The following is a 57,671-nucleotide window of genomic DNA, read 5'->3' on the forward strand; positions in this document are numbered from 1 at the left end:
AGCAGCGAGCGGTAGATCGCGATGGCCCGGCGGATGTGCCGCAGCTGGGCCTTGCGCGGCTCGTGGTTGTCCTCCAGCAGCTTGCGCATCGCCTCGAAGGCGTTGCCCGGCCGGGCGATCACCGAGAGCAGCATGATGTTGGTGACCTTGAAGCGGGAGGTCAGCGGCTCCGGCTCGGCGCCGATCAGCCTCTCGAAGGTGGTGTCGCTCCAGGCGACGAAGCCTTCGGGGGCCTTCTTGCGGACGACCTTGCGGCGCTTCTTGGGGTCGTCGCCCGCCTTCGCGAGCGCCTTCTCGTTCTCGATGACGTGCTCGGGGGCCTGCGCGACGACCAGCCCCGCCGTGTCGAAACCGGCCCGGCCCGCCCGGCCCGCGATCTGGTGGAACTCACGGGCGCGCAGGGTCCGCACCCGGTTGCCGTCGTACTTCGTCAGGGCCGTGAACAGCACCGTGCGGATCGGCACGTTCACGCCCACGCCGAGGGTGTCCGTCCCGCAGATCACCTTCAGGAGGCCCGCCTGGGCCAGCTTCTCCACGAGCCGCCGGTACTTCGGCAGCATGCCCGCGTGGTGCACGCCGATGCCGTGGCGGACGTAACGCGAGAGGTTCTGGCCGAACTTGGTGGTGAAGCGGAAGTTGCCGATCAGCTCGGCGATCTTGTCCTTCTCCTCGCGCGTGCACATGTTGATGCTCATCAGCGACTGCGCGCGCTCGACGGCCTGCGCCTGTGTGAAGTGCACGATGTAGACCGGCGCCTGCTTGGTCTCCAGGAGCTCGGTCAGGGTGTCCGTGATCGGGGTCAGCCGGTACTCGTACGACAGCGGCACCGGCCGGGTCGCGGAGCGGACCACGGACGTCGGCCGGCCCGTGCGCCGGGTCAGGTCCTTCTCGAACATCGACACGTCGCCGAGCGTCGCCGACATGAGGACGAACTGCGCCTGCGGCAGTTCGAGCAGCGGGATCTGCCACGCCCAGCCGCGGTCCTGCTCGGCGTAGAAGTGGAACTCGTCCATCACGACCTGGCCGATGTCGGCGTACCTGCCGTCCCGCAGCGCGATGGAGGCCAGCACCTCCGCCGTGCAGCAGATCACCGGGGCGTCCGCGTTCACGGACGCGTCGCCGGTCAGCATGCCGACGTTCTCCGTGCCGAAGAGCTTGCACAGGTCGAAGAACTTCTCCGACACCAGCGCCTTGATCGGCGCGGTGTAGAAGGTCACCTGGTCGTTCGCGAGCGCGGTGAAGTGCGCCCCCGCCGCGACCAGCGACTTTCCTGACCCGGTGGGTGTGGACAAGATCACGTTGGCGCCGGAGACGACCTCGATCAGCGCCTCTTCCTGGGCCGGGTAGAGCGTGATGCCCCGGTCCTCGGCCCAGGAGGAGAAGGCCTCGAAGAGGGCGTCGGGGTCGGCGGTCGGCGGCAGCTGATCGATAAGGGTCACGACCCCATCTTGCCCGCATTCCGCTCGGATGAGGGAACCGGCCACCGGCCCTCTTGATCGCGGGCGATAGGCTCGTCCGTCGACCGGTCGTCAACTGAGCGCCGGCGTAGGAGAAACGGGGGCGGCAGCGACCATGATGGGACCGGCGCACTCACTGTCCGGAGCGGCGGCCTGGCTGGGTGTGGGAGCGGCCGCGGCCGCCTTCGACCACCCGATGCCCTGGCCGGTCCTCCTCGTCGGCGCGCTCATCTGCGCGGGCGCCGCCCTCGCCCCCGACCTCGACCACAAGTCCGCGACCATCTCGCGCGCCTTCGGCCCGGTCTCCCGGGTCCTCTGCGAGGTCGTCGACAAGCTGTCGTACGCGGTCTACAAGGCCACCCGCTCCAGCGCGGACCCGCGCAGGTCCGGGGGACACCGCACCCTCACCCACACCTGGCTCTGGGCGGTCCTGATCGGCGCCGGGGCCTCCGCCGCGGCCGTCACCGGCGGCCGGTGGGCCGTCCTCGCCCTCCTCTTCGTCCACCTGGTCCTCGCCGTGGAAGGCCTGCTGTGGCGGGCCGCCCGGATGTCCAGCGACGTCCTGGTGTGGCTGCTCGGCGCCGCCGGCGCCTGGATCCTCGCGGGTGTCCTCGACCAGCCCGGCAACGGCTCCGACTGGCTCTTCACCGGCCCCGGCCAGGAGTACCTGTGGCTCGGCCTGCCGATCGTCCTGGGCGCCCTCGTCCACGACATCGGCGACGCCCTCACCGTCTCCGGCTGCCCGATCCTCTGGCCCATCCCCGTCGGCCGCAAGCGCTGGTACCCCATCGGTCCCCCCAAGCCCATGCGCTTCCGCGCCGGCAGCTGGATCGAGCTGAAGGTCCTCATGCCCGTCTTCATGCTCCTCGGCGGGGTCGGCGGCGCCTCGGCGCTCGGCTTCATCTAGGGCCTGTCTGACGATTCCCGTCGGGTCCGGACCGCCCGGCACGCACGCTCGCCGCACGGCCGAAACGCCCAAGTAGCTCCGCTACGAGGGCGCCCCTGCCGCACGCCGATCGCACGCACCGAACGCCCCAGCCTGATCCGACGGGAATCGTCAGACAGGCCCTAAGGACTTCCCGGGACGGTGAGGGGGGAGACGAGAAGGGGCCCGCACCGGGCTTCCGGTACGGGCCCCCTCGTCAGGGGTCAGCCGTGCCACGACCTCCACAGGGCCGCGTACGGGCCGTCCGCCGCGACCAGTTCGTCGTGACTGCCGAGCTCGCTGATCCGGCCCGCCTCGACGACCGCGATCAGATCGGCGTCGTGCGCGGTGTGCAGCCGGTGGGCGATGGCCACGACCGTGCGTCCGTCCAGGACGCGGCCCAGGGAACGCTCCAGGTGCCGGGCCGCGCGGGGGTCGAGGAGCGAGGTCGCCTCGTCCAGGACCAGGGTGTGCGGGTCGGCGAGGACGAGCCGGGCCAGGGCGATCTGCTGGGCCTGCGCCGGGGTCAGCGCATGCCCGCCCGAGCCGACCTCGGTGTCCAGGCCCGCGTCGAGGCCGCGTGCCCAGCCGTCCGCGTCGACCGCCGTCAGGGCGGCCCACAGCTCGGTGTCGTCGGCCCCGGCCCTGGCGAGGCGCAGGTTGTCCCGGAGGGAGCCCACGAAGACGTGGTGCTCCTGGTTGACCAGGGCCACGTGCTCACGGACCTGCTCGGCGGGCATCCGGGCCAGCTCGGCGGCGCCGAGGGTGACGGAACCCGTCCTGGGGGCGTAGACGCCGGCGAGGAGCCGTCCGAGCGTGGACTTGCCCGCGCCGGACGGGCCGACGAGGGCGATCCGGGTGCCGGGCGCCACCTTCAGCGACACCTCGTGCAGGACGTCGACGCCCTCGCGGTAGCCGAACCGGACGTCGTCGGCCCGGACGGCGCGGCCCTCGGGCCGTACGTCCCGGTCGCCCGCGTCCGGCTCGATGTCCCGGACGCCGACGAGCCGCGCCAGCGACACCTGCGCGACCTGGAGCTCGTCGTACCAGCGCAGCACGATGCCGATCGGGTCGACCAGCATCTGCGCCAGGAGGGCGCCGGTCGTCAGCTGGCCGACGTCGATCCAGCCCCGGAGCACGAACACCCCGCCGAGCAGCAGCACCGCGCACAGCACCGTCATGTGGGTGACGTTGACGACGGGGAAGAGGACCGAGCGCAGGAAGAGCGTGTACCGCTCCCAGGCCACCCACTCCGAGACGCGCCGGTCCGACAGGGCGATCCGGCGCGCGCCCAGGCGGTGCGCCTCGACGGTGCGGCCCGCGTCGACCGTCTCGGCCAGCGCGGCGGCGACCGCCGCGTACCCGGCGGACTCCGAGCGGTAGGCGGCCGGCGCCCGCTTGAAGTACCAGCGGCTGCCGACGACCAGCAGGGGCGCCGCGAGCAGCGCGACGAGCGCCAGCGGCGGCGACGTCACCGCGAGGCCGCCGAGCAGCAGCCCGGCCCAGACGACGCCGATCGCCAGCTGGGGCACGGCCTCGCGCATGGCGTTGGAGAGCCGGTCGACGTCCGTGGTGATCCGGGAGAGCAGGTCGCCGGTCCCGGCCCGTTCGAGCACGCCGGGCGGCAGGCCGACCGCCCGGACGAGGAAGTCCTCGCGCAGGTCGGCGAGCATCTCCTCGCCGAGCATCGCCCCGCGCAGCCGGACGAGCCGCACGAAGAAGGTCTGGACGAGCAGCGCGACCGCGAACAGCGCGACCGTGCGCTCCGGATGCAGGTCCCGTGCTCCGTCCGCGAGCCCGTCCACCACCGAGCCGAGCAGGTACGGGCCCGCCATGGATGCGATCACGGCGACCGCGTTCACCCCGATGAGCAGGGCGAACGCCCGGCGGTGCCGGCTCAGCAGTGCGCGGACGTAACCGCGGGCGGTCGCGGTGGCGGCGACGGGGAGCGTCGTCGCCGTCGTCGGGGCCGCCGGGTCGTACTCCGGAGGCGCCAGGCCGATCATGCCGATTCCCCTTCCAGTGCTTCGAGTCCGCCGGCGAGGCCGACGGCCGTGGCGAGCTCCTCGTCGGTCTCGCGGGTGACCACCGCGCGGTAGCGGGGCTCCGCGGCGAGCAGCTCGCGGTGGGTGCCGACGGCGACCGCCTGGCCCTCGTGGACCAGGACGACCCGGTCGGCGCGGTCCAGGAGCAGCGGCGAGGAGGCGAGGACCACTGTGGTCCTGGCCTTCCGCAGCTGCCGGACGCCCGCCGCGACGCGCGACTCGGTGTGCGCGTCGACCGCCGAGGTCGGCTCGTCCAGGACGAGCACCTCCGGGTCGGCCACCAGGGACCGGGCGAGGGCGAGCCGCTGGCGCTGGCCGCCGGAGAGCGACCGGCCCCGCTCGGTGATGCGGGTGCGCATCGGGTCGCCGCCGGTGTCCACGGAGGCCTGCGCCAGCGCGTCGAGGACGTCGTCGCACTGGGCGGCGGCCAGCGCGTCCGCGGCCGGCACCGCGCCCGAGGAGGGCACGTCGAGCAGGTCGCGCAGGGTGCCGGAGAGCAGCACGGGGTCCTTGTCCTGGACCAGGACGGCCGTACGGGCCGACTCCAGCGGGAGTTCGTCGAGCGGGACCCCGCCGAGGAGCACCGAGGTGTGGCCGGCTCCCGGTTCCGCCGGGTGCCCGCCGAGCCGGTCCGCGAGCCGGCCGGCGACGTCCGGATCGCCGCAGACGACGGCGGTGAACCGGCCGGCCGGCGCGAGCAGACCGGTCAGCGGGTCGTACAGGTCGCCGGTGGCCGCGCGCTCCTCGCCGCCGGCGGCCGTGGTCGTCGTGGTGCGGGTCAGGGCGAGGACCCGGGCCGCCCGCTTCGCGGACGGGCGGGAGAAGGAGTACGCCATCGCGATCTCCTCGAAGTTGCGCAGGGGGTGGTAGGTGAGGGCCACGGCGCTGTACACGGTGACCAGTTCGCCGACCGTGATCCGCCCGTCGAGCGCGAGCCGCGTCCCGTACGCCACCACCACGATGAGCAGGACGCCGGGCAGCACGACCTGGACGGCGGCGATCAGCGCCCACATCCGGGCGCTGTGCACCGCGGCCCTGCGGACCTCCTGGGAGGCGGCGCGGTAGCGGCCGAGGAACAGGTCCTCGCCGCCGATGCCGCGCAGCACGCGCAGTCCGGCGACGGTGTCGGAGGCGAGCTCCGTGGCCTTGCCGGCCTTCTCGCGCTGGACGTCCGCCCGGCGGGTGGCCCGGGGGAGGAGCGGCAGCACCGCGAGGGCGAGCACGGGGACGCCGACGGCGACCACGACGCCCAGGGCGGGCTGGTAGACGGTGAGGCCGACGCAGATGACCACCAGGGCGACGGCTCCGGCGGCGAACCGGGACAGCGCCTCCACGAACCAGCCGATCTTCTCGACGTCGCCGGTGGAGACGGCGACGACCTCGCCCGCGGCGACCCGGCGGGTCAGGACGGAGCCGAGCTCGGCGGTCTTGCGGGAGAGGAGCTGCTGGACCCGGGCGGCCGCCGTGATCCAGTTGGTGACGGCGGTGCGGTGGAGCATCACGTCACCGACGGCGATCGCGGCGCCGAGGACGGCGAGCAGGCCGCCGGCGAACGCGAGCCGTCCGCCGTCCCGGTCCACGACCGCCTGTACGGCGATGCCGGTGCCGAGCGGCAGGCCGGCGATGCCCAGGTGGTGCAGCAGTCCCCAGAGCAGGGACTTCACCTGCCCGCCCAGTTGACGGCGGCCGAGCCAGAGGAGGAACCGGGGACCCGAGCGGATGTCGGGGACCCCTGGGTCGGCGTAGGGAAGATCTCGAATCTGCATGGCGTCCCAGGGTCTCCGGGGTGTCTGGGGGGACCGCGCGCCGGAGGTTGTGCGACGGCGGTGCGGGTGGGGGAAACCGTGCAAGGTTCGCCTCTTCGCTCGGGGGCGGCAATCGATTTTCCCCACGGGGGAACAGATCGCGCCATGTCCGCTCATCGTCCTCTGGACCGTGCGGTGGTGGCCGCGCTTCACTCCTGCCCCATGAGATCCCTCAAGATCATGAGCATGATCAGCGGCCTGATCCTGGCCGCCGGAGCGCTGCTCACCGCCCAGCCGGCCGCCGCCGACGGTCCGAACGGCCCGACGCCCCCGGCCGAGTTCACCACCGACTGGCACGACCCGGTCATCGCCGCCCCGCCCGTCGCCACCCCCGGCACCCGCGGCTGCGAGGTGACCCTCGCCGCCGCGCAGTTCCGCGACTTCACCCCGTACCAGGGGAGTTACACCCCGCCCGAGGAGTGCGGCACGCGCTGGAACAAGATCGTCCTGCGCCTCGAAGGGAGTGTGAAGGGCCGCCAGTACGACCGCCTCGGCCACCTCGCCGTCGGCGGCGTCGAGATCCTCCGCACGTCCACGCCCCAGCCCTCGCCCGACGGAATCGCCTGGTCCGTCGAGAAGGACGTCACCCGCTACCGCGACACCCTCAGCCGCCCGCAACCGGTCGAGATGCTCATCGGCAATGTCGTGAACGAGACGTACACCGGCGTCCTCGACGTCCGCGTCACCCTCACCTTCCACACCGCGGAGGGCCGGGTGAAACCCGCCGCCGGTACCCCCGACCGGGTGATCCCCCTCACCGACTCCACCCTCACCACCCCGCGCAACACCGAACGCCTCCTCGCCGAGGTGTACGCCACCGGCTCGGGCGGCGGCTGCGAGGAGTACTGGTACCTCTCCGCCCCCGACGCCGCCCCGTACTCCTGCCGGGCGGCCGGCGGCCCGCACCGCGAGGTCCGCGTCGCCGTGGACGGCAGGCTCGCCGGCATCGCCGCGCCCTTCCCCACCGTCTGGACCGGCGGCTGGTCCAACCCGTTCCTCTGGTACGTCACCCCCGCGCCCCGCGCCTTCGACGTCCAGCCGATCGTCTACGACCTGACGCCCTTCGCCGCACTCCTCAACGACGGCCGCGCCCATCGCGTCGAGGTCACCGTCGCCGGGGTCCCGGCCGGCCTGGCCGGCTGGTCCACCCCCACCAACATGCTGCTCTGGCAGGACGAGGGCAGCCGCGTCGTCACCGGCGGACTCGACCGGCACGAGGAGGGCGCCCCGCGCAACACCTCCGAGTACACCGCGGACGCCGGGGGCACGGCCCCGCACCGGCTCGACACGGACGCCGCGCACCGGCTGACCGTCGCCGGCCACCTGAACACCTCGCACGGCCGCGTCGACACCACCGTCGTCCGGGCCGTCGCCCACACCTCCGTCCACCGGTGGGGCGAGGGCGAGAACCCGGACGCGTTCACCGGCCGCTGGGGCGACGACGAGACCGTGACCGCCGGCCGGACCGTCACCCGCGTCCGCCGCGCCTACACCATGGACGGCGAGACGACGATCGGCGCGGGCGACCGGCTCCGGACGGTCCTCACGCTCGGGGACCGCGCCGACACCCTCGTCGTCCGCGACGGGCGCCGCGTCTCCTGGTCGCGGCTCGACGACACCTACGCCGGGGACGCCACGTACACCTCCGGCGTGCCGCGCGACCAGCGGCACGCGGTCGGCACCACCACCGAGCGCTACCGCCTGTACGGCTCCGCCGGCTGCTACGACCGGAGCCTGACGACCGTTCAGGGCACGCTCACGGAGGACCTGCGCCGCTGCTGAACCGGCGACGGCGCCCGGCCCCCGTCCACGGGTGCCGGGCGCCGCGTCCTCAGGCCGGTTTGACCGAGTCCACGCCTGAGCGGGCCTTGCGCCACTCGCCGCGCGTGAAGTCGGGGATCTCCTGCGGCGCGCCCTTGGCCTTGATCGACTCGTGGCTCAGCGGCACCGGGGCGGTCCAGGTGGCGGCGTCGTACACGTCGAAGTCCGGCACGAGCCCCAGCCGGACGCACTGCATCAGCCGGTAGACCATGATGTAGTCCATGCCGCCGTGGCCGCCCGGCGGGTTGGCGTGCTCCTTCCAGAGCCAGTGGTCGAACTCGTCCGCGTAGGCCGAGAAGTCGTGCCACTGGTCGTCCTTGTGGTCCGGCTCCAGGTAGACGCGGGCCGGATAGTCCTCGAAGACGCCCCGCGTACCGCCCAGGCTGTTGATCCGGCTGTACGGGTGCGGCGTGGAGACGTCGTGTTCCAGGCGGATCACCCGGCCCTTGGCCGTCTGGACCAGACTGATCGTCCGGTCGCTCTCGATGTACGTCTCCTTCCAGCTCGGGTCGCCCGGCGGCATGTGCTCCGCGCGGTACTCGGCGAGACCGAGCGCCGGGGTGCCGAAGCTGCTGATGCTCACCGCCCGGTCGCCGCGGTTGACGTCCATGTAGTTGGCGACGGGCCCGAAGCCGTGGTTGGGGTAGAGGTCGCCGCGCAGCCGGGTGTGCCACCGCCGCCGCCAGGGCCCCTCGTAGTACGTCGGGGAGAACATCAGGGCCCGCAGGTCGTGGTTGTAGGCGCCGGCTCCGTGCAGCAGGTCGCCGAACCTCCCGGCGTGCGCCATGCGCAGGACCCGCATCTCGTTCCGCCCGTAGCAGCAGTTCTCCAGCTGCATGCAGTGCCGGCGGGTCTGCTCGGACAGGTCGACCAGGGACCACAGTTCGTCGAGCCGCATCGCGACCGGGCACTCCACGCCGACGTGCTTGCCGTTCAGCATGGCCGCCCGGGCGATCGCGTAGTGGCTGTCCCACGGCGTGGCCACGTGCACGAAGTCGACGTCCGTGCGGGCGCAGAGGTTCTCGTGGTCTTCCTCGCCGTTGGTGTAGACGGCCGGCGCGGGCCGGCCGGCGGCGACGACCTTCGCGGTGGCCCGCTCGGCCTTCTCGCGCACCGGGTCGCAGACGGCGACCACCTTCACCCAGGGGAGCGCGAGGTAGAGGCCGATCATGGCGTTGCCCCGGTTGCCGAGGCCGATGATCCCCACCCGGACGGTGGAGCGGCCCTCGAAGGGGACCCCCGCCATGGTGGCGCCGAGCCGGCGCGGCTCGGCCGGCGCCCCGGGGGACGCGGTGGCGGCGGACGGGACGGAGACGGTGGACGCGGACGCGCCCTGGGCGCCGGTGGCGGTGATGCCGATTCCCGCGCCGGCGGCCGCGGTGCTCCTGAGCACCTTGCGGCGGCTCGGAGTAGGCGGTGTCTGCTCGTTCATGGAACCTCCCGGAGCTGTGTGCACGGCTGTTTCATGAATCCCGCACAGGACCCTGGCCCCGGTGGCCGATGGTGCGCAAGGGCGCCGATAGGACTCTTGCGACGGGTGGTTGGACTTTACTGTTCCGGATATCGCACCGGGCCGAGGCGAACGGCGACCGTCACCCGAACATACGAAGGACCCCTCACCGCCTGGGGTGAGGGGTCCTCCGGCCGGCCGTGACGACCGGCGGGTGACGACCGGTCAGGGGCGGGTCGCGTGCTCGAGCGCCAGCAGCACCGACCGGTAGCTCCGGCCCGTCGCCCGGTCCATGCCGATCTCGCACATGCGGTTGGCCGAGAGGTGCGCGTCGAACGGGCGGGACGTGACCTCCGCCGCCTCGCGGGCCGTCGCCGACGCCGTCAACTCCGGATGCAGCATGCCGCGGTCGCCCGCGAAGGCGCAGCAGCCCGCGTCGGCGGGGACCACGACCTCCTCCGCGCAGGCCCCGGCGAGCGCGGTCAGCCTGTCCTCGTCGCCGAGGTGCCGCATCGAGCACGTCGGGTGGACCACGGCGGAGGCGACCCGGCGGCGCACGTCGAGCCGGGGGAGCAGCTCGTCCGCCGCCCACACCAGCGAGTCCACCACCGTCAGCTCGGCGTGCAGCTCCCGGTTGTCGTCCGTCAGGTACGGCACCACCTCGTGCGCGATGCCGAGCGTGCACGAGGAGGCGTCCACCACGAGCGGCAGCTTCCCGCCGGCCGTCCACCCCCAGGCCGCCTCGACGATCCGGTTCGCCATCACCTCGTTGCCCCGCTCGTACCCCTTGGAGTGCCAGATCGTGGCGCAGCACGTACCCGCCACGTCGTCCGGGATCCACACGGGCTTCCCGGCCCGCGCCGACACCGCCACGACGGCCTCCGGAAGCGACGGGCCGGTGCGGCCGTCGGGTCCGCCGAAGATGCGGTTCACACAGGCCGGGTAGTAGACGGCGGCGGCCGCAGGGCGGTGGGTGCGGGGCAGCCGCCGGGCCGCCGCGCCGGGGATCTCCGGCAGCCACTCCGGCACGAGGTCGGGCCGCACCACGCGGCGCGCCAGGCTTGTCGCCGACTCCAGGACCCGGTCGCCGATCCGGTCCGCCGCGGCGACCGCGAGCCGCGCGGAGGCCTCCACCGCGCGGAAGTTCCGCGCGGCCAGCGCGGCGACCCGCTCCTCGCGCGACGAGTGCCGCTCGTGGCGGAACTCCCTCATCAGCGCGCCGGTGTCGATCCCGACCGGGCAGGCCAGTTTGCAGGTGGAGTCGCCCGCGCAGGTGTCGACGGCGTCGTAGCCGTACGACTCCAGCAGGCGCGCCTCGACCGGGGAGCCGGCGGCCTGGCGCATCATCTCGCGGCGCAGCACGATCCGCTGGCGGGGAGTGGTCGTCAGGTCGTGGCTGGGGCAGGTCGGTTCGCAGAAGCCGCACTCGATGCAGGGGTCGGCGATCCGCTCCACGGAGGGGATCGTCTTCAGGCCGCGCAGATGGGCCTGCGGGTCGCGGTCGAGCACGATGCGCGGGGCAAGCACCCCGGCGGGGTCGATGGCCTCCTTGACCCGCCACATCAGTTCCGTCGCCCGCGTCCCCCACTCCAGCTCCAGGAAGGGCGCGATGTTGCGGCCGGTGGCGTGCTCCGCCTTCAGGGAGCCGTCGAAGCGCTCCACGGTCAGTTTGCAGAACTCGTCCATGAAGGCCGCGTACCGCTCGACGTCCGAGGGGTCGGCGGCGTCGAAGGCGAGCAGGAAGTGGAGGTTGCCGTGGGCCGCGTGGCCGGCGACGGCCGCGTCGAAGCCGTGCCGCGACTGGAGGTCGAGCAGCGACGCGCAGGCCTCGGCGAGACGGGCGGGCGGCACCGCGAAGTCCTCGGTGATCAGCGTCGTGCCGGACGGGCGCGAGCCGCCGACCGCCGTCACGAACGCCTTGCGGGCCTTCCAGTACCCGGAGATCCGCTTGGGGTCCCGGGTGAACGCGTTCTCCACGGAGGGCGCCGGGGCGACCAGCTCGAGCCCGTCGAGGACCGCCTCGGCCGCCCGCTCGTACGCGTCGAGGGCCGCCGGGTCCGGGGCGCGGAACTCGACCAGGAGCGCCGCCGTCTCCTTGGGAAGTCCGGCCCAGTCGGCGGGCACGCCCGCGACGCTCACCGACGCCCGCAGCGTGTTGCCGTCCATCAGCTCGACCGCGAGCGCGCCCGCCTCGTTGAACAGCGGGACGGCCTCGGCGGCGGCCGGCAGCGAGGGGAAGAAGAGCAGCGCGGTGGCGACCTCGCGGTCCAGCGGCAGGGTGTCGAAGACGACCTCGGAGATGAAGCCGAAGGTGCCCTCGGAGCCGACCATGAGGCCGCGCAGGATCTCCGCGGGCGTGGCGCCGTCGAGGAAGGCGTCGAGCCGGTAGCCGTTGGTGTTCTTGATGGCGTGCTTGGCCCGGATCCGGGCGGTGAGTTCGGCGTCCGCCCCGATCTCGGCCTTCAGCGCGAGCAGCTCCGCGCACAGCCGCGGTTCGGCGCGCGCCAGCTCCGCGTCGGCCTCCGGGCCGCCGGTGTCCACGACGGTGCCGCTGGGCAGCACGCAGGTGAGGGAGGAGACGGTCCGGTACGAGTTCCTGGTCGTCCCGGCCGTCATGCCCGAGGCGTTGTTGGCGACGACCCCGCCGATCGTGCAGGCGACCGCGCTGGCCGGATCGGGCCCGAGGACCCGCCCGTACGGGGCGAGCGCCGCGTTCGCCCGCACGACGGTGGTGCCGGGACGGATCCGGGCGCGGGCGCCGCCGTCCAGGACCTCGACGCCCGCCCAGTGCCGGCGGACGTCGACGAGGATGTCCTCGCCCTGTGCCTGCCCGTTGAGGCTGGTCCCGGCGGCCCGGAAGACCACTTCGCGCCCCTTGCCGTGCGCGTAGGACAGGATCGTGGAGATGTCGTCGATGTCCTCGGCGACCACGACGACCTGCGGCACGAAGCGGTAGGGGCTGGCGTCCGAGGCGTACCGCACCAGGTCGGAGATCTTCGACAGGACCTTCTCCGGGCCGAGGAGTTCGGTGAGCTCCTCGCGCAGCCGCCGCGGCGTGCCCCGCTCCTGGAGCTCCGGCACCCGGTCCGGCGCCGGACTCCGCCTCGCCTTGGAACGGAGGGCCTGCGGCTTCGGCTCGAGCAGCGGCATGTCAGGTCTCCCCTTCGGCGCGTCCCCGGGCCCGGGCCGATCAGCAGCCGCTCTCCGGGCCGCGGTCGACCAGGGCGGACAGCAGACCTCCGAGCACCTCGCGCTGGTCGACGGTCAATGGAGCAAGGATGTCCTCTGCCGCCGCCCGGCGCGCGCTGCGCAGCTCCCGCAGCGTGGCGCGGCCCGTGTCGGTGAGCTCGATCCGGATCACCCGGCGGTTGCTCGGGTCGGGCACCCGGCGCACCCGGTCGCCCGCCTCCAGACCGTCGACGAGACTGGTCACGGCCCTGGGGACGACCTCGAGACGGGCGGCGAGGTCGGCCATCCGGGGCGGCTCGCCGAAGTGCGCGACCGTGCGCAGGAGCCTGGACTGGGCGGGGGTGATGCCGACCGGCTCCAGGTGGTGCTTCTGGATGCGGTGCAGACGGCGGGTGAGCCGCAGCAGCTGCTCGGCGAGGAGCCCGTCGGCGTCGGGCGCGCCCGGCCCGTCGCTCGTACGGTCGGAGATGGTCATACGGGAACAATATCAGGACCTTGTTCATTGTGAGCATAGGTAACAATGAGCTATGCTCTGCTGGAATCGCCGAATCCATCGAAGGAGCCATGCGCCCCCACGACCAGTCCGACTGGACGCCCCCGTCCCGTGACTCCACCCGGCCGAAGGAGCCCGCCCAGCTGCGGCGCATCCTCCGGCTCTTCCGCCCGTACCGCGCGCGCCTCGCGCTCGTCGGCCTCCTGGTCGGCGCCGCCTCGCTCGTCTCGGTCGCCTCGCCGTTCCTCCTGAAGGAGGTCCTGGACACCGCGATCCCGCAGGGCCGCACCGGGCTGCTCAGCCTGCTCGCCCTCGGCATGATCGCCACCGCCGTGCTGAACGGCGTGTTCGGCGTGCTCCAGACCCTGATCTCCACCACGGTCGGCCAGCGCGTCATGCACGACCTGCGCACCGGGGTGTACGAGCAGCTCCAGCGGATGCCGCTCGCCTTCTTCACCCGCACCCGCACCGGCGAGGTCCAGTCCCGCATCGCCAACGACATCGGCGGCATGCAGGCCACCGTCACCTCGACGGCCACCTCGCTCGTCTCCAACCTCACCGCCGTCGTCGCGACCGTGGTCGCCATGCTCGCCCTCGACTGGCGCCTCACCCTCGTCTCGCTGCTCCTGCTGCCCGTCTTCGTCTGGATCAGCCGCCGGGTCGGCCGCGAGCGCAAGCGGATCACCACCCAGCGCCAGAAGCAGATGGCCGCCATGGCCGCGACCGTCACCGAGTCCCTCTCGGTCAGCGGCATCCTGCTCGGCCGCACCATGGGCCGCGCCGACTCGCTGACGAAGTCCTTCGCCGAGGAGTCCGAGCGCCTCGTCGACCTCGAAGTGCGCTCCTCCATGGCCGGCCGCTGGCGCATGTCGACCATCAGCATCGTCATGGCCGCCATGCCCGCCCTGATCTACTGGGCCGCCGGCATCGCGCTCGGCCCGGGCGGCGCCACGATCTCGCTCGGCACGCTCGTCGCCTTCGTCACGCTCCAGCAGGGCCTCTTCCGGCCCGCCGTGAGCCTGCTCTCCACCGGCGTGCAGATGCAGACCTCCCTCGCGCTCTTCCAGCGCATCTTCGAGTACCTCGACCTGCCCGTCGACATCGACGAGCCCGCCGAGCCGGTCCGGCTCGCGCGGGTCCGCGGCGAGGTCTCCTTCGAGAAGGTCGAGTTCCGCTACGACCCCGAGGGCGCCGGCCGCCCGACCCTCGACGCCGTCGACCTGACCGTCCCCGCCGGCGGCAGCCTGGCCGTCGTGGGCCCCACCGGCTCCGGCAAGTCCACCCTCAGCTACCTGGTGCCCCGGCTGTACGACGTGACCGGCGGCCGGGTCACCCTCGACGGCGTCGACGTGCGGGACCTGGACTTCGACACGCTCGCCCGCGCGGTCGGCGTGGTCTCCCAGGAGACGTACCTCTTCCACGCCTCCGTCGCCGACAACCTCCGCTTCGCCAAGCCGGACGCCACCGACGAGGAGATCGAGGCCGCCGCCCGCGCCGCCCAGATCCACGACCACATCGCCTCGCTCCCCGACGGGTACGACACCCTGGTCGGTGAGCGCGGCTACCGGTTCTCCGGCGGCGAGAAGCAGCGCCTGGCCATCGCCCGCACCATCCTGCGCGACCCGCCCGTGCTCATCCTCGACGAGGCGACCAGCGCCCTCGACACCCGGACGGAGCACGCGGTCCAGCGGGCCATCGACTCCCTGTCCGAGGGGCGCACCACCCTCACCATCGCCCACCGGCTCTCCACCGTCCGCGACGCCGACCAGATCGTCGTCCTGGAGGAGGGGCGGATCGCCGAGCGCGGCACCCACGAGGAGCTGCTCGCCATGGACGGGCGGTACGCGGCCCTGGTCCGCCGGGACGCCCGGACCGAACAGGCGAACGTGGGAGCGGTTGTTCCCCAGAACGTGTGATCGTTCCGGGAATCGTTGCCCAACTCCCGTACGGCATCGGATGATTACGGAGTGCGAGCGACGTGCTGCAGACCGCGATCGCACCGTCCCACCGATACACCTGTACGAGGAGAAGCACCACCATGAACGTCATCACCAACCTGCTCGCCGGCGTCCTCCACTTCCTGGGCTGGCTCGTCTGACGATCGCAGTGCCCGGCGCCGTCGGTCCCCCGTCCCAGGGGGCCGGCGGCGCCGCCGCGTGCGCGGGCTCCCGGGATTCCCGTACCGGCCGGGTTAGCGTGCGGCCATGACCTACCGGTCGCCGTCCCCGTACGCACCCCCGCGCCGCCCCCGCCGCCCCGCGCTGCCCGTGCTGGGCCCCCGCCGCACCTCACCGCCCCGACCGCCCCGCCGGACCCGGCTCACCCGGCGCGGCCGCCTCGCCCTGCTCTTCGGAGCGCTGCTCGCCGTGGCCGCCACGGTCACCGTCCCCCTGCTGCTCGGCCAGGACGAACGGGCCGTCGAGCAGCCCCGTGCCCTGCTCGTCCCCGAGGGCTGGCGGACAAGCCAGGTCTACACCGCCGTCGACCGTGCCCTCGGCCTGCCGGAGGGAACCGCGAGGAAGGCCGCGACCGCACCCGGCACCGGCCTTCCGCTGCCCGCCGAGGCCGGCGGGAACCCCGAGGGCTACCTCTTCCCCGCGACCTACCCGGTGCTCACCGCCACCTCCCCCGAAGGGCTGCTGCGCTTCATGGTGGACACCGCGGGGAAGCGCTTCGGCACCGCGAGGGTCGCCGACGGCGCGCGGTCGCACGGCCTGAGCGTCTACCAGACGGTGATCGCCGCCAGCATCGTCCAGGCCGAGGCGGACAACCCCGAGGACATGGCCAAGGTCGCCCGGGTCGTCCACAACCGCCTCGCCCGGGGCATGGCCCTCCAGATGGACTCGACCCTCAACTACGCGCTGGACCGCAACACCGTGGACACGACGTACGAGGACACGCGGACCGCCGGCCCGTACAACACCTACGAGCACAAGGGCCTCCCGCCGACCCCCATCGGCAATCCGGGGGACCAGGCCCTCGACGCGGTGATCCGCCCGGCGGACGGCGACTGGCTCTACTTCGTCACGGTCGCGCCCGGCGACACCCGCTTCACCGCCGACTACGAGGCCCACCGGGCGAACGTGGCCGAGTTCAACGCCAACCGGACCGCGGCCCGACAGTGAGGCGCCACCGTCCCGGCCGCGCCCCGGCCGTGCGCCACGGGCTCAGCCGGTGGCGACGCCGGTCCGCTCGCGGGTGAGGAGGCGGCGGATCTCGGAGACCGCCGCGCGGCCGGCGCGGTTGGCGCCGATCGTCGAGGCCGACGGGCCGTAACCGACGAGGTGGACGCGTGCGTCGCGTACCGCGCGGGTCCCCTCGACCCGGACGCCGCCGCCGGGCTCCCGCAGTCGCAGCGGGGTCAGGTGGTCGATCGCCGCCCGGAAGCCGGTGGCCCACAGGATCACGTCCACGTCGGCGGTCCGGCCGTCGTCCCAGGCCACCCCGGTCGGGGTGATCCGGTCGAACATCGGCAGCCGGTCCAGGACCCCGCGCTCGCGCGCGTCGCGGATCGCGTCGCTGAGGGGGAGCCCGGTGACCGAGACGACGCTGTGCGGGGGCAGACCCCGGCGCACCCGCTCCTCGACGAGCGCCACGGCGGCCCGTCCCTCCGCCTCCCCGAAGGGGCCTTCCCGGTAGACGGGCTCGCGCCGGGTCACCCAGAACGTCTCGGCCGCGACGTCGGCGATCTCCATCAGGTGCTGCGTGCCGGACGCGCCGCCGCCGACGACGAGCACCCGCTTCCCCGCGAACTCCTCGGGGCCCGGGTAGCCGGAGGTGTGCAGCTGGCGCCCGCGGAAGGTCTCCTGGCCCGGGTAGCGCGGCCAGAACGGCCGGTCCCAGGTGCCGGTGGCGTTGATCAGGGCCCGGGTCGCGTACACGCCCTCGGAGGTCTCCACCCGCAGCCGCCCGTCCTCGCCCTCCCGGACGGCGGTGACGTCCACGGGCCGGTGGACCCGCAGGTCGAAGGTGTGCTCGTACGCGTCGAAGTACGCACCGATCACCTCGGAGGACGGGCGCACGGGGTCGGCGCCGGTCAGCTCCATGCCGGGCAGCGCGTGCATCCCGTGGACCTTGCCGTACGTGAGGGAGGGCCACCGGAACTGCCAGGCGCCGCCCGCGCGCGGGGCGTGGTCGAGGACGACGAAGTCGCGGTCCGGTTCCAGGCCGGTGCGCCGCAGGTGGAAGGCGGCCGAGAGCCCCGCCTGTCCGGCGCCGATGACGACGACGTCCACCGTGCGCGCCTCGCCTGCCCCTGATCCGGCCGTGCCCTCTGCGACCTCGAAATCGTTCACGCTTCTACCAACCGGGGCGGGGGCGCGGATCTTCCCGGAGACCCGTCTACCGAGTGCCGGCCACGAGCGGCCCCGCGGCCCGCGCCGCGGCCGGCAGCAGCCCGCGCGCGGCGAGCTCGGGCGTCACGCCCTCACCGAACCGGTAGGCCTCCTCCAGATGCGGGTATCCGGAGAGCACGAAGTGCTCGACGCCCAGGTCGTGGTACTCCTCGATCCGGTCGGCGACGTCGGCGTGGCTGCCGACGAGCGCGGTCCCGGCGCCGCCCCGCACCCGACCGACCCCCGCCCACAGGTTCGGCGCGATCTCCAGCTTGTCCCGGTCCGGCGAGCCGCCGCGGTGCAGGGCCGGCATCCGCTGTCGGCCGACGGACTCGCTGCGGCCGAGGAGCCGCTGCGCGGAGGCGACGGTGTCGGAGTCGAGATCGGCCGGCAGCCGGTCGGCCGTCGCCCAGGCCTCGCGCCCGGAGTCCCGCGAGATCGTGTGCAGCCGGATCCCGAACCGGACCGTCCGGCCGCGCTCCTCCGCGAGCCCGCGGATCCAGTCGATCTTCTCCTTGACCTGCCACGGCGGCTCGCCCCGGGTGAGGTGGACGTCCGCGTGCTCCGCCGCCACCGGACCGGCCGCCTCGGACGAGCCGCCGAAGAAGATCTCGGGCAGCGGGTCCGGCGGCAGGGCCGTGAGCCCGCCCTCGATCCGGAAGTGCTCGCCCTCGAAGTCGAACGGTCGGCCGCCCCAGACGCCCCGCACCACCGACAGGAACTCGGCCGTGCGCGCGTACCGCCGGTCGTGGTCGAGAGGGTCGCCGAACCGCCGCTGCTCGGCCGCGTCACCGCCGGTGGGCAGGAACCAGTGCAGGTGAACGGTCATGACGGGGCCTTTCCATGGGAACGCCGCGGACGCCGGGGTCCGGGAGACGCGGTCAGGGTGCGCCCGGGCGCCCGGGCGCCCGTGGGCACGGTGGGAACGCGCGCGCACGGCGCTCAGGGCGTAAGGAAGGGGGTGGTGCGGGTGAGAGGGCGTCAGCGGCCGCGGCGACACGCGGCGGAGGCCACCCGGAGCAGGTCGATGTGACCGCGCGAGGTGAGCAGGGCTGTACGCGACATGGCGCGAACGTAACCGCCGTCCCCCGCCGGGGCAACGACCGTCTCGGAGCCCGGACGCGTGCGCCCGGCACGGCGGGCCGGCGCCGCGGGCCGGCCGGCGGGGCGGCGGCGCGGTGGGACAGGGACGAGGGTCGGCGCGGCGGGACACTGCCGCGGGGCGGCGCGGTGGGACGGCGTCGCAGGGGGGCGGGGTGGGACGGCGCGGCGGGACGGCGGCGCGGGCGGCCGGGGCGCCGGCCCCGTCGTCGGCGCCCGTCAGGAGGCGCACGACCTAAGCTGCGGTGCGGCACGGACCCCGACCCAGGAGCGCACCCCATGATCGACCGCGAACGGCACCTCCCCTACCCCGACGCGCTGCGGCCCGAGGAGGCGCCGGCACCGCACGAGCTGCTCGCGCCGGTGACCGGGCTGCTCGGGACGTGGGTCGGCCGGGGGAGTGGCGAGTACCCGACGCTGCCCGAGGATTTCGCGTACGAGCAGGAGGTCACGTTCAGCCATGACGGACGGCCCTTCCTGCACTACGAGGCGCGTGCCTGGCTGGTCGACGGGGACGGCACGCCGCTGCGGCCCGCGGCGCGGGAGAGCGGCTGGTGGCGGATGAAGCCGGACGGCGGTGTGGAGGCGCTGATCACGCAGCCCACCGGCATCGCGGAGATCATGGTCGGCCGGGCGGAGGACGGCAGGATCGACCTCGCCACGCACACGGTCGCCCTGGCTCCCACGGCGAAGGACGTCGAGGCGACCCGCCGCCGCTATACGCTCGCGGACGACGGCACGCTCGACTTCGTCCACGACCTCGCCGCGGTCGGGCAGCCGCTCGGGCACCACCTTTCGGCTCGGCTGCGACGTGAGGACGGGAAGTAGCACATGGGAGACGTGACCGGAGACGACCCGTACCTGTGGCTCGAGGAGGTGGAGGGCGAGGCCGCGCTCGCGTGGGTGGCCGAGCGGAACGCCGAGACGGCCGACGAGCTGGCCGCCGACCCCGGCTTCGACCCGCTGAAGAAGCGGCTGCGGGAGGTGCTGGACGCCTCGGACCGCATCCCGTACACCGTCCGGCGCGGCCCGTACCTCTACAACTTCTGGCGGGACGCCGAGCACGTGCGGGGCCTGTGGCGGCGCACGACCCTGGAGCAGTACCGCAAGGACGCCCCCGAATGGGACGTCCTCGTCGACCTCGACGCGCTCGCCGAGGCCGAGGGCGAGAAGTGGGTGTGGGACGGGGCGCGGGTGCGCCGCCCCGACCACGACCTGGCCCTCGTGCGCCTCTCCCGTGACGGCGGCGACGCCGTCGTGGTGCGCGAGTTCGACCTCGGCACCCGGAAGTTCGTCGAGGACGGGTTCCGGGTGCCGGAGGCGAAGACGCGCATCGGGTGGATCGACGCCGACACCGTCTTCGTGGGCACGGACACCGGCCCCGGCTCCCTGACCGACTCCGGCTACCCCCGCCAGGTCCGCCGGTGGCGCCGCGGCACCCCGGTGGCGGAGGCCGAGCTCGTCTTCGAGGCCGGGCAGGAGGACGTGTCGGCCTGGGGACAGCACGACAGCACACCGGGCTTCGAACGGGACTTCGTGGGCCGCTCGCTGGACTTCTTCCGCAGCGAGACCCACCTGCTCAGACCCGACGGCACGCTCGCCCGCCTCGACGTGCCCGACGACGCGCTCGCCTACGCGCACCGCAGGCACCTGATCGTCACCCTCAAGTCCGAGTGGCTGGGGCAGCCGACCGGTTCCCTGCTCGCCTTCGACTTCGACGCCTTCCTGGCGGGCGACCGCACCCCCGAGGTGTTGTTCACCCCCGACGAGCGGACCGCGCTGGCCGGGCACGCCTGGACGCGCGGGCACCTGATCCTGGAGACGCTGCGGGACGTCAGCACCCGCGTCGAGGTCCTCACCCCGGTCCCCGGTGGCGGATGGACCCGCGAGCCGCTCGTCGGGGTTCCCGAACTGTCCGCCGTCAGCGTGGTGGACACCGACCCGGACGTCTCCGACGAGTACTTCCTCGACGTGTCGGGCTTCCTCCAGTCGTCGACGCTGTACCGGGGGCGGATCGGCGGCGACACCGAGACGCTCAAGCAGGCCCCGGACCGCTTCGACACGGCGGGCCTCGCCGTGCGGCAGCACTTCGCGACCTCCCGCGACGGCACCCGCGTGCCGTACTTCGTCATCGGACCCGACCACGCCGCCACCGGCCCGGGCCCGACCCTGCTCTACGGCTACGGCGGCTTCGAGGTCTCCCTCACCCCCTACTACGGCGCGGTGGCCGGCCGGGCGTGGCTGGAGCAGGGCGGCACCTACGTCATCGCGAACATCCGGGGCGGCGGCGAGTACGGGCCGGACTGGCACCAGGCCGCCCTGCGCGCGGACCGGCCGAGGGCCTTCGAGGACTTCGCGGCCGTCGCGGAGGACCTCGTCGCCCGGGGCGTCACCACGCCGGCCGCGCTCGGTGCGGCGGGCGGCAGCAACGGCGGCCTGCTCATGGGGGCGATGCTCACCCGCCACCCGGAGCTGTTCGGCGCGATCGTCGCCCAGGTGCCGCTGCTCGACATGGCCCGCTTCCACAAGCTCCTCGCGGGCGCGTCCTGGATCGCCGAGTACGGCGACCCGGACGTCGAGGCCGACCTGCCGCACCTGCTCGACCTCTCGCCGTACCACCGGCTCGCGGCGGACCGGACCTACCCGCCGGTCCTGCTCATGACCTCGACCCGTGACGACCGCGTCCACCCCGGCCACGCCCGGAAGACGGCGGCGCGGCTGCGGGAACTCGGCCATCCGGTGCTCTTCCACGAGAACACCGGCGGCGGCCACGCGGGCGCCGGCGACAACGAGCAGGCAGCGCACAACAGTGCCCTGATGTACACCTTCCTGCGGCGGCACCTGACCTGACGGGACGGCAGCGGCCCGGGCCCCGGTGAGCCGGGACCCGGGCGACGGGGGCCCGGACGGCCCGGGCCCCGGCTCACAGCCAGCCCGAGCGCTGGGCCTGCAGCGCCAGCTGGAACCGGTTCGTCGCGCCGAGCCGGGCCATCAGGACCTGGATGCGGCGGAAGAGCGTACGGCGGCTGACGCCGAGCTCGCGGGCGATGACCTCGTCGGCCGCGCCGCCGGCGAGCAGCCGCAGCAGTCGCCGGTCGGCCGGAAGGAGCCCGGCCGGCCGCGTGGCGCGGCCGTGGAAGGGCAGCGCGCTCTGCCACGCCTGCTCGAACAGGGCGACGAGCGCGGAGAGCAGCCCGCAGGGCTGCACCACCAGCATGGTGTGGTGGACGTCCGCCTCCTTGATGGCCAGGGACACCATCGCGTACGCCTCGTCGATGATCACCAGCTTCACCGGCACGGACGGCAGGACGCGGGCCTGCTCGCCGGCCTCGATGCACGGCTCGATGGCCGACTCCAGGTTCCCCGGATGCTCCAGCGACTCCCGCGAGTACACGACCCGCTGGGTCACCCCGCGGGCGAGCGTGGCCAGAGCGTCCTCGGTCGCCCCCGGCAGGGGGAAGTACGGCGGCGAGTCGAGCTGCCGGATCTGCTCGCGCGCGCTCGTCCACGCCTGACGCATCCGGAGCCCGACGGCCTCGCCGGTGACGACCTCCACGAGCGCGTCGCCGTGGGCGGCGAGCCGCCGGCGCCGGAAGGTCTCGAACGCGCCGCCGACGGTGATCCGGGACTCGTCGAGCTCGGCCGCCCGGTGCCGGCCGAGGATCTCCAGACCCGCGGTCGGCGGCACCGGCGTCACCACCTCCGACCCCTCGTCGGCGGCGCTCGCGAGACCGGCGTCGACCAGCTCCCCGTACGCCGCCGTCAGCCCGGCGCCCGCCAGGCCGGCCGCGGACCCGATCGCGCCCAGCGGGGCGGGGCCGAGCTCCAGGAGCCTCAGATAGACCCGGACGGCCTCGTCGCCGATCCCCAGGATCCGGAGCGCCTCACCGAGCTTCTCGTTCGCCATGAACGGCATTATCGCCGCCCGCGACGCCGGGATGTGGCCGATCAGTGCCACTGGCGGTCCTGGGCACCCGGCGGCCGCGCGGCGCAGTACCGTCCGGATGCCACCGACGACCGGTGGCCTGGCAACTCACCCGGAAGAAGGTGCAGGACGTGGCGAAGGGTCGCAAGAACGGCCTCTACAACGGCGTCTCCGAGGAGCTTTCCGCCCTCATGAGGACCGGATGGGCGGACACCGAGCGGCACGGTCTCGAACCGGCCGAGCAGGCCCCGTACGCGGCCCGCCGCCGCGCCGCCCTCTCCGCCCGCTTCCCCGGCGAGCGCCTGGTGATCCCGTCGGGCAACCTCAAGACCCGCTCCAACGACGACACGTACCCCTTCCGCGCGTACTCCGGCTACGTGCACATGACCGGCGACCAGGCCCGCGACGGCGCCCTCGTCCTCGAACCCCGCGCGGACGGCGGCCACGACGCCTACTGCTACCAGCTGCCGCGCGACAGCCGGGACACCGACGAGTTCTGGATGGGCTACACGGCCGAGCTGTGGATGGGCCGCCGCCGCACCCTCGCGGAGTCCGAGGTCGTCCTCGGCCTCGCCTGTCGTGACGTCCGCACCATCGCGGAGGACCTGGCCGCCGGCTCCGGCGTGCCCACCCGGATCGTCCGCGGGATCGACCCGGCCCTCGAAGCCGCCGTCACCACCGACGAGGAACGCGACATCGAACTCGACGGGACGCTCAGCGAACTCCGGCTCGTCAAGGACGCGTGGGAGATCGGCGAGATGCGCAAGGCCGTCGACTCCACCGTGCGCGGCTTCACCGACTGCGTCGGCGAGCTGTCCCGGGCCGTCGCCTCGTCCGAACGGTGGATCGAGGGCACCTTCTTCCGCCGGGCCCGTCTGGAGGGCAACCACGTCGGCTACGGCTCGATCTGCGCCGCCGGCGAGCACGCCACGATCATGCACTGGACCGACAACGACGGCCCGGTGCGCCCCGGCGAACTGCTCCTGCTCGACGCCGGCGTGGAGACGCACTCCCTCTACACCGCCGACGTCACCCGCACCCTCCCCATCGACGGCACCTTCAGCCCCGTGCAGCGCCGGGTGTACGACGCGGTGTACGAGGCCCAGGAAGCAGGCATGGCGGCGGTGAAGCCCGGCGCCCCCTACCGCGCCTTCCACGAGGCGTCCCAGCGCCACCTGGCCGCCCGGCTGGTCGAGTGGGGCTTCATCGAGGGCCCCGTCGACCGCGCCTACGACCTCGGCCTCCAGCGCCGCTTCACCATGGCGGGCACCGGCCACATGCTCGGCCTCGACGTCCACGACTGCGCGCAGGCCCGCACCGAGGAGTACGTCGACGGCGTCCTCGAACCCGGCATGGTCCTCACCGTCGAGCCCGGCCTCTACTTCCAGCCGGACGACCTGACCGTGCCCGAGGAGTGGCGCGGCATCGGCGTCCGGATCGAGGACGACCTCCTCGTCACCGAGGACGGCCACGAGAACCTGTCGGCCGGCCTGCCGCGCTCCTCGGCCGACGTCGAGGCCTGGATGGCCCGGTTCGCCGGCTGACCTCCCGAGGGGGGAGCCGTGGGGGGGGGGGGGGGGGGGGGGGCCCCCCCCCCCCCCACCCCGGCGGCGGGCGCCGGTCGGCTCGGCCGGAACGCGCCCGTAGGGGTGTCCTGTCGACCGGACCGGGCCGGTCGACGGGACAGCCCCTGACGCCCGTTCGGGATCCGGACGCGGGAGCGGGCGGCGGCCGGGCGCAGGTTCACCGATTCAGGTGACGGTGGTGAAGGCGAAACGTCCCTGCCCGGACCGGCACGGCCACGCTCGAAGGGACACACGGAGCCACCCTGTGGAGCGCCCGATGCAGCTGATCCCCCGTCACGACCCTTATCTCGTCGTCCGCTCGACCGGCGGCGTCACCGTCGCCGCGCTCCGCGGCGAGCTCGACCTCGTCCTGGTGCGGCACCTGCGGCCCGAGCTCGACGCCCTGGTGCGGGAGTCCGACGCCCTGACCGTCGACGTCCGGTGCCTCACCTTCTGCGATGCCACCGGGCTCGGCCTCCTCGCCCACTGCGCCGGGGGCGCGCACCGGCGCGGCGCCCGCTGGCGGCTCCTCTGCGACCAGCCCTGGATCCTGCGACTCATCCGCCTCACCGGGCTCGGCGACCTCCTCCGCCCGGAGTCCACCCCGCCGGGCGGCCTCGCGGCCCAGCCCTACGCGGTGTTCCCGCCGCTTCCGGTCCAGCCGCCCGAGGCCCCCGTGGAGCCCCGCCCCTCCGACCCGGGCGTCACGAGACCCGTCTCGTAGGCGGCGATCACCGCCTGGGCCCGGTCACGCAGCCGCAGCTTCGACAGGATGCGGGCCACGTGCGTCTTCACCGTCGCCTCGCTCAACCGGAAGCGCGCCGCCAGCTCGGCGTTGCTGTGACCTCGGGCCAGGGCTTCGAGCACCTCCAGCTCGCGCGGGGTCAGCGTGGCCAGCTCCCGGTGCGGGGCCGCGGCCCGCGCGCCGGCGCCGGACACGGCGAAGCGCTCCACCAGGCGGCGCGTGATCGCCGGCGCGAGCAGGGCGTCCCCGGAGCGGACCAGACGGACCGCCGCGGTCAGGTGCTCCGGCGTGACGTCCTTGAGCAGGAAGCCGCTCGCTCCCGCGGCGAGCGCCGCGTACACGTAGCGGTCGAGGTCATAGGTGGTCAGGACGACGATCCTGGGCGGCGTCCCGCCGGCCGCGAGGATCCGCCGGGTCGCCTCCAGGCCGTCCGTGCCCGGCATCCGGATGTCCATGAGGACCACGTCCGGCCGGGTCCGGCGGACCGCGTCCACCGCCTCGTCGCCGTCCGCCGCCTCCGCGACCACCTCGATCCCGTCGGCGGCGAGGATCATCCGGAATCCTGTCCGCACCAGGGCCTGGTCGTCGACGATCACCACGCGCGGAGCGTCGGTCACGGTGCCTCCCACGGAATGACCGCACGGACCCGGAAACCGCCGTGCGGGCGCCTTTCGGCCCGCAGCGTACCGCCGTACACGGCGAGACGTTCCCGCAGGCCGAGCAGTCCGTGACCACCGCCGGAAGCCGGCTCCGCCGCCCGCCGTCGCCGCCCGCCGCTGTCGGAGACCTCGATCCGCAGCCGGTCCGCCCCGTACTCCACGGCCACCGACACCCGCGCGCCCCTCGCGTGCTTCACCACGTTCGTCAGCGCCTCCTGCACCACCCGGTACGCGGCGAGGTCCACACCGGACGGCAGCGGCACCGGTTCGCCCCGCACCGCCACCTCCACCGGCACCCCGGAGGCGCGCACCCGGTCCGTCAGCTCCGCCAGGCGGTCGAGGCCCGGCTGCGGCGCCAGGTCCACGTCCGCCGCCGGATCGGGACCGTCCGCCGCCATCGTCAGCAGGCCCATCACGTGCCGCAGTTCCGTCAGGGCCGTCCGTCCGGCCGCCTCCACCGCCAGCATCGCCTCACGGGCCTGGTCGGGAGAGCGGGCCAGGACCGTCCGCGCGGCACCGGCCTGGATGGTCATCACGCTCACGTTGTGCGTGACGACGTCGTGCAGCTCGCGGGCGATCCGGGCCCGCTCGGCCTCCAGCGCCCTGCGCAACTCCTCCTCGCGCTCCGCCCGCAGGTCCCGCTCCCGCTGCCGCCACAGATGGACCCCGTGCGAGGCGAGGGCCACCGGCAGCAGGACGAGGGCGGGCACCAGGCCGCTGTCCACGTGGGGGACCAGCGGGAACTCGGCGTACAGCAGCACACCGGCTGCCAGGGAACCCACCACCGCCTTCCGGTGCGGGCCGTACATCGCCGCGCTGTACGCGGCGACGAGACCGGACACGAACGTGACCCTCGTCGCGTCGTCGGCGGTGTCGCCCAGGTGCAGCAGCACGGCCGCACCCGTCACCACCCAGTAGACGGTGAGCGGGAACCGGCGGCGCAGCACCAGCGGCAGCGCGGTCAGCGCCGCCGCCGCCAGCTCCCACGGCTCCACCGGCGGCAGCAGGTGCTCCACGGCGGGCACGGGACGCGGCAGCGCGGGTCCCACCGTCGGCTGCGGGGGCAGGGGCAGCTGCCCCGGCACCCGGACGGTGCTCCCCACCAGATCCGGCCGCAGCTCCACGTACGTGCGGTTCAGATCGCCCACGACCGTCGCCACCGCGAGCGCCACCGCGAGCAGCCCGTCGGCGGCCCACGCCCACCGGGACAGCGGGGGCAGCGCGCCGAGGACCCGGGGCCCGCGCAGCCGATCGACGAATGCCTTGTACCTGCTCACCGGTGCAGTGTGCCAAGCGAGGGCCGGGCGGCGGATCGGCCCCGGGGACCAGGGCACCCTCCCGCGGGCGTACATCGCGCGGATGACGCGACCGCCGCTCCGCCGGAGACGGTACGGAACCTGGCCACCACGGCCGACGCGCACACGGGGCGGTCCTCCCTAGCGTCGTAGTCGCCGGGCGAGCGTCCGGCCGGCCCTCCGCGGCGGACCCACCACCGTCCCGGCCGGTGCGGTGCGCACCCGGCGGACCGACGGCCGTCCCGGCGGCGCGGCGCGAGCGCGCGGCGGACCGACGACACCACGAGACCCCGGAGGGCGCCCGCCCATGACCGCTTCAGAGCCTTTGATCGAACTCGGCGAGGTCGGCAGGACGTACGACGACGGACGGGCCGCGCTCGCGGGCCTGAACCTGCGGGTCCGGCGCGGCGAGGCGCTCGCCGTCCTCGGCCCGTCCGGCAGCGGCAAGTCGACCCTGCTCAACCTCCTGGCCGGACTCGACCGCCCGAGCAGCGGAAGCGTCACCGTGGACGGGCTCCGCGTCGACCGGCTGACGGAGGCCGCCTCCGCCAGGTACCGGCGGCGCACCATCGGCATGGTCTTCCAGTTCTTCCACCTCCTAGACGACCTCACCGTCACCGACAACGTGCTCCTCCCCGCCCAACTGGCCGGAACGCCACGGGCCGAGGCGGCGGCGCGGGCGGCCGAGCTGCTCGGACAGCTCGGCGTCGCCCGGCACGCCAAGACCCTTCCGGGCCGGCTGTCCGGCGGGGAGCGCCAGCGCGTCGCCGTCGCCCGGGCGCTGATGAACCGGCCGCCGCTGCTGCTCGCCGACGAGCCGACGGGCGCCCTCGACACCGCGTCCGGCGCGGACGTCCGTGACCTCCTGCGCGAGTTGAACGCCGCCGGGCAGACCGTCGTCCTCGTCACCCACGACCTCGCGCTGGCCGAGGCGTGCGCGACCCGCACGATCGAACTCGTCGACGGCCGCCTCGCCCGGGACGTCCCGGCGGTGACCCGATGAGCGGCGCCCCGGTCCGCAGCACCGGCGGGGCCCTCGGCCGGGTCGTCAGGGCCGGTGTGGGGCGACGGCGGACCCAGACCGCCGTGACGGTGCTGACGACACTCCTCTCGGTCGCCGCGGCCGTCCTCGCGGTGGGCCTCCTCGTCGCCTCCTCGGCGCCCTTCGACCGGGCGTTCGCCCGCCAGCGCGGGGCGCACCTGACCGTGCAGTTCGACGGCGCGGGCGTCACCGCCGACCGCGTGGCCGCCACGGCACACGTGCCCGGTGTGGCCGCCGCGGCGGGCCCCTTCGGCGTGGTCGCCGTACGGCTGCGGTCGGAGGCGGCGGTACCGCCCGGGTTCGAGCCGCCACCCCTGACGGTGGTCGGCCGGGCCTCCGCCGACGCGCCGGTGGACGCGGTGGAGCTGACCGAGGGCCGGTGGGCACGGGCGACCGGTGAGGTCGTCCTGGAGGCCGGTTCCGCCCCGCCGGGCACGGGGCCCGGCGCTCGGCTGACGGCGGGGAACGTCGTCCTCACCGTCGTCGGCATCGCCGAGACGGCGGGTGGGAGCGCCGACGCCTGGGTCGTCCCCGAACAGCTCGCGCCCCTCGCCGGAACGCGGCGCCCCGCGCTCGGCATGCTGTACCGGCTCACCGAGGCCGACACCCGCGCGGACGTCGCGGCGGGACGAGCGGCGATCGAGGCCGCGGCCCCGACGGGCGCCGTCGCCGGCGCCCGGTCGTACCTCGACGTCCGCGAGGCCGCGCGGGCGGACACCGCGGCCTTCGTCCCCTTCGTGTCCGCCTTCGCCCTCCTCGGTCTCGCGCTGTCGGTCCTGGTCATCGGCATCGTGGTGAGCGGCGCCGTGAGCGCCGCCACCCGCCGGATCGGCATCCTCAAGTCCCTCGGTTTCACCCCGCTCCAGATCGGCCGGGCCTACGTGGCCCAGGCCCTGGTTCCGGCCTCCGCGGGCGCCGCCCTGGGCGTCGCCGCCGGCAACGCGCTCGCCGTGCCCCTGATGGCCGAGGTCGCGGAGACGTACGGCACCGCGGCCGTGCTCGTCCCCCTCTGGGTGAGCCTCCTGGTGCCGGCCGGCGTCCTCCTGGTCGTGGCCGTCACCGCCTTCGGTCCCGCGCTGCGCGCGGCCCGGCTGCCGACGGCGGCGGTGCTCCGCCTCGCTCCGGCCACCGGCCGCGCCCGGGGCGGCCGGCTCCGCGGCACGCTCGGCCGGCTGCCGCTGCCCCGCCCGGTCACGCTGGGGCTCGCCGCGCCGTTCGCCCGGCCGGGGCGCTCGGCGACCACGGCCGCGGCGGTGGCGTTCGGAGCGCTCGCGGTCACCTTCGCGGTGGGGCTCGGCAGCACGCTGGTCGCCGTCAAGGCCGACGGGGACCCGGACCGGGGCGGCGACGTCACCGTGCGCACCCTGGCCGGACCCGGCGAAGGGCCGGATGGCACCGGGCCGGGCGAGCCCGCGGACCCGGCGGCCGTGGCGGCGGTGACGGCCGCGCTGCTGGGCACCGGGTCCGTGTACCGGACCGCCCGCACCCAGGTCGGCGTGGCCGGGCTGAAGGGCGGAGCGCCGCTGGTCGCGTACGAGGGGGACACCACGGGCAGCCGCCACACCATGGTCTCGGGCCGCTGGTTCGGCCCCGTCGGCGAGGCCGTCGCGCCGACGCGCTTCCTGCGCGCGACGGGCGTCCGGGTGGGCGATTCCGTGGGGCTCTCCGAGGAGGGACGCACGGTCCGGGTCCGGATCGTCGGCGAGGTCTTCGACCTGGGCGACGACGGCATGACCCTGCGGACGGCCACCGCCTCGGTCGCCGCGCTGCACCCCCGCTACCTGCCGGGCGACTTCGCGGTGACGGTCGCCGCCGGCACGGATCCGGCGGCGTACGCGAAGCGGCTGGACGACGCCGTGGCGCCGCTCGGCGCGGAGGCCGCCGTGACCGACGGGAGCAAGTCGAGCGTCATCCGCGCGATGCAGGCTCTGATCGTCATGCTGACGGTGATGCTGGTGGTCGTCGCCTGCCTCGGCGTGCTCGACACCGTCGTCCTCGACACCCGCGACCGGGTCCGCGACCTGGGCGTCTGCAAGGCACTCGGGATGAGTCCGGGTCAGACGGTCGCGCAGGTCCTCACCTCCGTCGGCGGCATCGGACTGGTCGCGGGCGTGGTCGGCGTCCCGCTCGGTGTCGGTCTGCACCGCTGGGTCATGCCAGCGATGGGCCGCGCCGTGGGCACCACCATCCCGCCCGCCGACATCGACGTGTACGGCACGCCCCTGCTGGTGCTCCTGGTGGCGGCGGGGGTCCTGATCGCGGCGGCCGGCGCGCTGCTCCCGGCCGGGTGGGCGGCCCGCACGAGCACCTCGCGGGCCCTGCGCGCGGAATGACCGACGACCGGGTGGGGCGTGGCGGGGTCCGAACCGGGGGTGTGGCGGGTGGCCGCCTCACCAGGGACTTCGGCCGGATCGCGCGGTACGGTCGCGGCATGTCTGAAGTCCGGTTGACCACGCCCTCCTTCCTCGTGCTCGGCATCATCGACAAGCTGGGCGAGGCCAGCCCGTACGACGTGAAGGTCGAGGCGGCGCGGACCGTGGCGCCGTTCTGGTCGATGCCGCACGCTCAGGTCTACGCCCAGTGCGACCGGCTCCTGGAGGCGGGGCTGCTGTCGGAGGTCCGGCAGACGGGCGGCCGGAACCGGCGCCTGATGCGGCTGACGGACGAGGGGGCGGCGGCTCTGCGCGGCTGGCTCGCCGACCCGGCCTTCGTGCCGGTCGAGGCCCGCGAACGGGGCATCCTCAAGCTGTGGTTCGGCGCCAGTCCGCGGGTCCACGCGCCGGTCCAGATCGAGGAGCACCGCAGGACCCTCGACGGGTACGAGGAACTGGCCGGGGACGTCGGTGAGTTGCTGACCCGTGGTCAGCGCGAGGCGCTGGAGTTCGGCATCCGCTATGAGCGGATGATGGTCGATTTCTGGCAGTGGGTCGAGAGCCGCGAGCCCTGATTTCGTTACCGACCGGTTGACCTCGTCGGGGCCCCGCCCTACCTTCCTCCATAGTCCAGACAGGACTATGGAGGGGGGCCGCCATGGGGCGTCCGACAAGCACGAGACGGGGCCGGGCCGCCACCGTCGCGGTGACGGTGGTCTGCCTGGCGTACGCGCCGATCGCCATGACCGAACTCTGGCCGTACGCGAGTCCCGGGGCCCCGGCCCTCGGCGAGTGGATCCTCGGCCGGTCGGTCTCCCCGGAGTTCGTGGCCGAGGCCGTGCGCGACCGGCTCGAACCGTACGGACGCAGCCTGCTCCCGCTGATCGTGCACTCGGTCCTCGGCGGCCTGCTCATGCTGCTCGGACCGGTGCAGCTGCTCTCGGCCGTGCGCCGCCGCGTCCGGCTCCACCGCGTCACCGGCACCGTGTTCGCTGTCACGGTGTACGTGTCGATGGCCGGCGCCGCGCTCTACCTCGTCCGCACCCCGCCGGAACAGGCCTTCAGCGGCGCCGCGTTCTGGATCGTCCTCGCCACCATCCTCGTCGGCACGGTCGGCAGCGTGACCTTCGGCGTCCTCGCCGCAGTCCGCGGCTTCCCCGACCTGCACCAGCGCTGGATGCTCCTCTGCTACGGCTTCCTCATGACCGCCCCGCTGCTCCGGCTCGAATGGGGCTTCCTGCCCTCCCTCTACCCCGGCCTCGGCATCCTCGACATCAACCGCGTCGCGATCATGCACCTCGGCTCCCTCGTCGCCTTCGGCGCCCTGCTCGCCTCCCGCGCCCTCGACCGGCGCGACACCGTCCCCGGCCTGACCGGCACCTGGTGCCCCGCGCCGGTCCGGGTCGCGGCACACGTGGCGGGCGCGGCGGGCCTCGCCTGGATCACCGCGGCCTTCCTCGACGGAGGGACCGCGGGACGGCGACTGCTCATCGCCTACCTCGTCCCGTACGCCGTGACGTACGCCGTCATCGCCGTACGCGCGCTACGGGCCGGCGCCCGGGGCGCCGAGTGGGCGCGCGAGGAGTGGCGGCTGCACCTCGTCGCCCTCTGCCTGGCCCCCGCGTTCTCGGCCGTGACCGTGCCCGTACTGGAACGGTCCATGGACCTCGGCCGGCCCACGGCACTGCTCGCGGGCGTCGGCATCGGAGGCGGCATGCTCGCCTACGCCGCCGTCACCGTGGTCAGCCTGCGCGTCCTGTACGCCCGGGAACTCGTCAGGCGGCGGGCGGAGTTCGCCGACCTGCCGACCCGCCCGGCCCAGGGCCTCGCGCCGGCCCCCGCCCCCGTGACGGAAGGGCGCCAGGCATGAGCGACGCCGCGGAACGGAGGCCGGCAGAGGGCTCGGACATGCCGGAGGGGCGGGAACTCTCGCCCGCCGTCGTGGTCCTGAGCGGTGTCGTCGGCGGGATCAGCCTCGCCGTCGGCGGTCTGCTGGCCGTGACGGGCCTGCTCGGCTACCGGGCGGGTGCCTGGGTGTCGCCGGAGGCACTGAGCCCGGGGCTCGTCGGCGCGGCGATGCTGGGCGTGGCGCCCGCGTTGTTCACGATCGGCCGGGCACGCGTCTGGGAAGAGGTGCGGAGCCTCGCACTGCCGCTCGTGACCGTCCTCGTCGGCCTGTTCGCCGTCAGCCTCCTGAACGCCGGCAGCCTCCAGGCCTTCCACGGCGGCCCCCTCTTCCTCGCCCTGTTCAGCCTCGGCTGGGTCGCCACCCTCGGCGTCCTCGCCCTCGCCGCCGTCGGCTGCCTCGCCGCGCAGTACCGCAGACCGGTCAGGGTCCTGCGCCCCGCCGGGTCCGGCGACGGCGACGGGCCCGCGGAGCACGGCGCCGACGGCGCCCCGCGCCGTCCGGTCGCGCCGCTGCCCGGCTGGTCCAAGCCCCCGCTCGCGGTCCTCGGATCGGGCTGGCTCGGCATCGGGGCCGGGCTGCTCGCCTTCCCCGGCTTCTGGGGCCCGCTGGTCCCCTGGACGGTGAACCGCGCCGACGCGCAGGGCCTCGGCGTCTGGGCGCTGTCCCTCGGCGTCGGCGTCCTCGCCTCCCTCGCCGAGGACGACCTCACCCGCACCCGTCCCGCCCTCCGGGCGGTCCCCGCCGTCGCCCTCGCCGCCACCGTCCTGCTCGTCGTGCGCGCCGATTCCGTCGACTGGTCCTCGGGCCCCGGAGCCTCCCTGGTGGTCCTGGTCACCGGCCTGTTCGCGACCGGAGTCGCGGGCCGGTGGCTCCTCTCCCGGGCCGCCCGCCGGAGCACGCCGGGCGACTGACGCGAGCCGCCCCGCGCCCCGGCTCGCGCCGGCGCGCGGGGCCGGGCCCCCGGTGGAATTTCCGTCGCGGGGCGGGCTCGCGGGCGTGATGATGGCGGGATGACTCAGCTCGCGCAGCCGGTGGACGCCCTGATCGTCGTGGACGTGCAGTCGGCGTTCGTCACCGGGGACGGGGCCGTGCCCGCGGCCACCCGGCTCGTCGACCGCACGACGGATCTGATCGCCCGGGCCCGCCGCGGAGGGGCGCTCGTCGTCCACCTCCAGAACGACGGCCCGCCCGGGTCCGAGGACGAACCCCACACGCCGGGCTGGGAGCTCCACCACCCGGTCGAGCCCGGCCCCCGCGAGGTGGTGATCCGCAAGCCCCGCGACGACGGCTTCCACGGGACCCCGCTCGGCGGCGTCCTCGCCGAAGCCGGGGTGCGGGCGCTCGCCGTCTGCGGCGTGATGTCGGAGATGTGCGTCCAGGCGACGGCCCGTACGGCCCTGGAGCGCGGCTACCGGGTCGTCGTGCCGCACGACGCGCACGCCACCCAGGACTGCCCGGCCGTGCCGGGAGTCAGCGAGCTGGTCCCGGCGGCGACCGTCTCCCGCGTCGCCGCCTACGCCCTCGGGAGCGACGCGGAGGTCACCGTGCCCGCCGCCGCGGTCACCTTCACCGCGCCCGCGGGCGACTGAGCGGGGCGGTCCCGACGGACCCCGGGGGGCGACCCCGACGGGCCCCGGGGGGCGGTCCTGAGAGACCCCGGGGGCGACCCTGACAGACCCGGGGCGTCTCGCCGGTCAGACCGAGCTGAGCGAGCGCCAGACGCGGTCCGGCAGGACGCGCGCCGCCTCGGCGAGATCGACGTCGTACGTGCTGGAGAGCCAGCGGCGGGCGGTCTCCGCCGCCGGCCCGATGACCAGTGCCTCGATCACCGGCCCGGGGGTCGGGGCGATCTCGCCCGCCTCCACGAGCGGGCGGACCCACGCCCCGATCGCCGAGAGCAGCGGCTCCTTGGCCGCCCGGATGCGGTCGGCGTGGGCGACGAGGTAGCCCGAGTACGCGGAGGCGTGGATGAACAGGGCCGCGTCCGGGTGCTCCTCGGTGAACCGGAGGTACGTCGTGATCACCGCGCGCACCCCGGTGCGGCCGGTCCTGGTCCGGGTCAGGGCGGCGACGACCTCGCCGCACAACTGCTCCATGCACCGGATGTACAGGGCCGCGGCGAGGCCGTCGAAGCTGCCGAAGTGGTGGTAGAGACTGCCGAGGCTGACGCCGCTGGCCGCCGACACCGCGTTCACCGTGAAGCCCTGCTGGCCGGAGTCCGCGTACACCCGCAGAGCCGTCGTCAGCAGGCGCTCGACCGTGGCCTCGCCACGCTGCTGCTTGGGGGACATGCCGGACACCCTAATGCAGCGGTGACTCCCCGTGATGGGACGCGGATTCCAGTAACGGCCGGATGTTCGCCGGGCGACGCGGAATCAGCCGCGGAAGCCCTCCGGCCGCTCGGGCGAAGCCTCCGCGAGAGCCTTCGTCACCGCGTCCACGCCCTCGCGGAGCCCGTACACCGGGGTGTCCGGCTGCTGGCGCCAGGAGTCGTCGATGCCGCCCGCGTCCACGGTGTCGAAACCGAGCTCGTCGATCAGGCGGCGGACCCGCTCCTTCGCCGCCGGGTCGTCCCCGGCCACCGGCAGGGCCAGCCGCCCCGGGTCGCCAGCCGGGAGCGGCCGCTCCAGGATGTCCTGCGCGTAGGTGCCGTTGAACGCCTTGACCACCGGGTGGCCGATCTGCCGCTCCGTCCAGCGGCTCTCCGTCAGCCCCTCGTCCTCGATGGCGTCGATGCGGCCGTCGCGCTCCCTCGGGTAGTAGTTGCCGGTGTCGATGACGACGAAGCCGTCCGCGGCGCCGTCGAAGAGACCGGACGGCAGGTCGGGGACGTTCTTCAGCGGGACGGTCACGACCACGACCTCGGCGCCCCGGGCGGCCTCGGCGGCCACGACCGGCGTGGCGCCCGTCTCCTCGGCGAGCGCGCCGAGGCTCTCGGGGCCACGGGAGTTGGCCACGGAGACGTCGTGCCCGAGGGCGGTGAGACGGCGGGTGAGGTTGCCGCCGATGTTGCCGGCGCCGATGATGCCGATCTTCATGGTGCTTCCTTCTGCTCCGGCCGGTCGTCCTGGCGTGCCGCCAGGCACCGGCTTCCGTCGACGTACGTTCCGTCAACCCGCCGCCCCACCGCCTCATTCCCGTCGGGCGCCGCCGATCCGCCGGCGTCCTCCCGGACGAAGCGTCCGGGAGCGGTCCCCACGAGACGTCCGAAGGCGCGCGTCGGATGCGACCGGTCGTGGAAGCCGGTCGTGGCGACGACTCCGGCCGATGCCGGCCGTCGAGCGGCAGCCGCCGGGCGCGGTCGACGAGGTGCTCACGGGCGTCCGCGTGCACCCCTGACGGCGGCTGCCGCAGCCGACCGCGTGCCCCGCGCGAGGGGCTGCGGGCACCGTTGTCGGTGGCGTGCCGTACAACTGGGAACCGGGAAAAAGCGGGACGGTACGCCGCAGGACGTACGGCCGTACGGGGAGGGCTGGTACATGGAGACGTTCGGGGACCGGGGGCGCGCCGACCGCGTGCCGCTCGTCGGGCGGGCCCGCGAACTCGACCGGCTCGACGCGCTGCTGCGCCTGCGGTCCGGGGGAGCGGGGCCGGTCGCCGTCGACGTCACGGGCGAGCCGGGCATCGGCAAGACCCGGCTCCTCGCCGAGTTCGCCCTACGCGCCCGCCTCCGCGGCACCGTCGTCCTGCACGGCCGCTCCTGCCCCGCCGGCGCGGACCACGGCACCCCCTTCCACGTCTTCGCCGACGCCCTCGCCGACCTCGACCACCGCGACCGCGCCACGACCCCGGCCCTCGCCGACCTCGCCGACCTCCTGGAACCGCCGCCGCTCCCGTCGCCGGAGCGAGGGCAGACCTCCGGCGGGCCCACGGCCGGCCGCACCGGCAGCGTGCGCCGGATCGCCGCCGCCCTGGGGCGGGTCGGGGACCCCGGGCTGGTGGTCGTCCTCGACGACCTCCACGGCGCGGACCCGGCGTCCGTGGAGCTCGTCGACCACCTGCTGCGGCATCCGCGCCGGGCGCCCGTGCTGCTCGTGCTGGGCCGCCGGGAACGCCAGACCCCGCCCGATCTCGCGTCGGCCCTGGCCCGCGCCGTCGACTCGGGGGCCGTCTCGCCGCTGGCCCTGGGGCCGTTGGGGGAGGAGGACTGCGCGGCGGGACTCGCCCCCGGACTGCCGCCCCGGGCGGCCCGGCAGGTCCACCGGGACAGCCTGGGCGTCCCGCTCTACTACCGGGCCCTCGCGGTCGCGCGCACCGGCCGGGGCGAGCAGGCCTGTGCCGGGCCGCTGGCGGTGCTGCTCGACGAACTCAGCCCGCTCGACGCGGCCGAACGGGACGTCGTCGAGGCCGTCGCCGTGCTCGGTGAGCGGGCGACGCCCGAACTGGTCGCGTCCGTCGGGGCGCCCGCCCCCCACCGCATGGAACGGGAGGACGTCGACCAGGCCCTGAGAGCCCTCGCCCGCCGTGACCTCGTCCGGTCCGACGCGCGGGGACGCCTCCTCGGGCTCCGGCACCCCGCCCTGCCGGAACTCGTGCGCGGCGCACTCGACCCGTGGCGGCGCCGCGAACTGCACCGGCGGGCCGCGGCGGCCCTCGCCGAGGCGGGGGCACCGCTGACCGAGCGAGCCCCGCACCTCGTGTGGGCCACGACCGCCTGGGATCCGCACACCGCGGCCGAACTGGTCCGGGCCGCCGAACTCGTCGGCGCGGCCGATCCCGCGCGCGCCGCGGAGTGGCTCGCGGTCGTCCTCGACCTGCTTCCCGACGCCCCCGGACACCGGTCCACCCGGAGAGACCTGATGCTCCGGCGGGCCCGTGCCCTGGGGTCCGCGGGCCGGGTCGCGGAGAGCCGTGACCTCCTCCACCGGCTCATCGACGACTGCGGCCCCGACCGGCGCGGCGACGCGGGACGCGAGGACCCACGCCAGGCCGCCGCAGACGAGGACCCACGCCAGGCCGCCGCACACGAGGACCCACGCCAGGCCGCCGCACACGAGGGCATAGGCCAGGCCGCCGCACACGAGGGCATAGGCCAGGCCGCACGCGCTGACACGCACCTGGCCGCACACGAGGGCACACGCGCCGTCGCAGACACCGGCGAGGGCGCCGGCGAGGGCGACGGCGAGGGCGACGACCCCGCCGTCACGGCGGAGCTGCGGACCTCCGCCGTACTCCTCTGCGCCTTCATGGAGCGTCACCTGGGCCGCTACCCGGAAGCCGACGTGCTGCTCCGGCGCGAGCTGGAGCGGACCCCCGGGCCACGGCCCGACCTGCGGACGTGGCTCGTCGTGGAGTGGGGGTGCAGGGCCCTCTTCGCCGCCCGGTACCCCGAGGTGCGCCCCGTCGTCGTGGAGGCGCTCGACGAGGCCAGGCGGCGGGGCGACGAGCCCGGTACGGCCGAGGTGCTGACCCTGGCGGCGCTCGGCGAGGTGTACGAGGGGAACACCGAGGCCGCACGCGGGTACGCGGCGGAGGCGGCGGCGCTCACGGACGCCTTCACCGACGGCGAGCTGGCCGACCACGCCGAGTCGCTGGTGCGCCTCGGCTGGTGCGAGGTCTTCCTGGAGCAGTACGGGGCCGCCGAACGCCACGCCACCCGGGGCACCGAGATGGCCCGTCGCCACGGCCGCCCCTTCGCGCTCTCCCAGCTCCTCCTCTGCGGCGCGTACGTCCACTTCCAGACCGGTCGGATCGGTGCCGCCCTCGACCTGGCGGACGAGTCCGTATCCGTGGCACGAGCCCTCGGAGGCGCCGAACTCCTCGGATTCAGCCGGGCCATCAGGGCCACCGTCCTCCTCCACGCCCGGCCCCTCGGGGACCCCGAGGGGCCGGCCGCCGCCGAGGAGGCGGCCGCGACGGTGGGAATGGCGGACGGGTGGTGGGCCACCCAGGCCCGCTGCCTCCTCGGCTACGGCATCCCGCTGACCCGGGATCCGCACCGGGTGCGGGAGGTGCTGGTGCGGGCGGGCCGGGGCCGGGACCTGTCGAGGGTCCAGCCCTCGCTGCGCCCCGGCTATCTCGAACTGCTCGCCGGGGCGGCCCTCGCCGAGGGCGACCTCGCCGAGGCGGAGCGGGCGGCGCGGCTCGCCGGGGCCGAGTCGGACGCCCTCGGCCTGCCCGTCCAACGGGGTGCGGCGCTGCGTGCCAGGGGTCGTGTCCAGGCACAGCGGGGCGAACCGGCCGCGGCGGCCCGGACGTTCGTCGACGCGGCCGGGGAGAGCGCCCGGTCGGGCGCCGTCGTCCGGGAGGCCCACAGCCTGCTCCTCGCCGCCCCCCAGCTGCACGCCTCGGGCGACGCGGAGCAGGCCGCGGCGGTGTGGCGAAGGGGGCGCCGACTGGCCGCCGAGGCCGGCGCCCTGATGCTGGTGGACCTGGCCGACCGGACCAGACCGGCCCCGCCGGAGGACGCCGCCGGGGGGCGGCTCGCCGTGCTGACCCCGCGCGAGCGGGAGATCTCGGCCCTCGTCGCCGAGGGGCTCACCAACCAGGCCGTCGCCGACCGGCTCTGTCTCAGCCCGCGCACGGTCGAGAGCCATGTCGCCCGGGTCTACCGCAAGACCGGCGTGGAGACGAGAGCCGGACTCGCCTCGCTCGTCGTCCGGGCCGGGGCCGGGGCCGGCGGCGATCAGTTCTCGCGCGGGTAGGTGGCGATCACCCGGCCCTTGGCGTCGGCGCTGAGATACCCCGAGCCGTACGTGTCGGAGAGGTAGACGCTCAGTCCGGGGCCGCTGCCGGTGAGCGTGGAGGCCGGGTTGACGACGAGGTAGCGGCTCGTCGGTTCGGCGATGCCCAGCTCCTTGTCCGCGCGCTTCATGAGCGCCGGCAGGACGTCCCAGTCGAAGACGTCCAGGTCGGTCGGCACCGTGCCGGGGAAGGCGGTGCCGCCGGGTCCCTGCTTCACGGCCACGTCCTCGCCCCGGTACATGTACCGGTCGTACCGCTGTGTACTGCCCTTGACGAGCGCCTGGGCCACGACGTAGTCCGGGTAGACGACGAAACTCGTCACCTTGGCGCCGCCCGTGGCCGCGTTCACCGCCGCGACGGCCGCCCTGACCCCGTCGGGGGTCAGCAGATCGCGCTGCTCCGGCGTCGTCGGCTCCTTCGCCGGGGTGGTGGAGGCGGAAGGCTGCCCGGCGGTCGGGCTCCGCTGTGCCGGGGGAGCGGCGGTCGGGTCGCTGCCCGGCTCGTCGGGGCGCCAGTCCCAGGCCATGGCGCCGACGGGGATGCCCACCGCGAGGACCACCACGGCGACGAGGCCGGCGAGCCGCCGGGCACGCCCAGCCCGCCGTCCCCCGGCCCGTGCCGGGGTGGCGGTCGTGGCGGCCGGGGGAGTCGCGTCCGCCCCGGGCGCGTAGGCCGGGCCCGAGGGAGCGAAGGCGCCGGGCGTGGGGGGCGGGAAGGGAGTGGACGGCGGTGCCGGGACCGCCTGCGACGGAGGCGCCAAGTGGAACGAGGTCGTCCCCGCCGGGCCTCCGCCGACCGTGCCGCTTCCTGTCGCGCCGCCGACCGCGCCGCCGACCGTGCCGCTTCCTGTCGCGCCGCCGACCGCGGCGCCTCCCGGCGTACCTCCGCCTCCCGCGGTCCACGGCACCGCCGCTCCGGGGTGCGACCCGTCCGTAGGCTGAGGCGGCACCACGTCCCTTATCCCGTAAGCGTCCTGACGGGCCGCCGGGTCCGCCGGGTCCGCCCCCGCCACGGCGGCGAGGGTGCGGTCGAGCTCCTCCGCGCCGGGACGGGCGGAGGGGTCCCGCACCAGCAGGCGGTTGAGGACGTCGGTGAGGGGACCGGCCTGGACGGGCGGCGGCACGTCGTCGGACAGGACGGCCGCCAGGGTCGCGAGGGTGTTCTCGCGGCGCAGTGGGTGGCGGCCCTCGACGGCCACGTACAGGAGCATGGCGAGGGACCACAGGTCGGCGGCCGGTCCGCTCGTGCCGCCGCGGATCCGCTCGGGAGCCATGTAGTCGGGCGACCCGATGATCGAGCCCGAGGCGGTCAGGACGGTGGACTCGCGGATCGCCGCGATGCCGAAGTCGGTGAGCACCGGCCTGCCGTCCGGCCGCAGCAGGACGTTGGCGGGCTTCACGTCGCGGTGCTCGATGTCCCGCTCGTGGGCGGCGCGCAGGGCCGACAGCAGACCGCGGCCGATGCGTGCGGCCTCGGCGGGGGTCATCGTGCCCCGTTCCAGCCGGTCCTGGAGCGAACCACCCGTGACGAGCTCCATCACGAGCCACGGGTACGTCCCCTCGCCCGCGTCCACGATGTGATGGATCGTCACCACGTTGGGGTGGTCGATCCTGGCCAAGGCCCGCGCCTCGCGCAACACCCGGGCCCGCAGGGTCCGGGCGCTCTCGGTGTCGTGCTCGACCAGTGCGGGATCGGGCGGCCGGACCTCCTTGAGCGCCACGTCGCGGTGGAGGGCCAGGTCGCGGGCGCGCCAGACCGTTCCCATGCCGCCGCCGCCCAGCCGCTCGACCAGTTCGAAGCGGCCGTCGATCACTCTGTTCACACGCACCCCTGCACTCGGGTCCTCGGGACCGCGACGGTGTTCCGCCCGGTCCCGCCCACATCGCCGTACACATTCACCTGGTAGCGCCCCGGAGGCCCGTACGGCTCCGGCAGCCCGCGCAACTCCGGGCCCGGACCGGCACATCCGTCGCCGGCCAGGGCGGTCCGCTCCGGCGGGCCGGCCGCGGCGCCCGCCTGAGCCGCTCGACGGCCGAGGGCCTCGGCGTGCCGCGACTCCTCCCACCGCCCGGCCCGCGCCGCCGCGCGCGCGTACTCCCGTCCGGCCCGGCCGGTGTCGCCCAGGCACAGTACGCTGTGCGCGAGCCAGGCCCCGGCCCGTACGACTCCCGCCTCGTCGCCGTCCTCGGCGAAGCCCCGCAGGGCCTCTTCGAGCAGTGCGGCGGCCTCCCCGTACCGGCCCAGCTCGGCATACGCGGAGCCGAGTCGCAACCGGGCCAGCGCTCCCGGACACGGATCCACGGCCGCCCCACCGGTCAGCCGGACGGCGTCCACGAGCAGCGCCAGCTCCTCGGCCCCGACGCGCCGCCGTTCGTCCGGCCCGAGATCGCTTCCGAGCGCGACCGGGGACCTTCCCCCGGCCCCGTCGCGCCACCGTCCGCCCGGTCCGTCGTCGGCCCGGTGTGAGCCCGCGGCCCCGCCGCGCCACTCGTCCCGCCCGCGACCGGCCGCGCGCGAAACCCCGACGGACCGCGCGAGCGCGAGACAGAGGCGGGCCCGGTCGTCACGGCGGAGCGAGGAGGCGGAGCCGTCGGAGGGGAGGGCGGCACGGAGGGAGGACCGGAGGAGCGCGGCCGCCTCCTCATGGGCGCCCGTGGCCCGGAGGACGCCGGCGAGGACCAGCTCGTGCTCCACGGCTCCCCACGGCCGGCCCGCGGCGCGGTGGCCCGCGACGGCGGCCCTGAGGTGGGCGAGGGCCGCGGCCGGGGCGTCCGGCGCGCTGATCCGGCCGAGGAGCGCGCGGGCGTCGGCGAGCGGGCAGAGGACGGCCGGGTCCGCCCGGTGCGGCGCGGCGGAGGCGATCAGCCTCCCGAGTTCCTCGCGCAGCCCGGCGGCCCCGGCGGCCGGGTCGGGGAGGGTGTCGAGACGATCGGCGCGCGCCCGGAGGTGGAGCAGGAGAACCGTCGTCGTCTGCCCGGCGGTGGCCCGCCCGGCGCGGTGCAGGACGGCGGCCCGCTCGCACAGCTCCCCGAGCCGGCCGTGGGCCGCGCCCCCCGCGTCCTCGCCGGCCAGCACCGCCCGCGCCCGGGAGACCAGCGCCTTGCCGTGCCGACCCGCCCGCTCGTGCAGATCGGCCGCCCGCGCGAAGAGCGGCCCGGCGGCCGGCCGCGCCCTGCCCCGGCAGTCCAGCGCGGTCGAGTCCAGCGCGTCCGCGTGATCCCCCGGCGTGATCGTCCCGCCCGCGCGCCGCAGGGCCGTCGCGGCCCGTTCCCACGCCCCGCCCGCCGCCGGATGCCCTTCAGCGGTGAGCCGCCGGGCCCGGAGCAGCATCTCGCGGGCCTCCTCCGGCTCCCTGCCGGCGCCCGGCGTGCCGCCGTACGACGGCACGCCGGGGCGGAGCTCGTCGGGCAAGCGGCTGCGCATGCGGGATGCTCCGGGGAGAGGGGGCGAGCGGGGCGCGGGGGGCAGGGACGGCCCTGCGGCACGGGGGCGGGTCGGGGACGAGGTGCGGAAGAGGGGCAGGGACGGGCGGGGAAGGAGACGGGCGGCGGGGACGGCCGGGACGGGGGTGCGCGGCCGGGTCCGTGGCGGCTCCGGCCGGCACGGACGACGTGCACAGAGGTCGGACCGACTCTCGCAGGCCCGCTCGGTACCGCGCATCCGTAGAACTACGGAACCGGCGGGTCCTCGATCGGCCGCACTGTGCAGAGCCCGCCGTACATGACTCGGCTAGGGTGATTCGGTAGGGATTGAGCCCTCTGGGGCCGGGCCGATGCGTAGGTCGATGCGTTGGAGACAGATCAGTCGTCGAGCAGGGTTCCGCAGCCGCCCAGGGCGGCCGTCGGTGACGCGGGCGTGCTCCGTGAGCTGCTCCCGATCGCCCTGTGGCGGGAGGACGCCGACGGCCGGATCGTCGAGTGGTCGCTCGCCGCCCAGGACCTCCTCGGACACCGACCCGAGCACGTGCTCGGGCGGCTCGCCACGCCGCTCCTCGTCCCGGACGCCAACCGTGAACTCGCCGACCGGCTCACCGACCGCGTCCAGGCAGGCGAGACGATGGTGGGCACGCTCCCCGTGCGCCACCGCGACGGCCACACCGTCGCCATGGAGATGTGGATCGTGCCGGCCGCCGACCCGGAGGGCCGGCCGGGGGCGATGCTCATCGCGGTGGAGACCTCCGAGGTCCTGCGGATGCGGGAGAACCTGGCGGCGATGGAGAGCCTCTTCACCCAGTCGCCGATCGGCCTCGCGCTCCTCGGCCCCGACCTGCGCTTCCTGCGCGTCAACGACGCCCTCGCCCGGATGAACGGCATGTCGGCGCCGGAGCACGTGGGCCGCCGCCTCACCGAGGTCGTGCCGGGCGTCAACGCCGCCTCGCTCGAGTCGCTGATGCGGCAGGTCCTCGACAGCGGGAACGCGGTCGTCGACGCCCGCCGGGTCGGCCGCACCCCGGCGGACCCCGACCGGGACCACATCTGGTCCTGCTCGTACGCGCCGCTCGTCGACCGCAGCGACAGCCGGTCCCTCGGGCTCATCGCCTCCCTCGTGGACATCACCGAGAGCCAGGAGGCGCACACCGAGGTCGAGCGCGCCCGTCACCGCTTCGCGCTGCTCGCCGAGGCGGGCGCCCGGATCGGCACGACGCTCGACCTGAAGCAGACGGCCGAGGAGGCCGTCCGCTTCCTCGTGCCGCAGCTCGCCGACTCCGCGGACGTACAGATGCTGGAGTCCGTCCTCGAACCGGACGATCCGGCCGCCTCCACCCGGGGGGTCCTCCGGCGCCTCGCGGCACGCTTCCCCGATCCGACCGCGCCGACCTCGCTGCTCGCCCCCGGGCAGACCTTCCAGATCCCGCTGGACTCGGTGTACGAGCAGGTCGTCGTCCACGGGCGGCCCACGAACCTCTACACGTCCGACATCCCGGAGCTCTTCAAGGACCCCCGCACCGAGGCGCTCCGCACCTACCTCGCCACCCGCATCGGCTCGGCGCGTCTGGTCCCCCTGGTGGCCCGGGGGCAGGTGCTGGGCGCGGTGACGGTGACCCGGTTGCGGACCCGTGAGCCCTTCGACGCGCAGGACTGCGTCCTCATCGACGAGGTGGTGGCCCGTGCCGCCCTCAACATCGACAACGCCCGCCTCTACACCACCCAGCGGGAGGCGGCGATCACCCTCCAGCGCAGCCTCACCAACAACGAGCTCCCGTCCGTCACCGGCCTCGAACTCACCGGCTGCTACCTGCCCGCGAGCGCGCACGACGTCGGAGGCGACTGGTTCGACGTGATCACCCTGCCCGGTGGCCGGACGGGCCTGGTCATCGGCGACGTCATGGGGCACGGCATCCACGCGGCGGCCGTCATGGGCCAACTCCGCACCGCCGTGCGGACCCTGGCCCGCCACGACATCCCGCCGGCCCGGATGCTCAGTTCGCTCGACGCGGTCGTCGCCGACCTGGGCGAGGACGAGATGGCGACGTGCGTGTACGCGGTCCACGACCCGGCCACCGGCCGCTGGGTCATCGCCCGCGCCGGCCACCCGCCGCCTGCCGTGGCCACCGACGACGGGACCGTCACCTTCCTCGAAGGCCCGCCGGGCACCCCGCTCGGCACCGGCGCCCACGACTTCGGCACGGAGGAGGTCTCGCTGCCCGAGGGCGGTCTGCTCGTCCTCTACACGGACGGCCTGATCGAGGCCCGTGACCGCGACCTCGACGAGGGCATGCGCCAGCTCGCCCAGGCGCTCCGGCCCGTCGACCGGCCCCTGGACAGGCTCTGCGACGAGGTCCTCGGGCGGCTCCTGGCGGGACCCGCCCAGGACGACGTGGCGATGCTGCTCGCCCGTACGGTCCGCTGAACTCGCGTACGGGGAAAGGAGCACGGGTGTGGGTGCGCCCCGCCGAGCGGCCCGGCCGGGCCGGGCCGCCGGGCGCAGACGACCGGGGTCAGGACCGCGTGTTCCCGAGCCGGTACAGGTCCCTCAGCAGGGCGATCTCCGCGCCGTGGTGCAGGACTTCCTGGTTGACCCACCAGACGACGTCGAGGAAGAGCTCCTCGGGGTCGCTGCCGTGCGGGTAGGTGCAATGGCCCACCGTGTCCAGGTCCTTGTCGCCGGCGGACGTCAGGGCGTCCCGCCAGGCGTCGGCGGCGGCGGAGAAGGCCTTGACGGCGGTGTCGGCGTCCCCGCTGACGGGGTGGTCGTCGCGGGTCAGGGAGCGGCTGCCGTTGGTGTGGTCGGCGCGCAGCGCGAGCATCTCGGTGAGGTGGCTGAGCCGCCAGGCGATCGTGGTGAACGGGGCCGGCTCGGGGTGCGGCGGCGGCGTCGTGTCCCGGCCGAACTCGCCCGTGCCCACGAGGAGGGTGGCGCCGGGACCCGGTCCGTCCGCGTGCCGGCGGACCGACCAGCAGCCAGGCCCCGGCTCCCAGAGGTACTCCGCGTCGGTCATCGGACCGACCTCCACCTCCGTGCCGTTCCCGCTGTCCATCAGCGGGCCCGCCATCCGGTCGGTGAGCCGCTGCCGGGCGAAGTCGAACTGGGCGAGCAGAGGGGCGAGTCGGGCGGGGACGGGCATCGGACGCTCCGGATCAGACGAGGGCGCGGGCGCTCGTACCCTGCCACAGGCCGCCGCCCACCGCCCCCGAATTAGCGGCTCACTGCCGGGGGCCGCCCGACCGCCGCCCGACCGCCTCGACGAGCGGCAGCAACCGGTGCGCCACCCGCTCGCGCAGCGCGATCTCGGTGCGGGTGCGGACCACGCCCGGCAGCCTGATGAGCCGCTGGATGACGTCCTCCAGGTGGCCGGCGTCGCGCGCCACCACCCGCGTCAGGAGGTCGCCGCCGCCGGTGATGGAGAAGGCCTCGACGATCTCGGGCACGCCGGCGAGCGCGTCGCCGACCTCGTCCAGACGCCCCTGGGTCACCTCGACGTGCACGAAGGCGAGCACCGGGTGCCCGAGCGCGGCCGGAGAGAGGACCGGCCCGGTCGCGGTGATCACCCCGTCCCGCTCCAGACGGTCGATCCGGGCCTGCACGGTGCCCCGCGCCACCCCCAGGATCCGGGCGTACTCGCGCACGCTCGTCCGTGGTTGCTCGATGAGCAACCGCAGGATCCTGGTGTCGAGCTCGTCCACCGCCATGCTCCGTCGGCCTCCTCTGTCCCCGGTCGCGTCGACCGAACCGTTCCGAACCGTCCACATCGCCCGCAACCCGTCCGAACGCGAGCGAACGCATCCGATTCACGACTGTACCGATGGGTCGCTTCCGTATCCCGTACGGTCGGTGCCGTCGGTGCCGTCGGTGCCGTCGGACCGGGGGGAGCGGGGTACGTCCCCGCCCCCTCCCCCGGCGAACTGGTCCGCGACGGCGGTGCCCTGCCCCCGGCGGCCGTGCGCTGGATCGTCGCCGGGATGGCCGAGGCGCTGGTGGACCTCCACCGGGCGGCGATCGTCCACCGGGACGTGAAGCCGGGCAACGTCCTCCTGCCGCTCACCGGGCCGCGGCTCATCGACTTCGGCATCTCGCACGCCCTGGACCTGACCCGCACGTCCCTCACGCTCGGCACGATCGCGTTCACGTCGCCCGAACAGGCCCGCGGCGAGGGGTCGACCCGGCGTACACCGTCGAGCCGCAGAGCCCCCCCTGGACCGAGACGAGCCACACCGACTACTGCCTGGAGGTGGTGTAGCGGCACCGCCCCGCCCGACCCGCCGTGGCGCAGGAGCTGACCCCGGAGCACGAGGGGGCCGGTCCTCCGGCGCGCGGCGCGCGTCGGGACGCTCACGCCTCCGGGGTCAGGAGTCGGGTGCGGAGGTGCTCGAGCACGGTGTCGAGGGCCTCACGGGTGGGCTGACCGGGCTCGTCGACGAGGTGTTCGGTCACGGTGGAGTGCGGAGGGGTCAGGGCGTGGGGGTTCGCCGCGCCGTCGTCGAGCTCGATTCCGACGAAGGCCTCGCCGAGCCTCGCCCTCAGCAGCGCGAACCGCTCGCCGGGGACGAGCCTGTCCCCCCGGAAGCGCAGCCCGAGGACGGTCAGACCGGCCTCGCACCGGCGCTGGACCGCGCGCAGGTCGTCCGGAGAGATGTCGAGGGAGCGGCGGTTGCGCGCGCTGACCGCGAGCGGCAGCGACGGCTGGCACAGGACGGGCGCCAGGAGGCGCTCGTCGGTCGCCATCGCGAGGGCGTAGCCGCCGGTGAAGCACATGCCGACGGCTCCGACACCGGGGCCGCCGCACCGTTCGTGCTCCCGGGCCGCGAGGGCCCGGAGCCAGCCGACGACCGGAGAGGTGCGTCCGGCCGCCAGCACGGTGAACTCCCGGCTCACGCAGATGTGGGCGACGGCGCGCACCCCTGTCGCCACGGTTCCGAGGCGCCCGTGCGCCGCCGGATCGGGATCCCGTCCGGCGACCCCGAACAGGTCCGGGAGGACCACGGTGCAGCCGAGGTCGCGCACCCGTCGCGCGAACCGCGCCACCTTCGGGGTGATGCCCGGGATCTCGGCCATGACGACGACCGCCGGACCGCTCCCCGACCGCAGCACCGTGTGCGACCGTCCCTCGTGACGGAACGGCTCTCGCGTGAAGTCCGTCAGTGCGTCGTCCGCCACGTGCCCTCCTGGCTGTCGTCCGGACTGAACCGGCACGGAAGTGACAGCGCCAGACCCTACTCGCGAGTAGCCGTGTTCAGTGCTCGCAGAGCGAGAATTCCCGTTCGTAGAGCTGCTCGTTGTGCTCGTCGACGAAGAACTTGCGTTCCCGCATGAGCTCCTCGCGGTACTCCTCGGCCTGTGCGAGCGTCATGGTCGAGGTGTCGGACCACGGCTGCTGCGGGGGCACGTCGGACGTCGAGACGATCCTGTGCTCCGGGTCGACCAGGAAGAACGCGAGGATCTTGCGATGTCCCGGGCGGCTGGGGTCCGCCAGGCGGAACGAGCCGACGCGGTGCTGCAGGACGTTCGGGAACGCCAGGCAGCGGCCCGCCGGCGTCGACACCGATCCGAGGAGCTGGTTCAGCGCGTCCTCGTTCTCCAGGCCGTACACCTCGCGCACGCCGTTGTCGTCGCTCTGCTGGTACTCCGGATCGTCGAGCGCGGCCCGGAAGCCCAGACGGCTCTCGGTGATGTTCTCGCTGTCCCAGTAGTAGATGCCCGTCGAGACGATCCGCTCGTTCAGCATCCCCTCGACGTGCCAGGAACCGCCGGAGTACTCGGGCTTCTCCGGGGTGAGGTGAATCGTGGCGAGCTTCACGATGACCTGGAGACGGCGACCGCGCAGGTCCACCCGGGCGGACTCGTCGGGCGCCTCGGGCATGGTGAAGACCGGGGCGTCCGGGACGACGGGACGACGGGTCTCCCACCAGTCGTCCAGGGCCCTCTCCCAGACGCGGAGGGCTTCGTTGTGCGCCGCGTCGTCGTCGCCGTACGCGGACCTGTCGGGACGCCGCGGCTCCGAGTCGTACCAGCCGTAGGGATCGACCTCGATGCGCGGCGGCCGCGGACGGCGCAGATCGGTGAGCACGTTCTCCAGCAGCGGACGCATGCGCGCGAACAAGTCCGGAAGGACGGCGGCCAGTTCGCGGTGCTTCTCGGGATGGACGTTGTTGACGTACGAGCGGAAGGCGACGTCGCCGTCGTCACCGACCTCGACGTCCGTGGGCAGCCACTGGAACCTCTCCGAGAACTCGTACTTCGAGTAGTGGTTCGTCGGGTTCGCCCACGCCTGCTCGGGCGCGCCGCTCACGTCCCTCACCAGGCAGAACAGGGAAGGGTGGACGAGGTCCAGCACCTGGCCGCCGGATCCTGGATGCCAGTCCCGCTCCGCGTCGGGGACCTCCTCGAGAACCCGGACCGCCTCGCCCAGCCGGGACCTGAGCTCCTCGTCGATCAGCGTGTCCGACTGCCACACGCCGTCGACCGTCGACACCTCGACGCCGGTCCGCTCGTCCCGCAGCGCGGCGTAGTGCGCGAGTTCGGCGAGCACGTAACGCACCTGCGCCTCGGTGAGCCCCTCGGCGACCGCCTCCCGCGTCCACCTGGCGACGATGTCCGCGTCGTTCCTCTTGTCGAACCACCCCGGCTTCGACCGGATGTGCGCGCTGCACTGCGTCATCTCCACTTCCCGCAGCGTCCGGGGTGTCGCGAACGGCAGGGAACGGGAGGTGTGGAAGGGCAGGGGGAAAGCGGTCGAGCCGGTCAATTCTCTTGATCCTCACGGTCGGTGTGCGGTGGCCGGAAGAATACGTCAGCGGACTGACATCGCGGCCGGGCCCGTCTCCGGTGCGCAGGCACCGGTCCGGGAGCCGGGGGCGATCTGCGGCTGCTCGTGGTCGGGCCGGCGGAGCCCCTCTGGGACATGCACGCCGTCGGCGTCCTCCACCGCGACCTCAAGCCGGACAACGTCCTCCTGACCGGCGACGGCCCCCTCGTCATCGACTTCGGCATCTCCCGCGCGACCGACCACCAGACCATGACGGCCACCGGCCGCATGCTCGGTACGCCGCCGACGTCGTCCGCTTCTCGTCGCCGTCGCCGTCGCCGTCGCCGTCGCCGTGGCCTTCACGGCCGGTGCGGCGGCTACGGCGTCCGGGGAGCCGGTGACGCCGAGCGCGTCACCAGCCTGGCGGTGTCCTACGGCTCCGAGCGAGGCTGGTTCGGCGTCACGGCCGGAAGCCGTTGACGGTGGCCTCGACCATGCGGGAGACCCGTTCGAGTTCGGCTCTGGTCGGGTCGGCCGGGACCTTGAGGTTCTGCCACACGACCACGAAGTCGAGGTCCTGGTTGCCGTCGTGCACCTTGAGCGCCTCCGACACCACTTTGTGGACGACGCCCGCGCTGTTGGGCTTGAGGGGGCCGATGCCGATCTTGGAGTGGGTGGCGGAGAGCCCGCCGTTCGGCCACAGGAGTTCGCGGTGGAACCAGCTGCGCCCGCCGCCCGCGAGCATCTGGACGAGATCGGTCGGGCTGCCGCTCTCCAGGCTGCCGTCGAACATCCGGGTGACGAGTCTCGCCATGTCCACGGTTGTGGTCGCCTGGGCGACCTGCCCGTCGTTCGTGGACGCGATCCGCACCGCGGTCCACTGACCCAGGTAGTCGCCGGCGAGCCAGATGCCCTGCTGGAGCGGATCCCGGAAGAAGCCGTCGTCGCCGGCCTTGGCGTTCATGAAGCCGAACGCGACGCCGTGGATGCTGGCGGCCGCGCCGGCGTTCTGCTGCTGGAGGAGCATCTCCCTGAGCTGGGTGCGGTAGCCGAAGGTGAACTCGACGCCGACGGGCCGCCCCGACGCGTCGAGTTGCGGTTCGAGCACCGTCCGGTAGTCCGGCACGATCTTGGCGTCGTCGCCCCCGTGCTGGAGGGTGATCCTGCTCGGGGTCTTCAGCCTGATCTGGCCGTCGAAGGTGTGGGCGAGCCCCAGGAAGAAGGCGTCCGACGTCGACGGATGCTGTTCCAGGACCAGTTGACGGGAGAAGAAGCGCAGGGTGTGCGCCGCGTACATGGCGAGGAGCTTGACCATGCTGCCGGAGTAGTGGACCTCGTTCTGCCGGTGGCCCGCCCACGCGCGTTCGTCGGCGTTCTCCAGGGCCACCACGGTGAGGGCGACCCGTTCGAGTGCGGCGCGGTCGGCTCCGGTCAGGCCGTTCATGAAACCGTCGAGAGCGTTCTGCATGCTCCGGTTGCGGTCGGCCGCCCCCTCGGCCTGGAGGTTGTCGCCGTACGCCCCGGTGAACAACTCCATCTCGATCGATCCTCCTCGCGTGCGAAGGAGAGAAACGCCGCGAGGAAGACGGCGGCGCCACCGAGCTGATCCTCCTTCGATTCTCGTCCGCCGCCCGTGCCGCCTCAACTCCGGGGGCACCGGTCGTGGGCCGGGCATAGCCTGAAGTCGTCATGGGCCGCGTCGGACGATGGGAGCCGCGATGACGTTCGTACAGGTCATCGACTGCACGACGAGCAGGGTCGATGAATTGAACAAGCTGATGGACTCCTGGGTCGAGGCGACCCAGGGCAAGCGGACGGCGACCCACTCCATCGTGGGGCGCGACCGCGCCGACTCCACCCACGTGGTGGAGATCGTGGAGTTTCCCTCCTACGAGGAGGCGATGAAGAACTCGCATCTGCCCGAGACCGACCGGATCTTCCGGGAGATGGTCGCGCTGTGCGACGGCGAGCCGTCCTTCACGGACCTCGACGTGATGCGTGACGAGCAGCTCAACAAGACCGTGGTCCGGAGCTTCTTCGAGGACGTGATCAACGCGGGGAACGTCGACGCGGCGGACGCGATCTGTACCGCCGACTACCGGGAACACGACCCGTCCCTGTCCTCGTACGACGTCGGGCTCGAACAGGCCAAGGTCGAGAACCAGGAGATCATGACGGCCTTCGAGCCCGTGGCGACCATCGAGAGCATGGTCGCCGAGGGGGACATGGTCTGCGTACGCGCGTCGTTCAAGGGACGTCACGCGGGCGCGTACCAGGGCATGGAGGCCACGGGCCGCGACATCGCCGGAACGGCGCACGCGACCTTCCGCTGCGCGGGCGGCAGGATCGCCGAGAGCTGGTGGAACTTCGACGACCTCGGCCTGATGAAGCAGCTCGGCGTCATGGAGGGCTGACCGCGTCCGACGGCACCCGTGGGGGCCGGACCGTGCGGACGACATGAGCCATTGGCTGCGACCGGTCACTCGTACCGCCGCAGGAGTGGGCCAATGGCTCATCGTTTCGACGGGCGGTTGAGCCGCTGTGCCCCCTTCGGTCTATCCTTGTAGGCAACACATACCTTCGGCGCCGCGCAGCGCCGTCCGGCGACGAGGCCGGACTGGCCCGCGGTGCCTTCGTCGTGTCCGAGCCCCCACCACCCCAGGGGGACCTCGCGCGCGGTGAGGAACAGATCAAGGGGGGCGGGATTGGCCGCCGTGCGCAAGTACTTCATGGCACCGGATCCGGGCCGGGTCAGGCTCAGGGTCTCGGCGCGGGCCGTCCTCGGCATCGCGCTCGCGGTCGCCCTGGCCGAACTGCTCGGTCTCTCCCTCGTCGCGTCCCTCACCGCCGGTCTCGCCGCGCTGCTCGCGCTGTTCACGGTGGCCGACCCCACCGTCCGCCGCCAGGCCGTCACCACCGCCCTGCTGCCGGCGGTCGGCTTCCCCGTACTGGCCCTCGCCACCCTCCTGCACGACGTGCCGCTCGCCCGCGACGCCGCCTGGCTGCTCGTCGTCTTCGCCGGCGTGTACGCCCGCCGCTGGGGCCCCCGCGGCCACGCCCTCGGCATCTTCGCCTTCATGCAGTTCTTCGTCACCCAGTTCCTCCACGCCCTCCCCGCCCAGCTCCCCGAGCTGTACGCGGCCGTCGCCCTCGCGCTGCTCGTCGTCGGCGCGGTCCGCTTCGGTGCCTGGTGCATCGAGCGCCGCGTCCCGCCGCCCGCGGCGCCCACCCCGCTGCCGGGGTCGGGCCTGGCCCGCGCGACCACCCGGCAGGCCGTCCAGGCCACGGCCGCCTGCGCCATCGCGCTCGCGGCCGGCCAGCTGATCTCCCACGAGCGCTGGTACTGGGCCGTCGGCACCGCCTGGTGGATCTTCGTCAACACCGCCTCGCGCGGCGAGACGCTCGTACGGGGCTTCCGCCGCGTCCTCGGCACGGTCGCGGGCATCGCGGCCGGCCTCCTGATCGCCGTCCCCCTCGGCGGCGCCGGGGGCCCCACCGCCCTCCTGGTCGCCGTGTGCGTGTTCGGCATCTTCTACACCGCGCCCCTCTCGTACAGCTGGATGATGTTCTTCGTGACCGTCATGGCCGGGCTCCTGTACGGCCTGCTCGGCGTGCTGCACCCCGGCCTGCTGCTGCTCCGCTTCCAGGAGACCGCCGTCGGGGCGGTCGGGGCGGCGGTCGGGGTGGCGCTGCTGCCGGTGACGACGCACGCCGCGACCAACGCGTGGATCGAGCGGGCGGTGACGTGCGTGCACACGTGCACGACCGCCGCGGCGCGGCGGCTGGCGGGAGACCCGGACGCGGATCCGGCGCGTCACGCGGGAGAGCTGGAGGTCCTGCTGGGGAAGGTCCGGCTGTCGCTGGCGCCGCTGGTGCACCCGCTGAGCCCGCTGCGGGCACGGAAGGCGAGGGCCCGCCGGGTGCTGGCACTCCTGGACGACTGCGCCCGCGAGATCAGGGGCCTGGCCGTGGTCGCGGCGGACCCGGACGCGTCGCACGACGCTCGCCTGGTGGCGGCGGCCTGGCGGGTCGAGGCCGCCGTGCACGCCCTGGTGCCGCCGGCCCGCCCCGCGGCGGCGGTCGCCGAGCCCGACGGCGTCCCGCAGCACCACCCCGGCGCGGAGACGGCCCTCGGACACCTGCACGGCCTGGAGCAGGCCCTGGTGGATCTGGCGGCGCCGCTGCGCACGTCACCGCGCGCGCCCCTGGTTCCGGCGGCCTGAGCGGGAGGCGCTTTGGTCTAGACCGCCTGCTACCGTCGGGCCGAACGGACGACGACGGCCGGTCCGCCGTGACCGGCCACGGGGCAGGGGAGGGGCCATGGGCGGCACAGAAGCGGTACGAGGCCGGACGCGGGCGTACATCGGGTCGTTCACGTCGGCGGGTGGACACGGCGTGCTCGCCGCCGACGTGGACGGGGAGACGGGCGCGCTGACGGTGACCGGCGGGAGCCGGGCCGTCGCCGACCCGTCGTTCCTCGCGCTCGCGGGGCCGGTCCTGTACGCCGTGTCGGAGACCGAGGCGGGCGCGGTGGCGGCGTTCGACGTCACCGGGCCCGTACCCCGGCCGCTCGGCCCGCCCGTGCCCGTCGGCGGCGCGGCCCCGACCCATCTGGCGGTCGCCGCCGGCCACCTCCTCACCGCCAACTACACCTCCGGCAGCGTCACGGCCCTGCCCCTGGCCGAGGACGGCACCGCACGCCCGGCCACGGCGGTCCTGGCGCACCGGGGCAGCGGCCCCGTCGCCGACCGCCAGCGGGTCCCGCACGCCCACCAGGTGCTTCCCGACCCCAGCGGCAGGTGGGTCGTCAGCGTCGACCTCGGCACCGACTCCGTACGGATCTGCGCCCTCGACCCGGACAGCGGGGCCCTCGCCCTGCACGGCGAGACGGCACTGCGGCCGGGTACGGGACCGCGCCACCTCGCGTTCCACCCGGCGGGCACGCACGCCTACGTCCTGAACGAGCTGGAACCCACCCTCACCGTCTGCCGCTGGGACGCCGCGGAAGGCGTGCTCGAACCCGTCGGGGAAACCCCCGTCGTCCCCGCGGGCGCCACCGGCTACCCCTCGGAGGTCGTCGTCTCCCCCGACGGCCGGTTCCTGTGGGCCGCCGTGCGCGGCGACGACACCCTCGCCGTGCTCGCCCTCGACGCGGACGGCGCCGAGGCGAGCCTCGTCACCACCGTCCCCTGCGGCGGCCGCTGGCCGCGCGACCTGACCCTCGACCCCTCCGGACGACGCCTGTACGCGGCCAACGAGCGCTCCGGCGACGTCACCTGGTTCACCCTCGACCCGCAGACCGGAATCCCGTCCCGCGCGGGCGCCGTCGAGGCACCCGCGGCCTCCTGCGTCGTCTTCGGCTGAGGCCCGCCGCCCGGCGCCCGCCGCCCGCCGCGCAAGGGGCGGAGGTCCGCTCCGGAGCCGGGGCGTCCTCGTGCGGGGCGGGCACGGCCCACGGCCCGCCCCGCGCCGGGCGCCGGGCCCCCACGCGGGGCCGAGCACGCCGGAGGGCCCGCCCCGGACGATTCCGGAGCGGGCCCTCCCGTACGACCGCGACGCGGGGCCGCGGACCTCAGAGCGAGGGCGCGTCCTGCGGCTGCTGCGGCGGAATGCCCAGCGCGGCCGTGTACTGCGTGAGCACCAGCTTGCCGATGGCCGGGTAGGCACCCAGCGGCTCGGCGGCGGCGCAGCCGGCCTCCTTCGACGCGACGTCCAGGAGACCGTCGGCCAGCTCCGGCCCGATCAGGTACGGGGCGAGGGCCAGCTGCTCCGAGCCGGCGGCGCGCAGCTGATCGGCGATGGAGGCGATCGAGCCCTCCTGGTCGAGCGCGGCGGCCATCACCGGCACGGCGAGGCGCGCGGCGAGCAGCATGCCGGTGATCCCGGCGGCCTGCACGGCCTCCTCGCCACCGACCGTGGCCAGGATGATGCCGTCGGCAGCCGTGGCGACCGTGAACAGACGGGCGCGGTCGGCCCGCGCCAGACCCGCCTCGGACAGGCGCACGTGAAGCGCCTCCGCGAGCAGCGGGTGCGGACCGAGCACGTCGGTCAGCTCGGCCGTGTTGCCGCCGTCCATGAGGGCCTGGCGCACCAGGCGCATCTGGGCACTGTCCGGACCGGCGAGCAGCGGCACCACGACCGCGGCCGGACCCGTCGGCGCGCTGACCTCGCGGCCGGCGGCCACGGCCAGCTCGTACCGCTGGGTGCGCAGCGCGGCGGCCGACGTCAGCACGGTCGAAAGCGCGGGGTACTCCGTGTCGTCGCCCTCCAGGAAGCCGATCGCGGCCTCAAGGCCGGGCAGCTCGGAGCGGGCGATGCTCACGACCTCTTCGGCCAGCGAGCGGACGGCGGCGGACGGGACGCCGGGAACGGCGAGAACCAGCGCGGGAGCGCCCTCGGGCGCCGCCGCGGGTTCGGGGCGACGGTGCCGCCCGGACTGGCGGGGTCGAGGCATTCGTACAGGCAGGCCGGAAGCAGGCCCAGTGGGGGAGCTCATGGCGCCGCATGCTACTGGTTTCGTCCCCGGCGCCGTCGGCTGAGGTGCGGTCGCGCGCCTTCTGCCCCTCTATGTCCGGTCCGGAGGGCCGCCCGACGCCATGCGGACCCGCGCACCGCTCCCCACCTGGGCGGATACCCCAGGGCTACGCCACCCCGGCGCCGAAGAGGCGTAGCAGCGCCGGGTCCTCGGGAAGCCTCGGCGTCCCGCCCGCCAGCGCCGTGGCGAGGCCCACCGCCCCGGCGAGCGGATCACCGGCGGGGGGCACGGCGACGGCGTGCGGAACCAGCTCCCCGAGCGCCGCCCGCAGCGGGACGAGCAGCGCGTCGCCCAGGTGGAACAGCCCGCCGGTCAGCGCCACCACGGCCCCCGGCCCGCCGGGGCAGACGGCCTCGGCGGCCTCGGCGATACGGGCGGCCGCCCGCGCCAGGATGTCCGCGGCGACCGGATCCTCCTCCGCGCACCGCCCCACCTCGGGGGCGAACGAGGCCAGCACGGCCGCCCTGTCCGTACGGGGGTACAGCGTCCCCGGCAGCCCCGCCGCCGGCCCGAACAGCTTCTCGGCGCGTGCCAGCAGCCGCACCGAACCGCCCCGCCGCCCGTCGTACGCGCGCATCGCCGCCTCCAGGCCGGCCCGCCCGATCCAGGCACCGCCCCCGCAGTCGCCGAGGAGGTGCCCCCAGCCGTCCGCGCGCCGCCAGGACGTCAGGTCGGTGCCGAGCGCGACCATCCCCGTCCCACCCGCGACGACCGCCCCCGCGCGCTGTCCCAGCGCTCCGGCGTACGCGGTCACCGCGTCGGCCGCGAGCGCGACCCGGCGCACCCCCCACGCCTCCGCGAACGCGCCGGGGAGCTCGGCCCGCAGCTCATCACCGAGCGTCGCCATACCGGCCGCCCCCACGGCGACCGCCACCACCGGCCGCGAGCCGTGCGTCTCCGCGAGGCCGCGCACCGCCGGCAGCACCTGCTCGAGGAAGTGCCCGGCGGAGATCCCGCCGCTGCCGGTCCGCACGGGCTCCCGCGAGACGACCGTCCCGAGCACCGCCCCGCCCCTCGCTTCGGCCAGTGCGACCCGGAGCCCCGAACCGCCGGAGTCGACACCGACGACCAGGCCCTCGGACCGTTCGTCCACGGAATCCACGTGCACCGTCCTCACTGCGGGTGGAGCGGAAGAAGGTTCGCTGTCACTGTAGGCCGGTAGAGTGACGGATTGTGACAGCGCGACCCTTGAACGAACTGGTGGAGCCCGGCTGGGCGGAGGCTCTGCGTCCCGTCGCCGGGCGTGTGGCGGAGATGGGGGACTTCCTGCGGGCGGAGGTCGCCGCGGGCCGGACGTACCTGCCGTCCGGGGCGAACGTCCTGCGGGCGTTTCAGCAGCCCTTCGACGAGGTGCGGGTCCTGATCGTGGGTCAGGACCCCTACCCCACGCCGGGGATGGCGATGGGGCTGAGCTTCTCGGTCGCGCCCGAGGTCCGCTCGCTCCCCGGCAGCCTGGAGAACATCTTCCGGGAGCTGCACACGGACCTGGGCCTGCCCCGGCCGTCGAACGGCGACCTGACGCCCTGGGCGCGCCAGGGCGTCCTGCTCCTCAACAGGGCGCTGACGACGGCCCCGCGCAAGCCGGGCGCGCACCGCGGCAAGGGCTGGGAAGAGGTCACCGAGCAGGCGATCCGGGCCCTGGCCGCGCGGAAGAAGCCGCTGGTGTCGATCCTGTGGGGCAGTGACGCCCGCAGGGCCCGTCCGCTCCTGGGCGATCTGCCGGCGGTCGAGTCCGTGCACCCGTCCCCGATGTCGGCCGACCGCGGCTTCTTCGGCTCCCGCCCCTTCAGTCGCGCGAACGACCTGCTCCTGAAGCAGGGCGCCCAGCCCGTGGACTGGCGCCTGCCCTGATCTCCCGGCGTGCGGCGGCGTGCCCGGACGGGCCGCCGCACGTGAGGAGGGGCGTCCGGCGCTCGCCCGGATCGCCCTACCCGCGAGCGAGGGCGTCCGGCGGGTCCTCGGATCACCGCCGCCCGCGCCCGGGAGCCTTTCGGAGGTGCGCTCAGAGCACCGCCGCCCGTACGCAGAGGACGTCCGGAAGGTGCTCGGCGAGTCGGCGCCAGGTGTCGCCGTCGTCGGCGCTCGCGTAGACCTCGCCGTTCCGGTTGCCGAAGTAGACGCCGGCGGGGTCCGCGTC

Annotated in this window: 43 protein-coding genes and 2 pseudogenes (2 of these 45 only partly in view); 22 read left to right on the forward strand and 23 right to left on the reverse strand. The window is 74.6% G+C overall.

Features of this window, described 5'->3' with window-relative positions; genetic code table 11:
• Window positions 1-1,439, reverse strand: partial view of a DEAD/DEAH box helicase gene (locus tag AC067A_RS03925; protein ID WP_478614094.1) — the 5' portion only. 1,075 nt of this gene lie to the left of the window's left edge; only the first 1,439 of its 2,514 coding nucleotides appear in the window; it begins with the start codon at window positions 1,437-1,439; its stop codon lies beyond the left edge, outside the window.
• Window positions 1,440-1,572: 133 nt separating this feature from the next.
• Here AC067A_RS03925 and AC067A_RS03930 point away from each other — a divergent pair, with 133 nt between their 5' ends.
• The gene (locus AC067A_RS03930) at window positions 1,573-2,364 is read left to right on the forward strand and encodes a metal-dependent hydrolase (RefSeq protein WP_478614096.1); all 792 of its coding nucleotides are present in this window, start codon (window positions 1,573-1,575) and stop codon (window positions 2,362-2,364) included.
• A 242-nt stretch (window positions 2,365-2,606) separates the two neighbouring features.
• Here the strand turns inward: AC067A_RS03930 and AC067A_RS03935 are convergent, their stop codons facing one another.
• Both AC067A_RS03935 and AC067A_RS03940 read right to left on the reverse strand, forming a co-directional pair.
• On the reverse strand, window positions 2,607-4,388 hold the full coding sequence (locus AC067A_RS03935; protein WP_478614099.1) for an ABC transporter ATP-binding protein: 1,782 nt from the start codon (window positions 4,386-4,388) through the stop codon (window positions 2,607-2,609).
• On the reverse strand, window positions 4,385-6,193 hold the full coding sequence (locus tag AC067A_RS03940) for an ABC transporter transmembrane domain-containing protein (RefSeq protein ID WP_478614101.1): 1,809 nt from the start codon (window positions 6,191-6,193) through the stop codon (window positions 4,385-4,387). Before AC067A_RS03940 ends, AC067A_RS03935 begins: the two co-directional genes overlap by 4 nt.
• A 201-nt stretch (window positions 6,194-6,394) precedes the next feature.
• Here AC067A_RS03940 and AC067A_RS03945 point away from each other — a divergent pair, with 201 nt between their 5' ends.
• Window positions 6,395-8,014 (forward strand): peptide-N4-asparagine amidase, encoded by a 1,620-nt coding sequence (locus tag AC067A_RS03945; protein ID WP_478614104.1) that lies wholly within the window; start codon window positions 6,395-6,397, stop codon window positions 8,012-8,014.
• 49 nt (window positions 8,015-8,063) lie between these two features.
• On the opposite strand, the gene AC067A_RS03950 is transcribed toward AC067A_RS03945, so the two are convergent.
• From AC067A_RS03950 to AC067A_RS03960, 3 genes are all read right to left on the reverse strand, one after another.
• Window positions 8,064-9,485 carry a Gfo/Idh/MocA family protein gene (locus AC067A_RS03950; RefSeq protein WP_478614106.1) on the reverse strand — a complete coding sequence of 474 codons (1,422 nt, stop codon included), beginning with the start codon at window positions 9,483-9,485 and terminating at the stop codon, window positions 8,064-8,066.
• A gap of 243 nt (window positions 9,486-9,728) precedes the next feature.
• On the reverse strand, window positions 9,729-12,653 hold the full coding sequence (locus AC067A_RS03955; RefSeq protein ID WP_478614109.1) for an FAD-binding and (Fe-S)-binding domain-containing protein: 2,925 nt from the start codon (window positions 12,651-12,653) through the stop codon (window positions 9,729-9,731).
• Between the two features lie 40 nt (window positions 12,654-12,693).
• A complete protein-coding gene (locus tag AC067A_RS03960; protein WP_478614111.1) occupies window positions 12,694-13,167 on the reverse strand; it encodes a MarR family winged helix-turn-helix transcriptional regulator in 474 nt (157 codons plus the stop codon).
• Window positions 13,168-13,256: 89 nt separating this feature from the next.
• Here AC067A_RS03960 and AC067A_RS03965 point away from each other — a divergent pair, with 89 nt between their 5' ends.
• Complete coding sequence (locus AC067A_RS03965; protein WP_478614114.1) at window positions 13,257-15,101, forward strand: ABC transporter ATP-binding protein; 1,845 nt, start codon at window positions 13,257-13,259, stop codon at window positions 15,099-15,101.
• Window positions 15,102-15,389: 288 nt separating this feature from the next.
• The gene (mltG, locus tag AC067A_RS03970; RefSeq protein ID WP_478614117.1) at window positions 15,390-16,310 is read left to right on the forward strand and encodes an endolytic transglycosylase MltG; all 921 of its coding nucleotides are present in this window, start codon (window positions 15,390-15,392) and stop codon (window positions 16,308-16,310) included.
• A gap of 42 nt (window positions 16,311-16,352) precedes the next feature.
• Here the strand turns inward: mltG and AC067A_RS03975 are convergent, their stop codons facing one another.
• The gene (locus tag AC067A_RS03975) at window positions 16,353-17,480 is read right to left on the reverse strand and encodes an NAD(P)-binding domain-containing protein (RefSeq protein WP_478614120.1); all 1,128 of its coding nucleotides are present in this window, start codon (window positions 17,478-17,480) and stop codon (window positions 16,353-16,355) included.
• A gap of 46 nt (window positions 17,481-17,526) precedes the next feature.
• Window positions 17,527-18,318: pseudogene (locus tag AC067A_RS03980) on the reverse strand (LLM class flavin-dependent oxidoreductase); the annotation flags it as partial.
• Window positions 18,319-18,899: 581 nt separating this feature from the next.
• On the opposite strand from AC067A_RS03980, the gene AC067A_RS03985 reads away from it, so the two are divergent.
• The gene (locus AC067A_RS03985) at window positions 18,900-19,448 is read left to right on the forward strand and encodes a heme-binding beta-barrel domain-containing protein (RefSeq protein ID WP_478614123.1); all 549 of its coding nucleotides are present in this window, start codon (window positions 18,900-18,902) and stop codon (window positions 19,446-19,448) included.
• Window positions 19,449-19,451: 3 nt separating this feature from the next.
• Complete coding sequence (locus tag AC067A_RS03990; protein ID WP_478614126.1) at window positions 19,452-21,470, forward strand: prolyl oligopeptidase family serine peptidase; 2,019 nt, start codon at window positions 19,452-19,454, stop codon at window positions 21,468-21,470.
• A gap of 73 nt (window positions 21,471-21,543) precedes the next feature.
• On the opposite strand, the gene AC067A_RS03995 is transcribed toward AC067A_RS03990, so the two are convergent.
• On the reverse strand, window positions 21,544-22,527 hold the full coding sequence (locus tag AC067A_RS03995; RefSeq protein WP_478614128.1) for a LuxR family transcriptional regulator: 984 nt from the start codon (window positions 22,525-22,527) through the stop codon (window positions 21,544-21,546).
• Between the two features lie 149 nt (window positions 22,528-22,676).
• Here AC067A_RS03995 and AC067A_RS04000 point away from each other — a divergent pair, with 149 nt between their 5' ends.
• Together AC067A_RS04000 and AC067A_RS04005 are read left to right on the forward strand one after the other, a co-directional pair.
• Window positions 22,677-24,089, forward strand: a complete 1,413-nt coding sequence (locus AC067A_RS04000; RefSeq protein WP_478614599.1) for an aminopeptidase P family protein — start codon at window positions 22,677-22,679, stop codon at window positions 24,087-24,089.
• Window positions 24,090-24,387: 298 nt separating this feature from the next.
• Complete coding sequence (locus AC067A_RS04005; RefSeq protein WP_478614131.1) at window positions 24,388-24,834, forward strand: STAS domain-containing protein; 447 nt, start codon at window positions 24,388-24,390, stop codon at window positions 24,832-24,834.
• Here the strand turns inward: AC067A_RS04005 and AC067A_RS04010 are convergent.
• Window positions 24,741-25,472 (reverse strand): response regulator, encoded by a 732-nt coding sequence (locus tag AC067A_RS04010; protein ID WP_478614134.1) that lies wholly within the window; start codon window positions 25,470-25,472, stop codon window positions 24,741-24,743. The genes AC067A_RS04005 and AC067A_RS04010 overlap by 94 nt on opposite strands.
• The gene (locus tag AC067A_RS04015) at window positions 25,469-26,791 is read right to left on the reverse strand and encodes a sensor histidine kinase (protein ID WP_478614137.1); all 1,323 of its coding nucleotides are present in this window, start codon (window positions 26,789-26,791) and stop codon (window positions 25,469-25,471) included. The genes AC067A_RS04010 and AC067A_RS04015 overlap by 4 nt, the downstream gene beginning before the upstream one ends.
• A 325-nt stretch (window positions 26,792-27,116) precedes the next feature.
• Here AC067A_RS04015 and AC067A_RS04020 point away from each other — a divergent pair, with 325 nt between their 5' ends.
• From AC067A_RS04020 to AC067A_RS04045, 6 genes are all read left to right on the forward strand, one after another.
• Window positions 27,117-27,812: an ABC transporter ATP-binding protein gene (locus tag AC067A_RS04020; protein WP_478614140.1), complete on the forward strand. Its 696-nt coding sequence runs from the start codon at window positions 27,117-27,119 to the stop codon at window positions 27,810-27,812.
• Window positions 27,809-30,184 (forward strand): ABC transporter permease, encoded by a 2,376-nt coding sequence (locus tag AC067A_RS04025; protein ID WP_478614142.1) that lies wholly within the window; start codon window positions 27,809-27,811, stop codon window positions 30,182-30,184. Before AC067A_RS04020 ends, AC067A_RS04025 begins: the two co-directional genes overlap by 4 nt.
• A 98-nt stretch (window positions 30,185-30,282) precedes the next feature.
• Window positions 30,283-30,798 carry a PadR family transcriptional regulator gene (locus AC067A_RS04030; protein WP_478614145.1) on the forward strand — a complete coding sequence of 172 codons (516 nt, stop codon included), beginning with the start codon at window positions 30,283-30,285 and terminating at the stop codon, window positions 30,796-30,798.
• A gap of 83 nt (window positions 30,799-30,881) precedes the next feature.
• Window positions 30,882-32,093, forward strand: coding sequence for a DUF2306 domain-containing protein (locus tag AC067A_RS04035; RefSeq protein WP_478614148.1), 1,212 nt, complete (start codon window positions 30,882-30,884; stop codon window positions 32,091-32,093).
• Window positions 32,090-33,043: a hypothetical protein gene (locus AC067A_RS04040; RefSeq protein ID WP_478614151.1), complete on the forward strand. Its 954-nt coding sequence runs from the start codon at window positions 32,090-32,092 to the stop codon at window positions 33,041-33,043. The genes AC067A_RS04035 and AC067A_RS04040 overlap by 4 nt, the downstream gene beginning before the upstream one ends.
• A gap of 99 nt (window positions 33,044-33,142) precedes the next feature.
• Window positions 33,143-33,721 (forward strand): isochorismatase family protein, encoded by a 579-nt coding sequence (locus AC067A_RS04045; RefSeq protein WP_478614153.1) that lies wholly within the window; start codon window positions 33,143-33,145, stop codon window positions 33,719-33,721.
• 105 nt (window positions 33,722-33,826) lie between these two features.
• Here AC067A_RS04045 and AC067A_RS04050 read toward each other — a convergent pair whose 3' ends face one another.
• Window positions 33,827-34,423: a TetR/AcrR family transcriptional regulator gene (locus AC067A_RS04050; RefSeq protein ID WP_478614156.1), complete on the reverse strand. Its 597-nt coding sequence runs from the start codon at window positions 34,421-34,423 to the stop codon at window positions 33,827-33,829.
• Window positions 34,424-34,507: 84 nt separating this feature from the next.
• The gene (locus tag AC067A_RS04055) at window positions 34,508-35,218 is read right to left on the reverse strand and encodes an NADPH-dependent F420 reductase (protein ID WP_478614157.1); all 711 of its coding nucleotides are present in this window, start codon (window positions 35,216-35,218) and stop codon (window positions 34,508-34,510) included.
• Window positions 35,219-35,611: 393 nt separating this feature from the next.
• On the opposite strand from AC067A_RS04055, the gene AC067A_RS04060 reads away from it, so the two are divergent.
• Window positions 35,612-38,776: a helix-turn-helix transcriptional regulator gene (locus AC067A_RS04060; protein WP_478614160.1), complete on the forward strand. Its 3,165-nt coding sequence runs from the start codon at window positions 35,612-35,614 to the stop codon at window positions 38,774-38,776.
• Here AC067A_RS04060 and AC067A_RS04065 read toward each other — a convergent pair.
• Together AC067A_RS04065 and AC067A_RS04070 are read right to left on the reverse strand one after the other, a co-directional pair.
• On the reverse strand, window positions 38,758-40,644 hold the full coding sequence (locus AC067A_RS04065) for a serine/threonine-protein kinase (RefSeq protein ID WP_478614163.1): 1,887 nt from the start codon (window positions 40,642-40,644) through the stop codon (window positions 38,758-38,760). The genes AC067A_RS04060 and AC067A_RS04065 overlap by 19 nt on opposite strands.
• Window positions 40,635-42,239: a hypothetical protein gene (locus AC067A_RS04070; protein ID WP_478614166.1), complete on the reverse strand. Its 1,605-nt coding sequence runs from the start codon at window positions 42,237-42,239 to the stop codon at window positions 40,635-40,637. Before AC067A_RS04070 ends, AC067A_RS04065 begins: the two co-directional genes overlap by 10 nt.
• 366 nt (window positions 42,240-42,605) lie before the next feature.
• Between AC067A_RS04070 and AC067A_RS04075 the strand changes: the two genes are divergently transcribed.
• Entirely contained in the window at window positions 42,606-44,666 is a 2,061-nt protein-coding gene (locus AC067A_RS04075) for a SpoIIE family protein phosphatase (protein ID WP_478614169.1), read from the forward strand.
• A gap of 88 nt (window positions 44,667-44,754) precedes the next feature.
• Here AC067A_RS04075 and AC067A_RS04080 read toward each other — a convergent pair whose 3' ends face one another.
• Window positions 44,755-45,381 carry a DinB family protein gene (locus AC067A_RS04080; protein ID WP_478614172.1) on the reverse strand — a complete coding sequence of 209 codons (627 nt, stop codon included), beginning with the start codon at window positions 45,379-45,381 and terminating at the stop codon, window positions 44,755-44,757.
• A 79-nt stretch (window positions 45,382-45,460) separates the two neighbouring features.
• Complete coding sequence (locus AC067A_RS04085) at window positions 45,461-45,946, reverse strand: Lrp/AsnC family transcriptional regulator (protein WP_478614175.1); 486 nt, start codon at window positions 45,944-45,946, stop codon at window positions 45,461-45,463.
• Between AC067A_RS04085 and AC067A_RS04090 the strand changes: the two genes are divergently transcribed.
• Window positions 45,896-46,534: a protein kinase domain-containing protein gene (locus AC067A_RS04090; RefSeq protein WP_478614178.1), complete on the forward strand. Its 639-nt coding sequence runs from the start codon at window positions 45,896-45,898 to the stop codon at window positions 46,532-46,534. The genes AC067A_RS04085 and AC067A_RS04090 overlap by 51 nt on opposite strands.
• A gap of 52 nt (window positions 46,535-46,586) precedes the next feature.
• On the opposite strand, the gene AC067A_RS04095 is transcribed toward AC067A_RS04090, so the two are convergent.
• A complete protein-coding gene (locus AC067A_RS04095) occupies window positions 46,587-47,411 on the reverse strand; it encodes a dienelactone hydrolase family protein (protein ID WP_478614180.1) in 825 nt (274 codons plus the stop codon).
• A 76-nt stretch (window positions 47,412-47,487) separates the two neighbouring features.
• Window positions 47,488-48,999: a DUF4246 domain-containing protein gene (locus tag AC067A_RS04100; RefSeq protein WP_478614182.1), complete on the reverse strand. Its 1,512-nt coding sequence runs from the start codon at window positions 48,997-48,999 to the stop codon at window positions 47,488-47,490.
• Between the two features lie 156 nt (window positions 49,000-49,155).
• On the opposite strand from AC067A_RS04100, the gene AC067A_RS04105 reads away from it, so the two are divergent.
• Entirely contained in the window at window positions 49,156-49,479 is a 324-nt protein-coding gene (locus tag AC067A_RS04105; RefSeq protein ID WP_478614184.1) for a protein kinase domain-containing protein, read from the forward strand.
• Here AC067A_RS04105 and AC067A_RS04110 read toward each other — a convergent pair.
• Window positions 49,460-50,536, reverse strand: a complete 1,077-nt coding sequence (locus AC067A_RS04110) for a hypothetical protein (RefSeq protein WP_478614187.1) — start codon at window positions 50,534-50,536, stop codon at window positions 49,460-49,462. The two genes, AC067A_RS04105 and AC067A_RS04110, sit on opposite strands and share 20 nt — an antisense overlap.
• A gap of 181 nt (window positions 50,537-50,717) precedes the next feature.
• On the opposite strand from AC067A_RS04110, the gene AC067A_RS04115 reads away from it, so the two are divergent.
• The 3 genes from AC067A_RS04115 to AC067A_RS04125 all read left to right on the forward strand — a co-directional run bounded on the left by AC067A_RS04115 (window position 50,718) and on the right by AC067A_RS04125 (window position 54,363).
• Window positions 50,718-51,413, forward strand: coding sequence for an ester cyclase (locus tag AC067A_RS04115; RefSeq protein WP_478614190.1), 696 nt, complete (start codon window positions 50,718-50,720; stop codon window positions 51,411-51,413).
• A 315-nt stretch (window positions 51,414-51,728) separates the two neighbouring features.
• Window positions 51,729-53,222 carry an FUSC family protein gene (locus AC067A_RS04120; protein WP_478614601.1) on the forward strand — a complete coding sequence of 498 codons (1,494 nt, stop codon included), beginning with the start codon at window positions 51,729-51,731 and terminating at the stop codon, window positions 53,220-53,222.
• Between the two features lie 97 nt (window positions 53,223-53,319).
• Complete coding sequence (locus tag AC067A_RS04125) at window positions 53,320-54,363, forward strand: lactonase family protein (RefSeq protein WP_478614193.1); 1,044 nt, start codon at window positions 53,320-53,322, stop codon at window positions 54,361-54,363.
• Window positions 54,364-54,571: 208 nt separating this feature from the next.
• On the opposite strand, the gene AC067A_RS04130 is transcribed toward AC067A_RS04125, so the two are convergent.
• Together AC067A_RS04130 and AC067A_RS04135 are read right to left on the reverse strand one after the other, a co-directional pair.
• The gene (locus tag AC067A_RS04130; RefSeq protein ID WP_478614196.1) at window positions 54,572-55,495 is read right to left on the reverse strand and encodes a sirohydrochlorin chelatase; all 924 of its coding nucleotides are present in this window, start codon (window positions 55,493-55,495) and stop codon (window positions 54,572-54,574) included.
• 145 nt (window positions 55,496-55,640) lie between these two features.
• A complete protein-coding gene (locus tag AC067A_RS04135; RefSeq protein ID WP_478614199.1) occupies window positions 55,641-56,636 on the reverse strand; it encodes an N-acetylglucosamine kinase in 996 nt (331 codons plus the stop codon).
• Between the two features lie 71 nt (window positions 56,637-56,707).
• Between AC067A_RS04135 and AC067A_RS04140 the strand changes: the two genes are divergently transcribed.
• Window positions 56,708-57,385 (forward strand): uracil-DNA glycosylase, encoded by a 678-nt coding sequence (locus tag AC067A_RS04140; RefSeq protein WP_478614202.1) that lies wholly within the window; start codon window positions 56,708-56,710, stop codon window positions 57,383-57,385.
• A 151-nt stretch (window positions 57,386-57,536) separates the two neighbouring features.
• Here the strand turns inward: AC067A_RS04140 and AC067A_RS04145 are convergent.
• Window positions 57,537-57,671 (reverse strand): annotated as a pseudogene (locus tag AC067A_RS04145) (WD40/YVTN/BNR-like repeat-containing protein); it runs 948 nt beyond the window's last position.

The organism is Streptomyces sp. NPDC043176 (assembly GCF_056436715.1).

What these genes read in the sequence shown, in the direction of transcription:
- AC067A_RS03930 (WP_478614096.1), top strand. Translation starts at nt 1,573, where the DNA reads ATGATGGGACCGGCGCACTCACTGTCCGGAGCGGCGGCCTGGCTGGGT.
- AC067A_RS03935 (WP_478614099.1), bottom strand. Translation starts at nt 4,388, where the DNA reads ATGATCGGCCTGGCGCCTCCGGAGTACGACCCGGCGGCCCCGACGACG.
- AC067A_RS03940 (WP_478614101.1), bottom strand. Translation starts at nt 6,193, where the DNA reads ATGCAGATTCGAGATCTTCCCTACGCCGACCCAGGGGTCCCCGACATC.
- AC067A_RS03945 (WP_478614104.1), top strand. Translation starts at nt 6,395, where the DNA reads ATGAGATCCCTCAAGATCATGAGCATGATCAGCGGCCTGATCCTGGCC.
- AC067A_RS03950 (WP_478614106.1), bottom strand. Translation starts at nt 9,485, where the DNA reads ATGAACGAGCAGACACCGCCTACTCCGAGCCGCCGCAAGGTGCTCAGG.
- AC067A_RS03955 (WP_478614109.1), bottom strand. Translation starts at nt 12,653, where the DNA reads ATGCCGCTGCTCGAGCCGAAGCCGCAGGCCCTCCGTTCCAAGGCGAGG.
- AC067A_RS03960 (WP_478614111.1), bottom strand. Translation starts at nt 13,167, where the DNA reads ATGACCATCTCCGACCGTACGAGCGACGGGCCGGGCGCGCCCGACGCC.
- AC067A_RS03965 (WP_478614114.1), top strand. Translation starts at nt 13,257, where the DNA reads ATGCGCCCCCACGACCAGTCCGACTGGACGCCCCCGTCCCGTGACTCC.
- mltG (WP_478614117.1), top strand. Translation starts at nt 15,390, where the DNA reads ATGACCTACCGGTCGCCGTCCCCGTACGCACCCCCGCGCCGCCCCCGC.
- AC067A_RS03985 (WP_478614123.1), top strand. Translation starts at nt 18,900, where the DNA reads ATGATCGACCGCGAACGGCACCTCCCCTACCCCGACGCGCTGCGGCCC.
- AC067A_RS03990 (WP_478614126.1), top strand. Translation starts at nt 19,452, where the DNA reads ATGGGAGACGTGACCGGAGACGACCCGTACCTGTGGCTCGAGGAGGTG.
- AC067A_RS03995 (WP_478614128.1), bottom strand. Translation starts at nt 22,527, where the DNA reads ATGGCGAACGAGAAGCTCGGTGAGGCGCTCCGGATCCTGGGGATCGGC.
- AC067A_RS04005 (WP_478614131.1), top strand. Translation starts at nt 24,388, where the DNA reads ATGCAGCTGATCCCCCGTCACGACCCTTATCTCGTCGTCCGCTCGACC.
- AC067A_RS04020 (WP_478614140.1), top strand. Translation starts at nt 27,117, where the DNA reads ATGACCGCTTCAGAGCCTTTGATCGAACTCGGCGAGGTCGGCAGGACG.
- AC067A_RS04025 (WP_478614142.1), top strand. Translation starts at nt 27,809, where the DNA reads ATGAGCGGCGCCCCGGTCCGCAGCACCGGCGGGGCCCTCGGCCGGGTC.
- AC067A_RS04030 (WP_478614145.1), top strand. Translation starts at nt 30,283, where the DNA reads ATGTCTGAAGTCCGGTTGACCACGCCCTCCTTCCTCGTGCTCGGCATC.
- AC067A_RS04035 (WP_478614148.1), top strand. Translation starts at nt 30,882, where the DNA reads ATGGGGCGTCCGACAAGCACGAGACGGGGCCGGGCCGCCACCGTCGCG.
- AC067A_RS04040 (WP_478614151.1), top strand. Translation starts at nt 32,090, where the DNA reads ATGAGCGACGCCGCGGAACGGAGGCCGGCAGAGGGCTCGGACATGCCG.
- AC067A_RS04045 (WP_478614153.1), top strand. Translation starts at nt 33,143, where the DNA reads ATGACTCAGCTCGCGCAGCCGGTGGACGCCCTGATCGTCGTGGACGTG.
- AC067A_RS04050 (WP_478614156.1), bottom strand. Translation starts at nt 34,423, where the DNA reads ATGTCCCCCAAGCAGCAGCGTGGCGAGGCCACGGTCGAGCGCCTGCTG.
- AC067A_RS04060 (WP_478614160.1), top strand. Translation starts at nt 35,612, where the DNA reads ATGGAGACGTTCGGGGACCGGGGGCGCGCCGACCGCGTGCCGCTCGTC.
- AC067A_RS04070 (WP_478614166.1), bottom strand. Translation starts at nt 42,239, where the DNA reads ATGCGCAGCCGCTTGCCCGACGAGCTCCGCCCCGGCGTGCCGTCGTAC.
- AC067A_RS04080 (WP_478614172.1), bottom strand. Translation starts at nt 45,381, where the DNA reads ATGCCCGTCCCCGCCCGACTCGCCCCTCTGCTCGCCCAGTTCGACTTC.
- AC067A_RS04085 (WP_478614175.1), bottom strand. Translation starts at nt 45,946, where the DNA reads ATGGCGGTGGACGAGCTCGACACCAGGATCCTGCGGTTGCTCATCGAG.
- AC067A_RS04105 (WP_478614184.1), top strand. Translation starts at nt 49,156, where the DNA reads ATGCACGCCGTCGGCGTCCTCCACCGCGACCTCAAGCCGGACAACGTC.
- AC067A_RS04110 (WP_478614187.1), bottom strand. Translation starts at nt 50,536, where the DNA reads ATGGAGTTGTTCACCGGGGCGTACGGCGACAACCTCCAGGCCGAGGGG.
- AC067A_RS04115 (WP_478614190.1), top strand. Translation starts at nt 50,718, where the DNA reads ATGACGTTCGTACAGGTCATCGACTGCACGACGAGCAGGGTCGATGAA.
- AC067A_RS04120 (WP_478614601.1), top strand. Translation starts at nt 51,729, where the DNA reads ATGGCACCGGATCCGGGCCGGGTCAGGCTCAGGGTCTCGGCGCGGGCC.
- AC067A_RS04125 (WP_478614193.1), top strand. Translation starts at nt 53,320, where the DNA reads ATGGGCGGCACAGAAGCGGTACGAGGCCGGACGCGGGCGTACATCGGG.
- AC067A_RS04130 (WP_478614196.1), bottom strand. Translation starts at nt 55,495, where the DNA reads ATGAGCTCCCCCACTGGGCCTGCTTCCGGCCTGCCTGTACGAATGCCT.